Genomic DNA, 55,291 nt, shown 5'->3' with positions numbered 1-55,291 from the left:
ATTCCTCGGTAAACTCAAAGCGATCAACATTGTTGTACGTAGTCTCAATGATCGCGCCATGATTTCGCATCACTTTCAGCATCGGCTTCAAGTTATCATGATCTTCAAAAAAGTATGAGAAAATCAAATTCTCGGGGTCACCATTGTAGGACCACTTCTTAGACATGACAATGAACTCTCTGACAAATGGGTGCTGTGCAATGTCGTCCCGCATCTCCGCTATAAGCCTTGGCATCATACCTTCGAGCTTATGAAATCTTCTATCAGGCACTTCAATTGAGAGTCCACGAATGCCAAGAAACGCGCGCGTCTCAGCTTGTGTTTTCCATTCCCTAAGCACTTCAATAGAATGACTGGTGACATCTACGTCCACCAATCGGCTACATGTCTGACATAGCCAAATTCCATTTTCAGCATCGGCTCTTTCCTCAGGAGCCAATGTGGGATCATACCTTGGTCCGCCCTCCGCAGCGGCACTAATGTGCGCGGCAACTCCGATGCTGGCGCTATCATCAGCTCCATCCGGTCCAATGGTCGGGCGCAAACAAGTCGGATTTGAACAACGGTAACCCGCGCGCTGCGCAATTTTTCTTATTGTGGACGCTCTAAAATCATCTCGGTTTGCCATGAATAGTGCATATACGGCATCAAATCTGTTGTGAAAAGTGGTCGTTATGGGCTTCAGTAAAAAGGGTCACTTCGCACTTCAGAGCCCACCTCAAGCCCACAACAATCATCCCCAAGCCCCCCCGAACAACCATTTCCCCTTGGCAGGTCGCGCAAAGCCTGTCAGCGTGAGGGGCAGTGAAAGGTAAAAGCGATGCTGGAGAGGGTCCGACAGTTCCGCGACAGGCTGACCGGGAAGTGGTCGGCGCGGTCCTGCTGGCCCTGTTTCATCATCAATATCCGCTCCTCCCCCGCTCTCTGATGATCCGCCAAAAACCGGGGCCTCGCCCCAGATGACATGGCTGCCGCGATGGCAGCCCGGATGATCGGAGCTTTCCAGATGACCCTTACCCCAGACCTGCCCAAGGTGCAGGAGGACTACAGGCGCGACGGTGTCGTGCTGCTGCGCAACGCGGTTTCGCCCGAGTGGATCGAGAAACTGCGCGCGGCGATTGACCTCGAAGTGCAGAAGGGCGAGCGCTATTTCGCCTACAAGAACATGCGCGAGCGGCCCGGCACGTTTCAGGATTACTGCCTGCACTCGGATATCGGCAAGCGTGTGGCCGAGGTGGCGGGCAGCCCGTGGACGTCGCTGATCTACGACCAGATTTTCGTGAAGGAGCCGGGAACGAAGACCCAGACAGGCTGGCACACGGATCAGCCTTACTGGCCTGTTCAGGGCCCGATCATGACCATGTGGATCGCGCTCGATGATGTGGACGCGGATAATGGCGCGCTGGAGTTTGTGCGCGGGTCGCACGCCTGGGGGGCCAAGTACCGGCCCTTCAAGACCGATCAGCTTGGCGCGTTTTCGCATTACCTGGAGGTTGGGAACCCCGACTATATCGACATGCCGGATTTCGAGGCGGAGCGGGCGAGCTACGATATCTTCCACTTCCCGCAGATGGCGCCGGGCGATGCGCTGGCCTTTGACGGGATGAGCGTGCATTCGGCCATGGGCAACCGCACCTCGACCCATCGGCGGCGGGGGTATGCCATCCGTTTCGCGGTGGAGGGCGCCACCTATGACCCGCGCGACGAGGTCACGGAATGGCTGCATGACGCGAGCCTTGCGAAGGGCGATCCCTTCCGGGGCGGACGCTTCCCGGTGATCTACGCGGCGTGATCTGTGGTGGGGCCGGGTGCCAGGCCTCTTTCCTTATGTGACCTGCCCGCGTTGGTCCTCGCGGCCCATGGAGACGAGGAGGCTTTCGCGGGCCTGTACGGCCTCGAACCCCGCCTTGTCATCCATGCCCTTCCACTGGGCCAGCACCAGCGACTGCGCCACGGCCCCACCAAGCGTCGCGCCGGGGCCGGTCACGATGAAGAGGTCGGGGGCGAATTCGCGGGCTGCCGTGCGGATGGCGGCGGTGAAATCGTAGGTCTCACACACCTGCGTGTCGAAGGTGTAGCGCCAGAGCGCGTCCGTTTCCGTGGCCCCCGGCCACCAGATGGACCCGCGCCCGTCGATGAGGGGCTTTTGCGGCTGCCCGAAGAGGGTGGCGGGGAGCGCGGCGCGGCCCTTTTCGGCCACGGGGGCCTGCAACGCGGTGTGGAATGCCGCGTGGTTGGCCAGCCGCATGGGGAAGCGGCCGCCGACCGGGGGAACGGCTGTTTCAAACGCCTTCAGACCGGCCTCATCGCCCGCCAGAACCAACATGCCGCCGAGGTCGATGGAGAGGTGCAGGGTCTGCTCCGCACGGGCGTTGATCCCTGCCACGATCTCCAGCAGCGCCGCCTTGCGCGCCACATCTGACCGCCAGTCGTCCCCCATCCACGGATAGACCAGTTGCCCGCCGATAAGGTGTTCCTGCATCAGGCTGCCCATGGTGTCGACGACGCGAAAGCCGTCCTCCGGCGTCAGCGCGCCGCCTGCGGCCAGTGCCAGATACCAGCCCATGGAATTGCCGGTGACGGCGACGACCTCGATATCCTCGGCCAGCGCCGCCGCGTCGGCCAGAGAACAGGCGCAGATGAGGGGAGAGGCCACGTCGCCGCGCGAGTATTTCGAGACGCTGAACCGCTCCGCGCCGTCCAGCGCGGAAACGGTTTCCCGTCCCGTCTCGGCGCGGATTGCATCGAAGCGCGCGACAAGGTCTGAGCGCGCCCCGTGGTGACGCCCCAGATACCCCAGTTCGGCCGCGTTGTAGGTGCCCCGTCCGGGGCAGATCAGAACCGCCTTGCGTGTCATGCCATGCCTCCCGTCAGGGTCTTCGCCGCCGTGTAGATGCCCTCCGCCGAGGGCAGGGTCGCGCCATAGGCGGGGCCGGTGGCGATGAAGCTGTCCTCGGCGGTCACCCGCGCGAAACTGGCGATCCCGGCCTCGTGCAGATGCGCCATCAGCGCCTCGGCCTGCCCGCCGGTGAAGCGGCATTCATCGACCACCAGCACATGGGCGCAGCCACGCACGGCCTCGATCATTGCCTCGACCGGCAGGGGCGCCAGCCAACGCAGGTCGATGACGCGGGTTCTGATCCCGTCCGCCTCCAGCCGCGCTTGCGCCTGCCGGGACAGGTAATGCCCGTTGCCGTAGGTGATGATCGCCAGATCTTGCCCGTCGCCCTGCTGGCCGATCTCACCAAGCGGAATGCGCCGGTCGGGGGCGGGATAGCGCGTCATCCAGCCGCCATCGCCCGCCTCGTGCAGGTCGCGCATGGGGTAGAGCGCAATGGGTTCCACAAAGACGACGACACGCTGTTCCTCCCGCGCCAGCCGCACGCATTCGCGCAGCATCATGGCCGCGTCTTCGCCGGTGGAGGGGCAGGCGAGGATCAGCCCCGGAATATCGCGCAGGACAGCGAGAGAGTTGTCATTGTGGAAATGCCCGCCAAAGCCCTTCTGGTAGCCAAGCCCGGCGATCCGCACCACCATCGGGTTGGTGAACTGGCCGTTGGAGAAGAAGGGCAAGGTGGCGGCTTCGCCCCGCAGCTGATCCTCGGCGTTGTGCAGATAGGCGAGGAACTGGATTTCGGGGATGGGCACAAAGCCATTTCCGGCCATGCCGATGGCATTGCCGAGGATGGATTGCTCATCCAGCAGCGTGTCGATCACCCGGTCGGGGCCGTAGCGCGCTTGCAGCTTCTGCGTGACGCCATAGACACCGCCCTTGCGGCCCACATCCTCGCCCATCAGGACGATTTCGCCGTGTTGCAGCATCAGATCGGTGAGCGCGAGGTTGAGGATTTTCGACAGCGGTTGCGGGCTGTCCATCGCCTTCATGTCCACGCCGAAGGCAGCCGCGCGCGCCTCTGCCGAGGGGCCGTTCGTGGGCGCGCAGTCGCGTTTCGGGGGGATGAGGCTCGCCATCACACCCGCCGCGTCCTGCAGGCGGGGGCGGGTCACGGCCTCCTTCGCCACGCGGGTCACGCGGTCGTTGGTCTCCTCATAGATCGCCAGCGCGTCTTCGGCGGGCAGGGCGCCCGAGGTGTCCAGCAGGCGGGCAGAATGGAGCAGCGGATCGTTCGCTTCGCCCGCCTCGACCTCTTCTTTCGATAGGTAGCTGAGCGCCACATCCGCGCCCGCGTGGCCGTACAGCCGGACGGTGCGGATGTGCAGGAAGGCGGGCTTACGGCGGGTGCGGACGTAGTCGGCGGCTTCCTGCGCGACCTTGTAGGTGTCGTAGATATCAAGCCCGTCGGCGCTGAAATACCGGATGCCGGGGCGGTGGCGCATGCTGGCCTCGATCCAGCCTTTCGGCGTCTTGACCGAGATGCCGATGCCGTTGTCCTCACATACGAAAAGCAGCGGCAGGGGCGTGGATTGAACCGAGGTCCAGCCCGCCGTGTTGATGGCGCCTTGGGCGGTGGAATGGTTGGCAGAGGCATCGCCGAAGCTGCACATGACGATGGCGTCATCTTCGTAAAGCTTATGTTCGGGCGGGTGCCGCCGGGCGAGACCGATGGAAAACGCCGCGCCGACCGCCTTGGGCAGGTGGCTGGCGATGGTGGAGGTCTGGGGCGGTATCATCAGGTCACGGCTGCCAAGCACCTTGTGCCGCCCGCCCGAAATCGGGTCTTCCGAGGAACAGGCGAAAGACAGCAGCATATCCCAGGTGATATTTTGCCCCGGCACCTGCGCGCTGCGGGCGATCTGGAAGGCCGCGTCGCGGTAATGCAGGAAAGCCGGGTCCGTGGGGCGCAGGGCGGCGGCGACGGCGGCCATGCCCTCGTGCCCCGAGGACCCGATGGTGTAATAGCCTTGCCCCGCCTTCTGCATCGCGCGGCTTTCCCGGTCGAGCGCGCGGCTGAGGCATTGCGCGCGGAAGAGCGACACCGCCAACGGGGCGGGCAGGCACGGAACCGGCGCGTTGCCCGGCGGGAACTCGCGGGCAGGCACGCGGGTCAGGAAATTGCTGTGGACGATTTCGGCGCGGTCCATGGGGGCCTCTGCTGGCTTGTTCCGTGCGATTTTGTTGAAGGAGATCGCAGCGGGGCTGTCACATTCCCGTCTGAAGTATGCGTATTTACACGGCGACGCCAATGATGAATTCTCCGAATAGTTGGAGAAAAACTCACATGATTGCCTCGCGCCGCTTCCTGCCCTCTCTTCCCTCCATGCTCGCGCTTGAAGCGGTGGATCGTCTTGGCAGCGCCACGGCTGCGGCGGAGGAGCTGTCGCTGACACACAGTGCGGTCAGCCGTCAGATCAAGGTGCTGGAGGATCAGTTGGGCGTCACGCTGGTGCAGCCGGGGCGGGGCGGGCTGCGGCTGACGCCTGCTGCGGTGGATTATTGTCAGACGCTGAGGGAAAGCCTGACGGCGCTGTCGCGCGCCTCGCTGCGGTTGAAGGCCAACCCCGATGGCGGCAGTCTTGATCTGTCGATCCTGCCCGCGTTCGGCATCCATTGGCTGGCGCCCCGTCTGCGGCGCTTCAGCCTCGCCCATCCCGAAGTGTCGCTGAACCTGTCCACCCGGCTGAAACCCTTCGACTTCGCCCGCGAACCCTTTGACGCGGCGGTGCATTTCGGCGCTCAGGACTGGCCCGGTGTGTCCTATCTGAAGATCGCGGGCGAGGAGGTGTTGCCGGTCTGCGCGCCGGGGCTGGTGCCGCAACCGCTGGACCGCCCCGAGGCGCTGCTGGACCTGCCGCTGCTGCATCTCGATACCCGAGCGAGCGCATGGGAGGATTGGTTTCGCCATCAAGGCGTCGATGTCAGCGCCCCGCGCGGCATGCTCTTCGATCAGTTCACCACCATCGCACAGGCCGCGGCGCTGGAGATGGGCGTTGCCCTGCTGCCCACATTTCTTGCCGAGGCCGAGATCGCGCGGGGGCGTCTGATCGTGGCCTATGGCGGGCCGGTGGCCTCAATCGGCAGCTACTACCTCGTCTGGCCCAATGACCGGCCCATGCGCGCGCCGCTGGAACGGTTCGCGGAGTGGATCCGCTCGGATCTGTGAGGCGTCAGGCGAAGGGCAGGGGCGCCAGCCGGGCGACACGGGGTCCATCGGGCAGGGCGACGCTGAGACCGGTGGCGCTGTCGGCGATATCCGCGCGGATCAGGCCGACGCCGATATTCATTCCCAGGCGCCGGGACGCCGCCACCTCGCTGACATGACCGACCGGCTGGCCGTCCTGAAGCAGCTCCACCGGATGGCCGTTCGGCTGCACCGGGTCGCCGTCCAGCACCAGCCCGACCCGGCGGCGTGCAGGGCCGTCCGCCGCGATCCGTTCCAGCGCCGTGCGACCGATGAAATCATGTCCTGCGGCAAAGTCGATCAGCGGGCCGAAGCCCATTTCGTAGGGATTTGTCCGATGCGTCTGCAACCGCATATCCGCGCCATAGGAAATCAGCCCGCTTTCCAGCCGCTCGGTATCATTCGGCGCGCCCGGCCCGATGCCGAAGGGCCGGCCCGCCTCTTTCACCGCCTGCCACAGATCGCCTCCCCGGCTGCCATTCATCAGGTAAAGCTCAAACCCGCCCTGTTTCGACCAGCCGGACCGCGCCAGCACCAGCGGAATGCCGTTCAGCTCGGTTTCACGGAAAGCGAAATAGCGCAGCGCGCGCACCCAGTTCCCGAACAGCGCGGCGGTCACGTCTTCGGCCTTCGGACCCTGAATGGCCAGCGGCGAGACATCTGGCTCAAACACCTGCACATCCATGCGCTTTTCCCGCGCGACGGCGGCGGCCCAGAGATGAATATCGCTATCCGCGACCGACAGCCAATAGCGGGTGTCCTCCAGTTTCAGAAGGACCGGGTCGTTGATCAGCCAGCCATCGTGATCACATAGCGGCACATAGCGGCCTTGACCGACCCGTGTCGCCGACAGGTTGCGCGGCGTCAGGTATTGCGCCAGCGCGCCTGCATCGGGGCCAGAAAGCTCCACCTGCCGTTGCGCGGCCACGTCCCACATCGCGACGCCCTTCAACAGCCGGTCATATTCCGCCTCCGGGTCGCCGAAATTGCCGGGAATATACATGTGGTTGTAGACCGAGAAGGACCGCACCCCGTCGGCAACGGTCGCCTCGAAATAGGCGGATTTGCGAATGTTGGGACCGATATTGATGTCAAAGGACATTGGGGGGCCTTCCGGGAAAACTGCGGTTGTCCCCTTGTTGATTCGCTTCCCGAGGAGTGCAAGCCGTTCTATGCGCCTGCCGCCCGGTTTGGGCGCAAGGGCGGCTTCGTCAGCCCGATCCCGTATGCGCGGGCCGACCCACGCGCGCGGCATGGCATAGCACTGGCGGTGATGGGTGGCGCAGGACACAGCCTGCCGGATTTTCAATCCGCCATTTACAAACCGTGCATGAAACGGAAAACAGGCGCAGTCCCCTGCGAAGCCTTCAAGCTTGTCGCAAAGGTGATATACAGATGCTGTCCAGTTTGAAGCGGAAGGACTCCGGGCTTGAAAACCGTTGCTATCATCCCCGCGCGCGGTGGTTCCAAGCGGATTCCGCGCAAGAATATCCGGCCATTCCGCGGCCAGCCGATGATTTCCTGGGCCATCCGCGAGGCGCTGTCCTCGGGCCTGTTCGACCGGGTGGTCGTCACCACCGATGATGCCGAGATTGCCGAGGTCGCCCGCGCGTCGGGGGCCGAGGTGCCGTTTCTGCGGCAGGCCGATCTGGCCAATGACCACGCCGGTCTGACCGAGGTCGTTCAAGATGCGATCCGGCGATTGTCGCTGTCGATCACCCCTCCCGACATGGTTTGCCTGATCTACGCCACCGCCCCGTTCCTGAGGGCGGCGGACCTGCGCGACGGGCTGGACCGTCTGGCCGCCTCGGATGCCGATTACGCGATTTCCGTGGCCAGTTTCCCGGCCCCCGTGGAACGCGCGCTGGTCGAGACGGATGGCCAGCTGACCATGATGAACCAGGACAATCTGTTTCTGCGCAGTCAGGACTTGCGCGAGGCCTATCATGATGCCGCGCAGTTCGTCTGGGGAACGGCAGAGGCATGGCTGTCGGACCGCCGGGCCTTGCGGTCCCCGACGATCCCGGTTGTCCTGCCGCGTCACCGGGTGCAGGACATCGACACCCCCGAGGACTGGGCCTTTGCGGAGTTGTTGGCGAAAGTGCTGGAAGAGGTCGAGGCATGACAGCCCGCCGCCCCATCCTGGGGGCCTTTCTGAATGGTGTGCCGGACGTTGAGAACCTCTATCCGATCCTCTCCGGCCTCAGGGATGGGGGGCGGGTCGAGCTGGATCTGTTCGTGACCTCCGGCCTGTGGCGGCGCGAAGCGCGCGTGCGCAAGCTGTTGCGCGGATCGGGCATGGCGTATCGGGTGCGGCCCAACAAGCTGATGAAGGCGGGTGTCTACTATCGTCGCCTGCTGCGCGGGGTCGACCGGCTGCTCGTGATCGGTGACCCCTGCCATGACGAGTCGGTTTTCGGCGCGCGCGGGCGCTACATAAAGGACGCGGGCATTCCGACGATCTACATGCAGCATGGCGTCATCCAGCAGCACCTGACCTATTCGGACGATGGCAGCGCAACGGAGTTTCATTCCGATCCGGTCTTCCTGTGGGAAGATCCTTCCTGCCATGATGGCATTCTGGCACCGGACGTGGCGCCGCGCATCCGCATTTCCGGCTTTACCAAGAAACCGGTTTTCGAGCTGCGACGCCCCCCCGAGGCGCTTGCGCAGCGGCTGGCCGGGTTCCGCAGGCGCGTCCTGATCTGTCACACGTTCCGGGGCGGCGCCCATGACGCCAACCAGATCGAGCAGGCCTATGGCATGATCCGTGCATATTGCCAGCGAAACCCGGATGTCGCGGTGATTGTCCGGCCGCATCGCGGCAAGGTCCGCTCGAACTACAGCCAGCATGACAGGCAGCTCGGCCAAGACTGCCCGAACGTGGTCTTCTCGTTCCAGCATTCCGGTCCGCTTAAGGGCATGAACATCGTCGATGTGCTGAACCTCGTGGACTGTATCGTCTCCACCCCGTCGACGGCGGTTCTGGATGGGCTTTATCTGGGGCGACCGGCGGCGTTGATGGCGGCTGAAAACTGTCGCCAACTGATGTCCCTGCCGGTGATTTCCGACCAGGCATCGCTTGAGGCCTTTGTCGAAGGTGGCATGACGGACCCAATGCGCCGGATGCTGGATCACTACGGTGACGTGGATCGGAACGTAAGCCGGGTCTGCGCGATGATCGAGGAGCGGCTGTTGACAGAGGATGCAGCCTGATGGCCGCGATGACCCCCGCGATCGTGCTGCGCGCATCCGGTGGCGCGGGCATAGGCATAGGCCACCTGCAACGCTGTGCCGCCCTCGCGCAGGCGCTACAGGGCGAAGTGCTTGTCTCGTCGCCCGAACGGCCGGACGTCATGGAGGAGCTTGGCCTTCCCGCGCATGGCCGCCTTGACGATGCCGGCTGGATCGCTGCGCTGCCCGAGGGGGCGGTTGTCGTGCTGGATACGCTGCACCATGGCAACGCCCTGGCCACGGCGGCGGATGTGGCGACACTGAAAGCCGCAGGTCACCGCGTCGTGGTGATCGACAGCATGCCGCCCGACCACTTCACCGCGTCCGATCCGGGCTGCCTGCCGGATCTGCTGGTCACGCCCTATCATGCCGCCGACAGGTTGCGCCCGCCGCTGCCGGACACGCGCTGGCTTGCCGGAAGCGCCTACGCGATCCTGCCAGAGGCCTACCGCCATGCAAGGGCCAAGGCTGCGGCGGTGACGGGCGAGGGGGCAATCCTCGTGACCTGCGGCGGTGCCGATCCGACCGGGCTGTCGCTTGGACTTGCGCACGCCTGTGCGCGAGGCGTGTATCCGGTGGACGTGGTCATAGGCCCCCAGTTCGCACCCGATCTGGTCGCGGAGCTTGAGGCACTGACCACGACCTGCCCGCAGATCACGCTGCATCGCGGCCTGAGCTCGCTCATTCCCCTATACCTGCGCGCACGCCTTGTCGTGGGTCGGCCCGGCCTTGTCCGCTACGAGGCGGCCTGCCTCGGTCGCCGGGCGCTCTATCTGTGGGATCACGACGAATACCGCGCCTATTTCGAAGCGTTTCGGGACAGCGGCCTTGCTGAGATTCATTTCACCGCCGACCCCGGCGGGAAAGCCGCCTTCTTCGACCGCCTTGCCACGCTTGTCACCTCGCACGAACCGGATCTGGGGCTGGTCTCGGAGGCCGCCGACGCGGTAGACGGGAACGGAGCGGCCCGCGTGGCGGAGGCGATCATGGCAATGTGCCAGAAAGGACCGAGATGACACTCACAGTAGACGGCAAGAAGATCGGGGAGACCGAGAAGTCATTCCTGATCGCGGAACTCAGTGCCAATCACGATGGCGATCTGGATCAGGCGCTTGCCCTTGTGGATCTTGCCGCAGATGCCGGGTGGGATGCGTTCAAGTTGCAGACCTACAGCGCCGACAGCCTGACGGTGAACAGCAATCACCCCTCGCTTGCCGTTGACAAGGTCTGGGGCCATACAAACTTATACGAGCTGTACCAGTCCGCCGCGATGCCGATGGAATTTCATGCGCCGCTGTTCGAAAGGGCGCGCGCCCGGGGAATGCTGCCCTTTACCTCTGTCTACGACCCGATGGACCTGCCGTTCACCGAAGACCTTGGCTGCGCGCTCTACAAGATCGCGTCCTTCGAGATGACCTTCGATGACCTGTTGATCGAGATCGCGGGCACCGGAAAGCCGGTGATCATGTCGACCGGCATGGCGGAACTGGCCGAGGTCGACCATGCCCTGAACGTGCTGGCGCGGGCCAATGCGGGCGACGTGATCCTGCTGCACTGCGTATCGGCCTATCCGACCCCCTTTGAAGAGATCAACCTGACCGCGATGGATGCGCTGCGGGCGCGGTTCGGGCGGATGGTCGGGTTCTCGGACCACACGGTCGGATCGCGCGCCGCGGTTCTGGCGGCGGCCATGGGGGCCGTGGCGATCGAGAAGCACATCACCAACGATCCGACCCGCACCGGCCCCGACCACAGGTTCTCTGCCACGCCGGATGTGCTGGCTGACATCGCCGCCGGTGTCACCGAGGCCGCCATCGCACGGGGGACCGGGAAGAAGGGCACCTCCAGTTCCGAACAGGTCAGCAAGGCGGTTGGCCGGCGGTCGGCCTTCAGCCTTCGGGATCTGCGCGCGGGTGAGATCGTGACAGAAGCGGATTTCCGGTTCGTCCGGCCGGGGGCCGGCATTCCGCCCAATGACAAGGGGGCGGTGCAGGGTCGGCGGCTGATCAGGGACGTGCCGAAGGGCCACCCAATCACCTATGACGATGTCGAGACATGACCGACACACCTGCCCAGATGATCGGGGATCAGCGGGTTTGCGCCATCATGCAGCCCACCTTCCTGCCGTGGCTCGGCTATTTCTCATTGATTGCCCAGGCCGATGATTTCGTGTTTCTGGACGATGTGCAATTCACCAAGCAGAGCTGGCAGAACCGCAACCGGATTTCCGGGCCGAACGGGCCGGTGCTGCTGTCGCTGCCCGTGGCGCGCAAGCCCTCCTTTCCGCTGATCAACGAGGCCCGGTTCGGGCAACCCGATTTCGAACGCAAGCTGGTGGCGCGGATCAAGGGGTGTCTGGGAAAAGCGCCGCATTGGCCTTTGGTGGAACGCCTGCTGGAAACCGGGCTGGCCCGGTCGTCGCATGGGCTGTCGGCGGTGAATATCGGGTTCATTCGCGACATCTGCTCGGAAATCGGCATTGAGGCGGCGTTTCACCAGACCAGCCAGATGAATCTGCCGGACTTCGAACGGTCGGAACGGCTTTTTCAGATCTGCGAAAGACTGAAGGCAGGGATTTACCTCTCGCCCGTCGGGTCCGCCGGATACTTGCGCGACAGCAATCCCTTTTCGGAACAGGGTGTCCGTCTTCGGTTCATGAGCTTTGCGCATCCCCAATACGCTCAGGCAAGGCACGCGTTCCAGTCCCATATGTCGATCATCGACGCGCTGGCCTGGACAGGGCCGGACGAGACGCGCCGGATGATCATCAAGGGCATTGGCACACCGCTCGGAATTGAGGCGTTGGATCAGCCCGGCGACGACGATCCAAGGCCCTGAGCTTGTCCGCGCGTCCAGAAATCCTGTTTTCGTCCCGGATTGTGCGTGATACCGTCCGCGGGCGCCCCTCGGGATCGCGCGCAACCGCCATACCCAAGCAGAAAAAGCAGGCCCGATGCCCTATCAGGACGTGAATAAGATCATTGCCAACTATGAGACTCTCCTGAAGGAAAAGGGGGAAGGCGCACAGGCGGTGCAGTATGCGGACGAAGCCAGTCAACAGGCGCGTTTCGAGATCCTGCTGCAAATTGATCGGGACATGACATCGGTGCTGGACGTGGGCTGCGGGTTGGCGCATTTCGCCCATTACCTGCGCGCCGGTGGACGGAACAGCCGCTACACCGGTGTCGATGTCGTGGCAGATTTCGTGCGACTGGCCAACAGATCGCTGGCCGATGACGACCGGGCCACGGTCACGCTCATGGATGCGGGCTCTGATGACCTGCCGGGCGGGCACGACTACGCGGTGTTGTCGGGGGTCTTCAACAATACCATGACCGACAACTGGGGCTTCATGACCAGCACCCTGCGCAAGATGTATGCCGCGGCGGAAAAGGGGATTGCCTTCAATGCGATGTCGACCTGGGTCGATTTTCAGGACCCCGATCTGTGGTATGTGGACCCGATGGAGGTCTTCTCCTTCTGCAAGCGTGAATTGGGGGGTCATCCGGTTCTGAGGCATGACTATGTAACGCGCCCGGGCGGCTTTCCTTTCGAGTTCACCATGTATGTCTACAAGCAGCCCTTCAGCCCCGACCGCTGATCGGCGCTACGGCAACCCGCGTTGGACCTGGCCCCGAGGTGGTCACATGCGCGCCTGCCTCGGTTGCCCGCCAGCAAAGAACTGCGTGTCATGCAGGAAACCGGCTCAATCAGACTTCATTGGTGATCGAGGCGGGCTTTCGGGTGCTGCCCCGTCGCCGTCGCATAAAAGCTGACGCCGGACAGCCAACATGGCCGATCCTTATCTGATGCGAATTGGGCCTTGCGCGGCCCGAGGCCCGCTGATGTCAGAACCCCGGATAGGAGGGCGGGAAGATCTCGTCTTCCGGTGGATGGCCGAGCGTGCGTTCGGGGTACTTCGCCCGAAGGCCATCGAACTGAGCCTGGGCTCTGCGACGCGCTGCGGCCATGTCCATCCCTGTGACTTCACCATCCCGCATCGACAGCCGGCCATCGACAAAGACAGCCCGCGTGACGCGACCGGTGGCGCCAAGAACCAGCGTGCGCACCGGGTCGATGCGCGGGGCAATCAGCGGATCGGACATGTCGAATATGGCGATATCCGCCTTGGCTCCCGGTGCGATCCGGCCAAGGTCGGGGCGGCGCAGGGCCTCGGCCCCTGCAAGGGTTGCTGCGTCGAACAGGTGCTGCGGTGCGGCTTCGTCGATGCTGTCGCCTGCCATGCGCGCCATCATCACGCCCACGGCCATGTTCAGCACCATGTCGGGCGGGGCGGTATCGGTGCCCATGCCGATGCGGATTCCCATCCGGCGAAGTTTGCCAAAGCTGCGCAGCATCGCGCCGGAGCGGGCAAAGACCAGCGGGCAATGCGCGACCGTGACACCGTGTTCGGCATAGAGCCGCAGGTCGGCCTCGGTGGCCCAGGTCGCGTGCGGGGCAATCAGCCGATCCGACAGCGCCCCGAAACCGGCGAGCCATGCGGGGGCGGTCGTGCCATGCAGCGCCATGACCGTGTCGCGTTCCATCTGGCCTTGTGCCATGTGCAGGCGCACCGGCACATCGTGGTCGCGGGCGGCGTCCATGGTGCGGATCAGCAGGGCCTCCGTGCAGGTTTCCACCCGATCAGGTGCCAGCATTCCCTGAACCAGCCCCTCATGTTGTCCTTGCCTGGCGTCGATGAAGGCAAGGGCATCGTCCAGCCCTGACAGTCCGCGCGCCTCGTCAAACCGCGGCTCCAGCATGCCCGGCGCAGTGCAGACCATGCCGCCGGAGCGGTAGGCCGGGCCAAGCCAGACCCGCAGGCCAAGCTCACCCGCCGCGTCGGCGGCGGCCTCGAATTCGGCCACGGTCTCCCCCCATTCCCGGTAGAAGAGCGAGGCAATCGGAAGCGCCGAGGTGATCCCGTTGCACAGCAGTTGCGCGAAGGCGAAGCGCTTCTGGAAGGCGAGTTCCTCGGGCTTGTACATCTCGTAGGGGCCACGCTCGACATAGCTTTGCGGCCAGACTCGTCCCTTTGCCCAAGCCGGGCCGCAATCGACGCCAAGCACCGTGGTATCGAGATCGGACAGCGCATCCAGGTCGATCAGGCCCGGTGAGATCAGCACCTCGCCAAGGTCGATACGATGCGCGACCTCGCCCTCGAAGGCTTGACCCACATGGATCACGCGATCCTTGTCGATCACGATCTCGCCATCTTCCAGCAGGTGATGACCGCCGTCGCGATAGGCCAGGATCCACCGCGCTGACAACGCGGTGCGCCCCTTCGGCCTTTGGCCAAGTGTCAGGGTGTCGAGCGTCATGGAGCCTCCATCACGGGGTGACCGTTCCGTCCGGTGACCTGACCGCCCTTCAGTGTCAAAAAGACGGGGCCACCGGTGGCAACGGCCTCGGCCAGCGTGGTTCCGGGCAGCAGCGCGAGGTCGGCGGGGCGGCCTTCTTCCAGCCGGTGATCCGCCACGCCCATCACCTCAGCACCACCGGTGGAACAGACATGCAACGCCAGCGCGACATCGGCATCCGATCGGAAATTGTTCTTCTGCGCCAAGATCCGGGCGCGATCCAGCATGTCGGGCCGGTTCCACGGATTCCATGTATCCAGCACGCCGTCGCAGCCCGCGCCCATGCGCAGGCCCGCGTCCAGAACGCGCCTCACGGAGGGCACCTCTCGCGAGGGGGCACCGGTTGTCAGGACTGCCACGTCCTGTTCGGCCAGCGCGGCAAGCAGCGCCTCGGTCCGGGGCCAGTCGGGCATTCCAAGGCAGAAGGCATGGCTGATCGCCACCTGGCCCTTCATCCCGAGCGCGCGGGTGCGGTCGAGGATCAGCTCCATCGAGAATGCGCCAAGCTCGCCCGCTTCGTGCAGGTGGATGTCGATCCCGCGTCCGTGCCTTTCCGCGATGTCAAAGATCGTATCGAGATGCCCCTTCGGGTCGCGGTCTATGCCGCAAGGGTCGAGCCCTCCCACAAGGTCGGCCCCAAGCGACATGGCCCGGTCCAGCAGGTCAGCGGTTCCGGGGCGGATCATAAGGCCCGATTGCGGGAAGGCGACGATCTCGATCTCCACGATGCCACGCAACGCCTCTCGCGTTTGCAGAACACCCTCGATCGCGGCAAGCCCGGCCTCGGTATCCACGTCCACATGGCTACGGATATGGGTCGTCCCGTTGCCAGCCAGCGCCAGCGCGTGACGCATGGACTGACGGTGCGGGTCGTGGTTCAGGCGGCGGCGTTCGGCCCGTTCGTTGTCGATCATCGCACCAAGGTCGGCCCCAACGGCGTTTGCATACCACCCCATGCCCATCAGCGTCTTGTCGAGATGGGTATGCGCCTCGACAAGGCCGGGCACGGCAATGGCGCCACCACCATCCTCGACCGCCACGCCGGGCGCATTGATCGCCGGTGCGATGCGGGCGATGCGGCCGCCTTCAATCAGAATATCGGCCGGAGCGCCGCCCATGGGGCGGATGTCGCGGATCAGCAGCGCGGTCATGCCGCTTCTCCGATCAGGCCGCCGGGCTTGGGGCGTGGCAACGCGTAGGCCCCGATTTTCGATGTTCGATAGCCGGTCGCGACGAGGGCTTCGGCCATGGTGATGGCGGCGGTCACCCCGTCAATGACCAGAATGCCGGTTTCAGCGGTCAGCCGCTCGCAGAGCTCTGCCATGCCCGCGCATCCCAACACCACCGCTTCGGCCCCATCCTCGTCACGCGCGGCAAGGATCTCGGAGGCGATCAGTTCGTATGAGCAGTCCGGATCGGCCTCGATGGCCAGCACTGGCATGTCAATGGCACGTACCCGTCGGCAACGGCGCCCCATGCCATAGCGATCGGCCAGATCCTCGATGATCGGGACCGATCGGGGCAGGGTCGTCACCACGGAAAACCGCGTCGACAATGTGGTCGCGGCATGCATCGCAGCCTGGCAGATCCCGATCACCGGCGCGCGCGCGACCTCGCGCGCGGCGTCGATACCGGGATCGTCGAAACAGGCGATGACATGGGCCTCGGCACCGTGTTGCTCGGCGGACCGGATCGCGGCCAGCAGACCGGGTACGACAAGCGCCTCGTCGGTGTAGCCTTCGATCGAAACCGGTGTGCCGCTGCCGGTTACAAGCTCGATCACGGTGCCCGGTCGGGCCACCTTGTGGGCTGCGATGCCGATCTGGGCCGTCATGGCCGAGGTCGCATTTGGATTGACCACGTGGATGCGCATTATTCCGCCCTTTCCTTGAGAGGCATCGCCACACCGGATTCCCATGCGGTCGCCGCATCTGGTTTCTTCAGCTCGAACTGGCGGTCGGCCACGATGTAGTTGTCAGCATGGAGCCGCGCGATCGGTTGGTAGACGCTCGGATCGACGTAGCGACCCTGTGCATCGAGACAATCGTCCCGCACGGTCATATCCACCACTTCGCCCAAGACGATGGCGCGGCGCGGGAAGTCTATGATCCGTTCGACGCGGCATTCCATCGCGCAGGGCGTGCGGGCGATGAACCGCGTGTCGACCTGACGGCAGGGCGCCGTGTCCATTCCCGCGAAAGAGGGCTCATCCACATCGGGTGCAAAGTTCACCCCGCAAAGGACCATGCCTTCGGCCAACTCCATATCCACCATGTTGACGCAGAATTCCCCGGTGCGGCGGATGTTGCGCAACGTGTCTTTCTCCGTGCCATCGGCGCGGGTCTGGATGCCAAGGATCACGATGGGTGGATCTTGCGAGAACACGTTGAAGAAGCTCATCGGTGCGCCATTGAGATGCCCGCCCTCTGACCGCGTCGTGACCAGCGCGATCGGGCGCGGTCCGACGAAATTCGTCAACAGGCGATAGCGGTCCTGCGGTGGCAGGGTCGTGAAATCGTATTCCATCATCCGGCCTTTCTGGTCTGTGCCCTTGCCTCATGGGCGGGCAGCCGCCCTTCTTCTACGGCATGGCAGCGCACTTGCGCGCCCCCATCGGAGCGGAAGGACGGGGTTTGTGTCCGGCAGCGCTCGGTGGCGTGCGGGCAACGAGGGTTGAAATGGCAGCCCGCGGGCGGCGTGATCGGGTTTGGCACTTCGCCTGCCGGGCGTTCGATATCCCTGTGGGCCATGGTGATATCCGGAACCGTTTCAAGCAACAGTCGCGTGTAGGGATGCTGTGGTGCGCGAAAGATCCGATCTGCGGGGGCAAGCTCTACCAGGCGGCCCAGATACATCACGCCGATCTGGTCCGAGATGTAGTTCACCACGGCAAGGTCGTGGCTAATGAACAGGTAGGTCAGCCCCAACTCGCGTTGCAGTTCGCGCATCAGGTTGAGGATCTGCGCTTGTACGGAGACGTCCAGCGCAGAGGTCGGCTCGTCACAGACCAGAAATTCGGGATTGGTAGAGATCGCCCGTGCGATGGAAATGCGCTGTCGCTGGCCGCCCGAGAATTCATGCGGAAACTTCTCGCCATCCTCGGCAGACAGACCCACGAATTCCAGCAGGCGGTCGACTTCCTTGCGGCGGGCCACGGGATCAGGCTCAAGACCGAAGCTTTTCATCGGTTCCCCGATCACGCGGGCCACGCGCCAGCGCGGGTTGAGGCTGGCGAAGGGATCCTGAAAGATCATCTGCATCCGGCGTCGTGTCGCTGCGGGCTGACCCGGTCCGCAGCCTGCCAGTTCCTGCCCGTCGAACCGGATGCTGCCTGCCGTTGGCTGGGTCAACCCCATCAGAAGCTTGGCCACCGTAGATTTCCCGCAGCCCGATTCTCCGACCAATGACAGGGTGGTGCCGGGCTCGATGGAAAAATCCACACCGTCTACGGCATGCACATATTGCCGATTGCCACCGGACAGAAGCCGGTTGAGGAATGGCGGCGACAGATCGAAGGTCTTCTTCAGGTTCGAGACGGTCAGAAGGGGACTGGTCATGCTGGAACCTCCGCTTTCAGGTGGCAGGCAACGGCGGCTGCGGCGCTGCCTTCAAGCTCGGGCCGTTGTTCGGAACAGACGTCCATCCGGTTCGGACAGCGCGGCGCAAAAGCGCAGCCCGGCGGGCGCGCATGGGGGCGGGGCATCGCGCCCTCGATTTGGGGCAGGATTTCGGGGCGCGGTCCGATGCGGGGGATCGAGGCCATCAGCCCCTCGGTATAGGGGTGGTTTGGGGCATTCAGCACGTCTGCCACAGCCCCGACCTCGACAATGCGGCCTGCATACATCACGGCCACGCGGTCCGCGGTTTCCGCTATGACGCCCATGTCATGCGTCACGAGCACCACGGCCACACCGGTTTCACGCGCCAACCGGCGCAGCAGGGCGATGATCTGGGCCTGCACGCTGACGTCAAGCGCGGTGGTCGGTTCATCGGCGATCACGAGGCGGGGTTCGGCACAGAGCGCCAACGCAATGACCACGCGCTGCCGCATGCCGCCGGAGTACTGGTGCGGATAGGTGTCGATCCGCGCCTCGGGCGCCGGGATGCCCACCCTTCGCAGCCAGTCGATGGCGCGCTCGCGCGCCTCGGCGCGGGGCAGTTTCAGATGGGTCTGGATCGTTTCGATCAATTGGTCGCCCACGGTCAGCACCGGGTTGAGGCTGGTCAGCGGATCCTGAAAGATCGCACCGATCCGACGGCCACGGATGCGGCGCATCTGCTCGGGCGACTTGGTGTCGATCCGTTCGCCCTCCAGCACGATCCGGCCCTTGGCGATATGGCCGGGCGGCTCGATAAGCCCGATGATGGCGGCCCCGGTCATGGACTTCCCCGCGCCGCTCTCGCCCACCATGCCGAGGATTTCACCCGGCTCGATGGACAGCGATACATCCTCGATGGCGTTCACAGTGCCACGACGGCCGGGGAAGGCGACGGTCAGGTTCTCGACGGATAGAAGGGTCATTGTCGTTACCTCAGCTTGGGGTTCAGGGCATCGCGCAGCCAGTCGCCCAGAAGGTTGACGGCAAGCACCAGCACGACGAGCACGACGGAAGGAAAGATCACGACCCACCAAAGGCCGGAGAACAGGTATTCGTTGCCGATGCGGATCAGCGTGCCAAGCGAGGGCTGCGTCGCGGGCATGCCGACCCCGAGGAAGGACAAGGTCGCCTCGGTCAGCACGGCCATGCCGAGATTGATCGTGGCAATGACCAGAACCGGCCCGAGCACATTGGGCAGGATGTGGTGAATCATGATCCCAATGCCCGACACGCCGTTGATGCGGGCGGCCTGCACGTATTCCTTGTTCCGTTCCACCATGGTGGAGCCGCGCACAGTGCGGGCGTATTGCACCCAGTTGGTCAGCCCGATCGCCAGGATCAGCACCCAGATCGCGGCGTCGGCATGTTGCTCGGGGGGAAGAATGCCGCGCGCGATGCCATTTACCAGAAGCGCCACGAGGATCGCCGGAAAGCTGAGCAGCACATCGGCCACGCGCATGATCGTAGCATCGACGACGCCACCCAGGAACCCACCCAGAAGGCCCAGGGAAACGCCAAGGGCAGCAGCCAGCGCGACGCTGGCGAAGCCCACGATCAGGGACAGGCGCAGGCCGTAGAGGATCGAGGAATAAAGGTCGCGCGCCTGCTGGTCGGTGCCGAGGATATAGCGCGGGTCGCCGCCCTCCGCCCACATGGGCGGCAGTTCGCTGTCCAGAAGGAAGAGCTGCGAGATATCGTAGGGGTCTTGCGTTGCCAGAACCGGGGCAAGCGCCGCCGCGAGGAAGAGAGAGATCAGAACGAGGCTGGACAGCCGCGCCGTCCAGGAGTTTCGGAAGCTCCAGAACAGATCGCTGTCGAGCGCACGGGACAAGGTTGTGTCAGCCATGGGACCCTCCGGCTCAGTGCGACGCGCGCGCGCCATCGACCCGCAGACGCGGATCCAGCACGGCGTAGAGAAGATCGACGCTGGTGTTGATGATCACGAAGATCAGGCTGACCAGCACAAGGTAGGAGGCCATCACCGGCACGTCGCCAAAGCTGACTGCCTGGATGAACAATGCGCCCATGCCCGGCCACTGGAACACCGTCTCGGTGATGATGGCGAAGGCGATCAGACCGCCAAGCTGCAACCCGAAGATGGTGATGACCGGGATCAGCGTGTTTTTCAGCGCGTGGCGGAAATGGATCGAGCGGTTGGTCAATCCGCGGGCGCGGGCGAACTTGATGTAGTCGGTGCGCAGTACTTCCATCATCTCCGACCGGACAAGCCGCATGATCAGTGTCAGCTGGAACAGGCACAGCATGACCGAGGGCAATATCAGCGCCTTGAGACCTGAAAGCGTCAGGAACCCCGTCGACCACCAGCCGATATCGACCACCTCGCCGCGGCCGAAGGAGGGCAGCCAGCCGAGCCACACCGAGAAAACGAGGATCAGAAGGATGCCTGTAACGAAGGTGGGCAGCGAGATCCCGATCAGCGACAGGAATTGCAGGGATTGCGCCAAGAAACTGTGCGGCCTGAGCGCGGTAAAGATCCCTAGGGGAATTCCGATCAGCAGCGACAGCCCGGCTGCCACCAGAACCAGTTCCGCAGTCGCCGGGAACCGCTCGGCCAGCAGGGTCGATACCGGGCGGGCATTGCGCCAGGACAGGCCGAAATCGCCTTGCGCGGCGCGGGCCACGTAGCGCCCGTACTGAACCCAGATCGGCTGGTCCAGCCCAAGGCGTTCGCGGACCTCGTCGCGTTCCTCGGTGGTGGCGTTCTCGGACACCATCGAATTCACCGGATCGCCCATGAAGCGGAACATCATGAAGGCGATCAGCGCAACGGCGAGCATCACGAAAATAGACTGGATGATGCGGCGGATCAGAAATCCCAGCATGGCGGGGTCCTTCCATTGGGGGTGTCGGGTCGTCGGGGCCGGGCATGTTCTGCCCGGCCCTGTGGCGGGTTCAGTCGGTGACCCGAGCGTACCACAGGCGCACGAGACCATCGGCGGGCTGCGGGATCTCGACCGTGTCGCGCACGGCCCAGGACAGCGGCTGCTGGTGCAGCGGCATCCAGACCACGTCGTCACGGGCGGCCATGAGGGCTTCGTGCATCATCTCCAGCCGGTGTTCCGGGTCGACCTCTACCGCGATGGACTGGGTCAGTTCGTCGATACGCGAGTTGGAATAGCCAGCCGGCGTGAAGGTGCCGTATTCGCCGCCGGGCGTGGCCAGCATCGCGGACAGAACCGAGAACCCGTCCAGCATTGGCAGTGTCGCCCAACCAAGCATGAAGACGTCGACCTCGTGGTTGTCGACCCGCTGGAAGTGGATCTGGCGCGGCTCAGTTACGAGGCGCGGTTCGAACCCGGCCTGCGCCATCATCGCGGCCATGGCCTGGCAGATCGCGGCGTCGTTGATGTAACGGTCATTGGGACAGTTCAGGTTGAAGGCGAACCCGTCAGGGTAGCCCGCTTCGGCCAGCAACGCGCGGGCGCGGTCCGGGTCGTAGGGTAGGCGTTCGTCCATCTCTTCGGCGTAGCCGGTTACCTGTGGTGCGATCAGCGACCCGGTCACGCGCGAATTGCCGCGCATGATCCGGTCCCGGATCAGCTCCATGTTCACCGCGTGATAGAGTGCTTCACGTACCCGAAGGTCCTGGAACGGGTTGCCCTCGACATTGCCGTCGACAAGGCTCTCACCCATGTTGATGCCCATCATGATGGTGCGAAGGCCCGGATTCTGCATCATGTGCACGCCGGGGGCATTGTCGATCCGGGGGGCATCCTGCAGCGGTGCCGGTTCGATCAGGTCAATTTCCCCGGACAGAAGCGCCGCGACGCGGGTCGCGTCCGAGCCGATCGGAGAATGCTCGATCCGGGTCAGGTTGTGTTCCGGGCTATCCCACCAGCCGTCATAGGCGACCATCACGTTCAGCGCGTCGGGACGACGGCTTTCCAGCATGAACGGACCGGTGCCGTTGGCGTTGTTGGTGGTGTAGCCCTCTTCGCCCTGGCTGGCGTCGATCGGTGCGGTGGCGCCGTGCTCTTCCAGCCAGCCGCTATCGAGGATGAAGATATTGGTCAGGTAGTTGTTCAGAAGCGGGGTTGGCCCTTCCAGCACCAGATCAACTGTCATGTCATCGACGATCTCGACCGCCGTCAGACCGGGCAGGTTTCCGCGCAATGGCGAGCGTGGGTCCACTGCGCGCATCAGAGACACCTGAACATCTGCCGCGTCGAAGGTCTGCCCGCCGTGAAACGTCACACCTTCGCGCAGGGTAAAGCGCACGCGGTTTGGCTCGATCACCTCCCAGGATGTGGCCAGCGCGGGTTCGATGTTGAGATCGGCATCGTAGCGGACCAGCGGTTCGTAGATGTGATGCGTGAAGATGTTGGTGAAACTGTCGGTCACGGCATGCGGGTCAAGCCCGTAGATATCGCGCGCCGTCGCGTATCGCAGGGTTTCGGCGCTGGCCCCGGCTGCAAGGCAGCCTACCGCAGCGGCAGTCATAAGAAGATTGCGGAACATTGTTCTTTCTCCCGTTGGTTGAATTAGGCCCTTGACGGACCAGCGTACAAAGCCACGTCTTATTGCCTACACTTGATATCAAGATTGTCAACAATTATTAAAACTTGTGTGTGCAGTTGTGTTGCCATAATAATGTGCAAAAAAGAAACTTCTGTAATTTCATCAGGATATGGCCGATGCCCCAGGAAGATGCCCAAACCAATACTCCGCAGGCGGAAGTCTACAACCGGATCTGGCGCGCCATTGCAGATCGCAAGATGCGCCCCGGAACACGGCTGAAAGAGGAGAAGCTGGCCGAGATCTTCTCTGTGAGTCGGGCGCGGGTGCGGCAGGCGCTTGCCGCTCTGGAGCATGACGGGCTTGTGACCATCGTGCCGCATCGCGGGGCATTCGTCTCGCAACCTTCTGTCGAGGAAGCCCGCGATATCTTCTTTGCGCGGCGGGCGATTGAGGCGCAGCTCGCCCGACGGCTCTGCGCGACCGCGACGCCAGAGATCGTAGCCAAGCTGGAGCGGCATGTCGCACGGGAACGCGAGGCCCATGCCGAAGGCGACACGCGGACGGCGATCCGGCTTTCCGGCGGCTTCCATCTATTGCTCGGAGAGCTTGCAGGCTCTCCTTACCTATGGGACGTGCTTCGCGATCTGGTGTCACGCACCTCTCTCATCATCGCGATGTACCAGGTGCGCACCGGCCCCGATTGCGGGCCTGACGAACATGCCGAGATCGTCGCCGCGATCACGCAAGGCCACAGCGACCGCGCGACCGAGTTGATGACGCATCACCTCGAGCATCTCGAGGGGACGCTCGATCTGGAACAGGATGCGTCACAAAGCGACGATCTGAGCGATCTTCTGTCATGACCGAACTGCATGACCTGTTGATCCGATGTGCCACCATCGTCACAGTCGATCAGGGCCATCGTGTTCTGGACGATGGCTGGATTGCCGTTAGTGGCACGCGCATCGCCGGGATCGGCACTGGACAGCCGCCGCCCGCGAAAGCCGTCATCGACCGCCCGGGTTTGATCGCCCTTCCCGGCCTGATCGACGCGCATTCCCATGCCGGGCACGGGCTGGTACGGGCTGCTGGCGACGGTGACGGAGAGCTTTGGTTCCGCATCTGCGAAGAGATCTATTCGGGCGCCGCGACGCCTGCTTTCTGGCGGGCCGAGGCGCAGCTGGCCCTGTTGGAAAGGCTGATGGCGGGCGTCACCACCGCCGTGTCGCTTCTGGGTGGCGGGCCGGATGTGCTACGCACCGATACGCCCGAAGCGGGCGATGCCCATTGCGCCGCGACCCGCGCCTCGGGCCTGCGTACCATCATGGCAGTGGGACCGGGGCGCTTGCCCTTCCCGCGCCATTTCGGGCCTGACCGGCGACCAGTGAGGTTCGAGGACCAGATGGCGGTAAGCGCGGAGTTGATCGCGCGCCATGACGACGTGTTCGACAAGCGCACGGGCGTGGCGCTGATCCTGCCGGTCTACGCTCCCGACCATATGGAGACACACGGGGATGACATTCGCGCCATGTCGCGGGCCATGCGCGAGATGCAGGACCGCACTGGCGTGCTGTTCACGCAGGACGGGCACCGGACTGACACGATCGCATTGGCCGCCAAGCTTGGCCTGCTGTCGCCGCGCGCCGCGCTCAGCCACAGTGTTGACCTGTCGCCTGCGGATTTCGCTGCGCTGTCCGACACCGGGGCCAGCATCGTTCACAATCCTTCGGCGATCATGTCGATCCTGGGTCGTTGCCCGGTTCCCGAATTGATCGAGGCCGGGGTCACCGTTTGTCTTGGGTCCGACGCCGGTGCACCGGATCGGGGGTTCGACATGTTCCGCCATATGGCTCAAGCGATGCAGTACCACCGCCGTCATTTCCGTGATCCAACTGTGTTGCCAGAAGGCAAGGTGCTGGAAATGTGCACCGTGGATGCGGCACGGGCCTTGGGGCTGGAGTCCGAAATCGGATCGCTGGAGGTCGGCAAACGGGCCGATATCGTTCTGATCGACGGACGCGCCGCGCATCTCTGGCCGCCGGTCATGCCCCTGAACCGCATCACCCATTTTGCCAGTGCAGGCGACGTGAACAGTGTGATCGTCAATGGCAAGGTGCTGATGAAGGATCGTGTCCCTGCCGAGATGTCGGTGGAGGACGTCCTTGCAGAAGCGGAGCATGAGGCAAGTCGCGTCTTCGCGGAATGCGGGCGAGAGGACAGCCGCCGGGAGATGGCGTCGATCCGGGGCCAGGTGCGCAGACGGGCAGGCGGCTATGCCCCGTCAGGATCCACGCCCGAATAGACCGTTCTTCAGCGTCCGAAGCGCGCTTATGCGGCCAGCCGCATCCACATTTGGATGGCAAGCCCATCAGAGCAGTATCTCGATGGCCCAGAGGCCCGACAGGTACTGACGGCATCGGCGCCAGCCCGACCGTAGGCAGGTATGGTCAGACCTGCTCGGCCCCTTGGATGTTGATGAAGACCTCCCCGCCTTCGAGTTTTACAGGATAGGTGCCCAGGTTCACGCAAACCGGAGCGCGCATCGCCTCGCCGGTGCGGTAGTCGAACTGACCGTTATGCTTGGGGCATTCGATGACGTAGTCCATCACCAAGTCGTCCGCCAGATGCACCTGCTCATGGGTGCAGAGCCCGTCGGTGCAGAAATAGTTGTCATCGGGACTGCGGTAGACAGCAAACGTGCGGCCGTCATGGTCAAAGCGGATGAGGTCTTCTGCCTCGATCTCATCGGCTGCGCAAACGCGGATCCAGTTGGGCATGGGGCTCCTCCTTACTCTGCTGCAATCAGCGGGCGCTGATAGGCGGGGGTCGGACCGGCTCCGGCGGGAAGGGGTCGGCGGACATAGTGGTTGAAGTCGGTCTGTTGGCGGATCACGGCCGGTACGATTTCGCGATATGCCGCCAGAAGAGAAGGGTAAGCCCGAGGACAATCTTCGCGGATATCCTCATGAAGCGCGGGCAGATAATAGAAGGGCACCATCGGATACATATGGTGTTCCACATGGTAGTTCATGTTGGAATAGATGAAGCGGAACACCGGGTTCAGCAGAACCGTGCGGGAATTCAGCCGGTGATCTGGCACATCCTCGGCAAGACCGGCGTGCTGCGTTGTGGCCATGACATGATGCAGCCATGACCCGTAGAAGGTCGGCCCCCCTATCAGAACCAGCGGCAACCATGAGCTGATCAGCATGGCTGCGATCCCGGCAGAGACCAGAATACCGACATGGGCCCGGGCCGCGCGGAAGGCCTTGGGTCGTTCACTCTCTGGCAGGAAATCCTTCTGGTCCGCGGTCAACAGGCCAAGGCTCAGCCGCAGGGCTTTCCATATCTCCTTGCTGGTCGCCACCACATGCAGAAGGTTCAGAACCCAGGCCAGCAGGCTTGGCGGTCGGGGGAAGGCGATTTCGGGGTCACGCCCGACGATCACGGTATCGGTGTGATGGCGGGCGTGGCTCCAGCGCCAGAGCACCGGGTTCTTGAGCGACATGAACGAGGCCAGTTGATAGATCGCGTCGTTCATCCAGCGGGTGCGCATGGGCGTGCCGTGTCCGTATTCATGCCAGCGGCTTTCAGCACCCGAGGCGTAGAGCACGCCATATATCAGCGCGACAGGCCAGGCCCACACCGTTCCCCAGACCCAGATCAGCAACGCGCCGGAGGCAACGGTCAGTCCGGCCCAGAGGCCAAAATCACGCAGCCCCGCGCGGTCTGAACGTTTCATCAGCTCTTTCATGCGCGTGCGGGGAATCGGAGTGGCATACCATTCCGCATGGGCAAAGCCGGGGCCGGACGCGGGGCCTGTCAGGCTATAGTCTCGGAGGGTGGCAGGGGCGTTCATGTGGGGCCTCATTGCAAGCTTTGATGCACCAAGCAGGCATCAGCTTGCCGATGCGGTCAATTGCAGGCATGATAGTTTCTATCATTTCCATCACGGGCCTGGTCTCGGCAGATGATAGGAATTCCCCATTGGCCAAATCCCGGCGCACCACGCTTGAAGATGTTGCACGCGCGGCCGGTGTGGGGGTGGCCACGGTAGACCGGGTGCTGAATGCTCGGGCGCGGGTCGCACCGGAAACGGCCGCGCGGGTCGTGGCGGCTGCCGAGGCGACGGGCTATCACGGCAAGGCGATGCTGAAGTGGCGCATAGCTGAGATGGCACCTGCCTGCCGGTTCGGCTTTCTGCTGCAGAAAGAGGGGAAATGGGAGTATCAGACGCTGGCCGAGGAATTGCGCATCGCCACTCTGGCACGGCGCGATGTCCGGGCCGAGCCTGTCTTTTCCTTTGTCGGCAGCCTTTCGGCAGAGCGGTTGGCCGAGGAAATCACCCGTCTCGGGGCCGATGTCGATGCCCTTGCCGTCGTCTCGGTCGACCATCCCGCAATCTCCGAGGCCGTCGATACATGCGCGGCCCGCGGGGTGGCCGTCTATGCGCTGCTCAGCCCCCTTGGCGCAAAGGGGCTGGCGGGCTATGTCGGGCAGGACGGGTACATCGCCGGGCGCACCGCAGGGTGGGCGATGACCCGGCTTGCGCGCCCCGGCGGCGACATCGGCGTTCTTGTCGGATCGCACCGCTATCTCGGGCAGCAGGCCAATGAGCGGGGGTTTCGCGATGCAATGGCCCGTCACGCTCCGGATCGTGTGTTGAGGGAAACGCTCATTTACCTCGATGACGAAGCCATTGCCTTCGAGGCGGCTCAGGATCTTCTGGCGCGGCCGGGAAAGCTTGCGGGCATCTACCATTCCGGCGGCGGTGTCGGGGGCGTTGCGCGGGCGCTGAAAGCCTCGGGGCGGGCAGGTGAGATCACCTATATCTGCCACACCCGCAGTCCGGGAAGCGAGGCTGCCCTGCGTGAAGGTATTGCCGATCTGGTGATCTCCGGGTCTCTGGCAGGGCTGGCCCGGACGCTGACGGACAGCATGGCCGGCTCGGTCCGCACCGGGAAGCCGGTGCCGCCACCTGCGCCCGAACGCTTTGAATTGCTGACGATCGAGAACCTCTAGCCGAAGGTCGCGCCAACGATGTTTTCACGCGTGATCACCCCGGTTAGCAGCGCACGCGGCTTGAAGGGGCGGCGTTCCAGATAGGCACACATTGCCTCGACCGCCTCTTCCGCCACCAGCCGCATGTTGACATGAAGCACGATGTCGATTGTGCCGTCCATCAGAAACCCCTGGGTGCGCGGAGTCAGGTTGTGGCAGATGAACACGATCTCCTTTTCGCGCCCGGCCTCTCCTAGCGCCCGCGCGATGCCAAGATTGCCGCCCCCGACGCTGTAGATGCCGACGATGTCGTCGCGGTCCGACAGGATTTGGCTGATCGCCTGATAGTTGCCCTCACCATCGTCATGGGCGTTGCAGGTCAGCACCTCTTGCACATGGGGGAAATCCTGCCGCAGCGCCACGCGGAAGCCCATCTCGCGGTCTTCATGGCTGCGGTAGAGTTGGCCAGAGGTGACAACAACGACGGCCCCGGACCGACGGGTCAGCCGCCCCATCAGATAGCCGCCGGTCCGTCCCGCCGCGCGGTTGTTCAGGCCGATGAAGCCGGCAAGCGCGGGGTGTTCGATCGGCGACAGGATGGCCAGCGCGGGGATGTTCAAACGGTCCAGCTCATGCACTGCGTCGTGAACCCTGGGGTCGTCGAGCGCCTGAAAGGCCACCGCATCCACACCTTGCCCCGCCGTGGCCAATAGCTTTCGTGCAAGGATGCCGGGTTCCATCTTCTTGGTGAAGACGCATTCCACAGTGGCGTTGCCGCGCCCCCCGAATTCCTGAAAGCACATCCCGAGAAACTCGGTCGAGGGCCCCGCATCTTCGGGCAGGAAGACGCGCAGCCGCCAAGGGCGGGGGCGTTCGACCGGGGTGGTGCCAGCCTCGATGGCCTCCTTGGCTTGAAGCACCCTCTGGCGGGTTGCTGCGCCCACATGGGCACGTCCGTGAAGCACCCGGTCCACCGTCGCCGTGCCGACCCCGGCCAGCTTCGCTATCTGGGCGACCGTGGCTTTTCGCCGGATCATCTGAGTCGGGTCATTGCGAGAATCATCCATCAACTTCAATCATTATTGCATGTTCTCTCTCAGTCAAAACATCAAACCACATCAATTTCATCTTGTTGATGTGGTTTTGCTTGCCCGAAGGCAAATGCCAATGGAATACCGATGCCACAACCCGTCTCGGTCTCGGGGCGAGGATGATCCAGGGAGGAATGAATGACGATTTCAAAGCACCTTCTGGCCAGCGCGGCCAGCCTTGCCTTGCTGAGTACCGCTGTGGCGGCGCAGGAATTCACGTTCCGCTATGGCAATGAGCAACCGGAAAGCTCGATCCGCTCGCAATCCATGATCTATTTCGAAGAACAGCTTGAAGAGCGTTCCGGCGGTCGAATCGAGGTGGAAAGCTTCTTTGGCGGCACGCTTGGGAATGAACGCGAGATGATGGACCAGGTGACGTCGGGGCTGTTGCAGGGAACTCGGGGCGGTTTCTTCGCGGATGCGTCGGGCGCGTTCAACATCTATCAGCTGCCCTTCCTCGTATCGGGCTGGGATGAGATGCAGTGCCTTGTCGCGTCCGACTTCACCGACGGTGTGCAGGCACGGGCCGAGGCGAACGGCTACCACATTCCGGCCACCGGCATCAGCCAGGGCTTCCGTGCATATACGACCAATGTGCGGCCCATCACGCAAGTGTCTGATCTTGAAGGCCTTCAGATTCGTGAACCGCAATCCGACCTGATGATCGCGACCGGCACCGCGCTTGGCTCGGTTCCGGTGGCGATGCCTTTCTCCGAGGCTTATCAGGCCTTCCAGCAGGGGGTGATCGACGGCCAGCACAACCCGCCACAGAACATCTGGGATTTCAATATTCACGAGGTTCAGGACTATCTGTCGCTGACCAACCACATGACCGGCCCCGATCCGCTGATTGTCAATCTGGCCTGGTATGAGAGCCTGCCCCAGGATCTTCAGCAGATCTTCGACGAGGTCGCTGTCGAGGCGCTGGCCATGTCCGACCAGCTGTACCGAGAGGCGGAAACGGCGGTCATTGAGGATCTGGCAGAGCATATGGAGATCAACACGCTGACGCCCGAAGCGCTGGCCGAGTTCCAGGACCGCGTTCAACCGGTCTACCAGCAGATGATCGAGGCGGGTCATTTCACCGCCGAAGATGTCGCAGCAGCCCGCGCAGCAGCGCAGTCCTGCGGCTGAGGGTTCCTCTCCCTCCGGCTGTGCGGGGTCCGCTTGGGCCTCGCGCAGTCGTCTCTAGCGAAAGGCACCTCGCATGAAACAGCTCGCTGCGCTTGAGGCCGGGTTGGCCCGCCTGATCGAGAACGTGATGATCGTTCTCTTCACGGTGTTTCTTGTGATCGTCGTGACGAAGGTACTGATGCGTCCCTTCGATGCGGCAATCTATGGCGTGGATGAACTGGTCAAGATCGCTTTCCTGACCACCAGCGCCCTGGGCGGCGCCGTGGCCATCAGCCGGCGGGAACATATCGCCATCACGGTATTCATCGAGGCGCTGCCACGCCCGGTGACGCTGGCCTTCTATATCCTCGGCCTTGCATTGGTTGCCTTCATGAACGGGGCGCTTGTCTACCTGTCCTTCGATTGGATCGCCGGACCGGGCCGGAACATCTGGCAGCCCTTCGGCATGCCGCAGGCCTATGTGTTCGTGGTTGTACCGATCGCCTGTGGGCTTGGGGTGCTGTTCAGCCTGGTCAAGATCGTGCTTGCCCTCGGGGGCGAGATCGAAACGGACCGTCTGTGGATGCCGGAGGATTGATATGCTGATCCTGTTCGGTGCCCTTCTCCTTCTGCTCGTCATCGGGGTTCCGATCGCCTATGCGCTTGGCCTGGCGAGCCTGGCCTATTTCATGATCGAAGCGCCTTTCGGAACTGGCTTCGTGATCCAGCGCTTCTTCGCAGGGATCAACAATTACCCGCTGGTGTCGCTGCCGTTCTTCATCCTGATGGGGCTGGTGATGAATTCCGGCGGCATCACGCAACGCCTGCTGGACCTGTCCACCTTCTTCGTGGGGCGGATGAAGGGCGGTCTTGGCCTTGTGAATGTGGTGGGCTCGATGATCTTCGGTGGCATTTCCGGCTCGTCGGCCTCCGATACGGCCTCGATCGGGTCCGTCCTGATCCCGGAAATGGAACGTCGCGGATATCCGCGCAGCTTTGCGGCAGGGATCACGGTCGCCTCGTCCACCATGGGCATGATCATCCCGCCCTCGGTGCCCATGATCATTTACGCCATCGCCGCCGAGGAATCGATCGGTCGGCTGTTTCTGGGCGGCATCATCCCCGGCATCATGGTGGGTCTACTGCAACTGGTGATCGTCTGGCGTATCGCAAAGGCACGGGATTACCCGACAGAGGTCGTTCCCTTCACAATGAAAGAAGCCCTGCGCCAGGCGCGCCGATCCGCTGCCGTGGTGATCATGCCGGTACTGATCGTGGGCTCGGTCGTCTTCGGCTTTGTCACGCCAACGGAAACGGCGGGCACGGCGGCGGTCTACGGGTTGATCATCGGGTTCTTCCTTGTCGGGTTCACCGTCATCAAGGATCTGCCCGGCGCGATGCGCAACGCGATCATCATGTCTGCCAAGATCATGATGATCATCGCCTTCAGCCAGGTCTTCATCACGGTGCTGGCGCTGGAACGCGTGCCCGATCAGCTGGCCGATTTCGTCGAGGGTCTGGGACTGGACGCGACCACTTTCCTGCTGGTCTCTGCCGTGCTCATCCTGCTGGCGGGCACCTTCATAGATGTCAGCCCCGCCATTCTGCTGCTGACGCCGGTACTTTTGCCCGTTGCCCAGAACCTTGGCGTGTCCGGTGTGCATTTCGGTGTGGTCCTTGTCTCGGGCCTCGCCGTCGGGGCCTGCACGCCGCCGGTGGGGAATTGCCTTAACGTCTGCGCTGCGATCTGCCGCTTGCCGATTGGCCAGATCTTCCTGGGGGCGGCACCTTTCCTGATGGCCAATGTGGTGGTTCTGGGTCTGCTCTGCGTCTTCCCCGAACTGGTCTTGTGGATCCCGGATGCTGTCATGGGACCGTAGGCGCGACTGGAATTTGGCACCGGGGTGTCTGCTGGACGTGCCGCGCACCGTCGCAAGACGGGTGCTGAAACCCCCGATCTGATGGACCGCGCCTGCGCGCGCAGAAAAGGAAAGATGCATGAAACGCATATGTGTGATCGGATTGGGTGACATGGGCTCGGGCCTGGCAAAGAACCTGATCAAGGCGGGGTTCGATGTTGCCGGGTTCGACCTGAGCCCCGACCGCCTGGCTGCTTTCGAGGCAATGGGCGGCAGGCCCGCTGCCAGCGTGGCGCAGGCCGGTGACGGGGCCGAGGCCGCCTTCGTGATGGTGATGAACGGCGATCAGGCCAAGGCCGTGATCCTTGGCGCTGACGGGCTGGCCGCGCATATGGCCCCCGGCGGCACAATTCTGCTGACCGCCACCATCCGGCCTCGCGAAGCCGTCGAGATCGGCAACGCCATGGACGGCACCGGCATTCACCTGATCGACACGCCTGTATCCGGTGGCTTTCCCGGCGCGCAAGGCGGGACGCTGACCATGATGGCCTCGGCCCCTGATGCCGTCATCGCACAGGTCCGCTCGGCGATGGAGGCGGTCTCGGCCACCATCCACCATATCGGGACTGAACCGGGCATGGGCCAGACCGTGAAAGCCTGCCTGCAAACGCTTATCGGCTCGATCTTCTCGGCCACGTTCGAAGCCTCGGTGCTGGCCGCCAAGGCCGGTGTGAAGGGCGAGCATCTGTTCAGGGTCTTCTCAACCTCTGGCGCGGGCTGCGGCTGCACCAACACGGCGCTGGAAAACATCATCGACCGCAAGTTTGCCAATACCGGGTCGGGCATCGGCACCATGCACAAGGACCTGACCATCTCGATGGATCTTGCCGAAGAGCTGGAAGTACCGATGCAGATGGCCTCGACCGCCATGCAAATCTTTCACGCCGGAAAGTCGAAATACCCCGACGGGGACAACTGGGCCTGCACGCGGGTGATCGAAGAGATCGTCGGCGCGGAACTGCACCGCTGAATAGGAGAAAGCCGATGAAACTGGGTGTCATTTGTGACGGGATCAGCCGCGACCTGTCCCATGCAGTTGATGTCATGGACGAGTTCGGGCTGACCTATGCCGAACTGCAATTCGTGGGCGATACGGAAGTGGGCGACCATTCCGCCGCCGAGATTGCCGAGATCGACCGGCTGCTGCGCGACCGTGGCAAACCGGTCAGCTGCCTGTCGCGTCACATCTTTGCGGGCATGACCAAGGACAACCGGCCAGGGGACGAGCTGCACTCTCGCCACATGGACGCGCTGAAGCGCGTCATCGACATGGCGCATGTGGTCGGCAGCCCGCTGGTCCGCATCATGACACCGAAGAAAGAGCAAATCCTGTGGGGGCTGAACGGCGCCGAGAAATGGAACGTGGCGCATGGGGCATGGGACGCGATGCTGCCGCTGATTGCACCTGCCTGCGACGTCGCGCGCGATGCCGGGGTGACCTTGGTTGTCGAAACCGGCAACGGTACAATGGTGAATTCCAACTACACGGGGCGTAAGCTGATCGACGATCTGGGTGCAAAGGACGTGCTGAAAGTGCTCTGGGATCCGGCGAATAACTGCTGGTGCCACGAAGCGGCCTGGCCGGATGGCTACGACGCCGTGAAGGACGGATATCTGGGGCATGTGCATATCAAGGATGTCCAAGTCGATACGCCACGCGCCACACTGGAAGTGCGCCGGATGGGGGAAGGCCAACTCGCCGAGCAGTTCCTCCCCGTGGCAGAGGCCCTGCGCGCTGATGGTTATGATGGCGTGATTTCCTTTGAAAGCGTCTACCATCCGGGAAATGGCAGTTTCGAGGATGGCTTTCGACTTTGCATAGACCGGTTCAAAAGACTGTTCGGGTAATCCGGCAGCAATCGACGCTAAGAAAAACACGGCGACCGGCGGATCAGTGGTCCCGCCGGTCGCTTTGCTATTCTGCTGACGGTGCTGATCCTGCTCTGCCAAGGAAACCCGCCGCATTCATGAGAAAACGGAAGATCGGAATTGGACGGGCGCGGCATATGTGCCCTTGCACACCCAACGCCTGAAAAAGATCCGCACCGCCGGACAGTAGGCAGGCGGTTTGACGAAAAAAGCGACCGTGCAATCGGTTGTAATCGGATCTTCAAGAGTTTGTGGTGCGGGCGGTGGGACTCGAACCCACACGGGCACAGGGCCCTTCAGATTTTAAGTCTGATATGTCTACCATTCCATCACGCCCGCATGCGGCCCCCGGTCAGGTTCGGGTGCCTGCAAATCTTTCCTGCCAGCTTTCGCGGTCCTCGTCGCTGATCTTGGCAAAGAGCACATCCGGCACGCTAAAGCCATGACCGGCCTCCAGCACCGCCAGCGCGTCACCCACGGAATCGGGCCAGCCCGCGCCATCTGCGTTCATCGCCGCCAGCATCGTGGCCGATGCATCGGGGATGAAGGGCTCCGACAGGACCGCATAAAGACGGATCAGGTTGAGCGACAGGCGCACGATGGCCGCGGCGCGGTCGGGGTCTTCCTTGAAGGCGGCCCAGGGCGCGGCGGCCTGCAGGTATTCGTTGCCCGCGACCCAGATGGCGCGCAATTCGGCGGCGGCCTTGCGGACCTCCATCGCCTCCATATGTGCCTCGTAGGCTTCGAGCTTTTCTTCCAGCTCGGCCACCAGCGCAAACTCCTGATCGCCGTAATCGCCGCCCTCGGGCACGACCTCGCCGAACTTGGACCGGCAGAACTTGGTGACGCGGCTGACGAAATTGCCCAACACGTCGGCCAGATCCTTGTTCACCGAGGCCTGGAAGTTTTCCCAGGTGAACTCGCTGTCCGAGCTTTCGGGGGCGTGGGACAGAAGCCACCAGCGCCAGTAGTCGGCGGGCAGGATTTCCAGCGCCTGATCCATGAAGACACCGCGCCCGCGCGAGGTGCTGAACTGGCCGCCATCGTAGTTGAGGTAGTTGAAGGACTTGATGTAATCGACCATCTTCCACGGCTCGCCCGATCCGATCATGGTCGCGGGGAAGCTGAGCGTGTGGAAGGGCACGTTGTCCTTGCCCATGAACTGGACGTAGCGCACGTCACCCGCGCCCTTGTCGGTACGCCACCAGCGTTGCCAGTCGGCCTCCGTCTTGCCATTGGCCTCGGCCCATTCGGCGGCGCAGGCGATATACTCGATAGGGGCGTCGAACCAGACGTAGAAGACCTTGCCCTCCATGCCCGGCCAGTCCTCATCGCCGCGCTTCACGGGAATTCCCCAATCCAGATCGCGGGTGATCCCCCGATCCTGCAACCCGTCGCCATCGTTCAGCCATTTCTTGGCAATCGAGGTGGTCAGCACCGGCCAGTCGGTTTTGGAGTCGATCCAGGCCTCCAGCTGATCCTTCAGCTTGGACTGGCACAGGAACAGGTGCTTGGTCGGGCGCATCTCCAGATCGGTGGAACCTGAAATCGTGGAGCGCGGGTTGATCAGGTCAACCGGGTCCAGCTGCTTGGTGCAGTTGTCGCACTGGTCGCCACGGGCACTTTCGAAGCCGCAATTGGGGCAGGTGCCCTCCACATAGCGATCCGGCAGGAAGCGGCCATCGGCCTTGGAATACATCTGCTGGTCATCGACCTCGCGGATCAGTCCGGCCTCGTAAAGCTTGCCTGCCAGATGTTGCGTCAGCTTGTGGTTTTGCTTGCTGGAGGAGCGTCCGAAATGGTCGAAGCTGAGGCGGAAGCCCTTGGCGATCTCGGCCTGCACAGCCCACATTTCGGCGCAGTACTCCGCAACCGGCTTGCCGGCCTTGGCGGCGGCCAGTTCGGCGGGGGTGCCGTGTTCGTCGGTGGCACACAGGAACATGACTTCATTGCCCCGGCCCCGCTGGTAGCGGGCATAGAGATCGGCGGGCAGCTGGCTGCCCACGAGATTGCCCAGGTGCTTGATCCCGTTGATATAGGGAATCGCCGAGGTGATGAGGATTCGTGCCATCGGAGTGCCTTTTGTCGTCCTTGCGCAGCCCCGTTTAGCGCAGGCGCGGCGCAAGGACCAGAACCCTTGCGCGGGTCGGGTTCAGGGGCGGTGATTTCGGCGGAAGATACGCCCGACCTGAAAGCTTGTGCGCGGCACCCAGACATAGGGCGCGCGGGTGCTGGCGCTGGCCCGGCGGCGCATGCGGACCAGGCCGAAGACGACAAGCCCCAGATGCGCGGCGGCGATGAAGGAGAAGAGCGCCCCGGGACCGTAGAGAGAGATCAGGTTCGAGGTCAGGAGCGGCGCGACAATGGCGCCAAGCGCGTAGAAGAACATGAGCGCGGCGGAAAGCTCTACCCGCTCATGATCTTCGGCCCAGTCATGGGCATGGGCGGCCGAGATCGAGTAGATCGGGAAAGTCATCAGCCCGAAGAAAAAGGCCGCCCCCATGACGGCGGCGGTGCCCATGCCGCTGACGGCGATGGTGAAGCCGCAGGCGGGCAGGGCGGCGATGGACATGCCGATCAGCACCCACCTGCGGTCATAGCGGTCCGCCAGCCAGCCCACGGGCAGTTGTGCCAGCGCGCCGCCGAGGACGAAGGCGGAGAGGAAATAGGCGATCTGGTCGGCGCGCAGGCCCACCTCGGTGCCATAGAGCGGACCCACCATGCGGAACGAGGCGGAGGAGACGGCGGCCACCATGACGCCCGCGACGGCAAGCGGCGACTTGGCCCAGGCCATGCCCGGACGCAGGCGGGGGGCGTCGGGGGTCACAGGCTCGGTCGCGCGGGACAGGGTCAGCGGCAGCAGGGTCGCACAGCACAGCAGCGCCAGCAGGTTGTAGGAAACGTAATGGGCAGGCTCCAGGAAGCCGATGATCATCTGCGCGCAGAGCGAGCCCACCATATCGACCATCCGGTAGCTGCCCATGGCGCGGCCGCGCGTCTCGTTGGTGACCTTGGATTGCAGCCAGGCCTCGACCACCGTGTAGCAGCCCGCCACGCAAAGGCCCGAGGCCACGCGCATGAGCGCCCAGGCATAGGGATCGAGAACCAGCATATGGGCGAGAAGCCCGATGGCGCCTGCGGCGGTGAAGGCCGCGAAGGCGCGGGAATGGCCGATGGTCCCCATCAGGCGCGGGGCCCACCAGCAACCGATGAAGAAACCGAGGAAATGGGCGGAGCCCAGAAGGCCGATCTGGCTGTTGGTGAAGCCCAGGACGGTGCCCGAGAGCACATCGAGCGGCCCCACGCCGCCCGACGAGATCTGCAGAAGGAAGATCGACAGGAAGAGGGCGGCAAAGGAAACGAGAAGGCGCATGGGGCAGGGGGCTGGCTTTTTTGTCAGACTGGGGGTGCCGGTGGCCCGGTGCTGTCCCCCCGGCGACCTCAGCGGGGTCGTTTATGGCGGGTTCGCTCAATGCTGCGCGTGCCGGATCGCGGGAACGCTCTTGCAAGAGCGTTTTTCGGGGGCTCTGCCCCCGTCGCCTTGCGGCGACTCCCCCGAGGTATTTTTGCCAAGATGAAGGCACGTTCAGGCGGCGGGGGCCTTTTCGGGCTGGGTGTTGATGATGCCAGTGTCATCCAGCATCCAGCTTTTCGGCGGGGCCTGCCGGGCGCGCAGGCGGGCGAGTTGCCAGCGGCTGCGGCCGGGGCCATGGTCGGGTGTCAGCTGCCAGCGGCTTTCCACCCCCGCAGCCCCGCCCGGGCCGGGGGTCAGCAGCAGGCACAGAGGGGCGCGGCCTGCCACCGCCCCGGCCTCGGCAGCCAGGTGCAGGCGGCGCACCGGGGTCAGGCCCGGCGGCTCTGGCAGATCGCCCACAACAAGCGGCACGATGCCGGGGCGCAGCGCCTCTTCCAGGGCCCAGAGCAGATCCTCGGGGCGGCTTGTGTCGACCATCAGCAATCGCGCGGGGTCGATCAGCGGGCGCACCCCGTCCATATGCAGCCGGTCGGGATGCCAGCCGGGGCGCAGCCACAGGACCGGCCCGTCGCAGCCCTGCGCGGCCAGCAGTGCCAGCCGTCGTCGGGCAGGCCCGCAAAACTCATGCGCGCGGGCGCGGGGCAGGTCGAAACGGCCCAGAAGCCGCAGCGGGCGCGGGCCGGATCGGGGGGCAGAGGAACGGGACAGCAGGGCCTGGGACATGGGGTCAATCTACATGTTCGCTAAATGTTCTTCAATCCCTGCCTTGCGTCCGGGGTCTCAGCGCCTAGGTTGCGACGTAGCAACATGACGGACAGGACAGGAAAACATGCGACAGGTTCCCTTCGGCGCGACCGGGCAGACGGTCTCGGAACTGTGCCTCGGCACGATGACATGGGGCACCCAGACCCCGGCGGATGATGCGCATCGGCAGATGGATATGGCGCTGGCCGCAGGGATCGACATTGTCGACACGGCCGAGATGTACCCGGTCAACCCGGTCCGCAAGGAGACCATCGGTGGATCGGAGGCCATTCTGGGCGACTGGAACGCAGCCAACCCGGCGCGGCGGGGGGATTATCTGCTCGCCACCAAGATCAGCGGCGAAGGTGGGGTCGCCCGTGAGGGGGCGCTGATCACCGGGGCGGCGCTGCGCGAGTCGCTGGAGGGTTCGCTGAAACGGCTCAAGACCGACTATGTGGATCTCTACCAGCTCCATTGGCCCAATCGCGGATCGTTCCAGTTCCGCAAGAACTGGACCTACGACCCGCGCGGCCAGAACAAGGCCGAGACGCTGGCCCATATGGAGGATGTGCTGGCGGAGGCCGACAAGCTGATCGCGGAAGGCAAGATGCGCCACATTGGCCTGTCCAACGAATCCGCCTGGGGCACGGCGCAATGGGTCCGGGTGTCCGAGGACAAAGGGTTGCCGCGCGTTCAGACCGTGCAGAACGAATATTCGCTGCTCGCCCGGATGTATGACACCGATATGGCCGAGATGTCGGTTAACGAGGAGGTGACGCTGCTGTCCTTCTCGCCGCTGGCCGCCGGGTTCCTGACCGGCAAGTACCAGAACGGCGCCGTGCCCGCCGGGTCGCGCATGTCGCTGGTGCCGGAAATGGGCGGGCGCAAATCGGCAAGGGTCTTCGATGCGGCGGCGGCCTATCTGGAGATTGCGGCGCGCCATGGGCTGGACCCGGTGCATATGGCCCTGGCCTGGCAGCAGACCCGGCCCTTCGCGATCTCGGCCATCTTCGGGGCCACGACCAGCGCGCAGCTGGAGCATATTCTGGGCGCAGCGGATATGGTGCTGCCTGCGGAGGCGCTGGACGAGATCACGGCAGCGCACAAGGCGCATCCGATGCCGTACTAGGCGTCAGCGGTCGGCACGAAGATCCGAGATCGACTGGCCGAACGCCTTGCGAAAGGCGCGGGCGAGGGTGGATGGGCCGGAGAAGCCGGTTCTGACGGCGATCTCCTGCACGCTCAGCCCGGTATCCAGCGCCAGCCTGCGGGCTTCGTTCAGTCGCAGGCGCAGGAAGAAGGCACCGGGGCCGGTTTCCAGATGCTTGCGAAAGAGCATCTCCAGCCGCCGGGGCGACAGGCCGACCTCTGCCGCGATCTCTGCCATGGCGGGGGGGTCTTCCAGCCGCTCCTCCATGATGGCCACGGCGCGGGCCACCTGTGGGGTCAGCGCTGCAAGGCGCGCCTGCGGGACCAGCCGTTGCGGGCTGGGGCGATCCTCGGGGTCATAAAGCAGCGCATTGGCGACCAGCCCGGCCAGTTCGGCCCCGTGATGGGACCGGATCAGGTGCAGCATCAGGTCGAGGCAGGGGGCCGCGCCACCGGTGGTCAGGGCCGGGCCGTCGATCACGTAGCGGTCGGGCAGGGGGTCGACCTCGGGAAAGGCATTGCCGAAGGCCTCCAGATCCTCCCAATGAGTCGTGGCGCGGTGGCCGTTCAGCAGGCCCGCCCGCGCCAGCACCCAAGGCCCGCCATCGACCCCGCAATAGGGGATAGCGCGCCCCCGCAACTGCCGCAGCCAGGACCTGAGCGCCGGGGTGGCATGGGCATCGAGCCGGAAGCCCGCCACCATCACCATCAGGTCCATATCGGCATGAAGCGGCAGCGGATCGGTCATCACCTCCAGCCCGGAGGTCAGCCGCACCAGCCCGCCCTCGGGTGACATCACTTGCCAGGCATAGACCTTCCGCCCCGCCCGCCGGTTCGCCGCGCGGAACGGGTCCAGCGCCGAAGCCATGGACAGAAGGTTGGAATCGGGCAGCACCAGCAGGCCGATGCGGAAGGGCGGCTCTCCGGGGTTTCTTTTGCGTGTCGCGGAAATAGTCATGGATGTTTCGTATATCGCAAAGAGCTTGCCCGCAACATGCGCTTTCCTACACCAGACCAGAGGACGGAGACCAGCATGCCCCTTACCCCTTCGCGCGACGTATTCATCACCTGTGCCATCACCGGATCGGGCGGCACCCAGGATCGCAGCCCGCATGTGCCGCGCAGCCCCGAGCAGATCGCCAACAGCGCAATTGCCGCCGCCAAGGCGGGCGCGGCGATTGTTCATTGCCACGTGCGTGACCCCGAAACCGGGGTGCCGAACCGGGACAGGGCGCTGTTCCGCGAAGTGACCGAACGGATCCGCGACGCCGATGTGGACGTGGTGCTGAACCTCACCGCCGGGATGGGCGGAGACCTGGTGCTTGGCAGCATCGAACAGCCGCTGCCCGCCAATGAGGCCGGAACCGACATGGCAGGCGCGTCGGAACGCTTCGCCCATGTGCTCGACTGTCGCCCGGAAATCTGCACGCTCGATTGCGGCACCATGAACTTTGCCGAGGCCGATTACATCATGGTCAACACGCCGGGCACCCTGCGCGCCATGGGCCAGATGATGACCGATGCAGGTGTGAAGCCCGAGATCGAAGCCTTCGATACCGGCCATCTGTGGTTTGCCAAGAAGCTGGTGGAAGAGGGCATCCTTGAGGACCCCGCCCTGGTGCAGCTTTGCATGGGGGTGCCCTGGGGGGCTCCCGATGACCTCAACACCTTCATGGCGATGGTCAACAACGTGCCCGATCACTGGACGTTCTCGGCCTTCTCGATTGGCCGGAACCAGATGAACTATGTCGCGGCCTCCGTGCTTGCGGGCGGTCATGTGCGCGTGGGGCTGGAGGATAATATCTGGCTCGAAAAGGGCGTGCTGGCCACGAATGAACAACTGGTGACGCGTGCGCGCGGCATCGTGGAATCCATGGGCAGCCGCATCATGGGCCCGCAGGAAGTGCGCGACAAGCTTGGCCTGACCAAGCGGGACCCTGCCTGATGCAGGGGCTTGACGGCGCCCGCGTGCTGATCACGGCGGGTGCGGCGGGGATCGGCCGGGTGATGGCCGAAAACTTCGCGGCGCAAGGCGCGCGGGTGGCGGTCTGCGACGTGGACGAAGCGGCCAGCAAGGAAATGGCCGCGGCCAACCCCGGCATCCTGACCCGTGTCGTGGACGTGACCGATATGGGCCAGGTCGACGGGTTCCTCGACGAGGCGCTGGAGATGCTCGGCGGGCTCGACGTGGCGGCGGCCAATGCCGGGATCGGCGGGCCCGCTGCTGCGGTAGAGGACATGGATTTCCAGGGGTGGAAGGATACGCTCGCCGTCAATCTCGACGGGGCCTTTCTTGTCGCGCGCCGTGCTGCGCCGGTGATGAAGGCGCAGAAATCGGGGCTTTTGTTGCTGACCTCCTCCACCTCCGGGCTCTTCGGACACCCCTACCGTTCGCCCTACGCGGCGGCGAAATGGGGGATCATCGGGTTGACCAAGACCTGGGCGATGGAACTGGGCCCTTGGAACATCCGCGTGAACGCGCTCTGCCCTGGGGCGGTCGAAGGGCCGCGCATGGACCGGGTTGTGGCGAATGAAGCCAGGGCGCGGGGGGTCAGCGAAGACGAGGTGCGGCGCAGCTATGTGCAATGTGTCTCGATGAAAACATGGGTGAGCGCACAGGACATCGCCAATATGGCGCTCTTCCTGGCGTCGGATATGGGCAACAAGGTGTCGGGGCAGGCCATGGCCGTCGACGGGCACACGGAATCGAACGGGGATTGAAATGACCAAGACAGCGGCAATTCTGGGCGGGGGCGTGATTGGCGGCGGATGGGCCGCGCGGTTCCTGCTGATGGGCTGGGAGGTGCGGGTGTTCGACCCGTCGCCGACGGCCGAGGAAACCCTGAACGCGATGTTGGGACGCGCGCGCAAGGCGTTGCCCGCGCTCTATGATGTGGCGCTGCCGGCAGAGGGCAAGCTGAGCTTTCATGGCACGATCAGCGAGGCTGTGGAGAGCGCTGTCTGGATCCAGGAAAGCGCGCCGGAGCGGCTGGAGCTGAAGCAAAAGCTTTACCAGCAGGTGCAGTCGGTCTGTGACCCGGACGCGATCATCGGCTCGTCAACATCCGGTTTCATGCCGTCAGAGCTGCAAAACTGCGCCACGCGGCCCGAGCAGATCATCGTCGCACACCCGTTCAACCCGGTCTATCTGCTGCCTCTGATTGAGCTGGTGGGGTCCGAGAAGACCGATCCCGCGATGCTGGATCGCGCCAAGGAACTGCTTGAAACCGTGGGGCTTTTCCCGCTGAAGGTCCGGCAGGAGATCCCCGCCCATATCGCCGACCGTTTCCTGGAAGCCGTCTGGCGCGAGGCGCTGTGGCTGATCAAGGACGGCATCGCTACGACCGAGGAGATCGACGACGCGATCCGCATGGGCTTTGGCCTGCGCTGGGGGCAGATGGGGCTGTTCGAGACCTATCGTGTGGCCGGTGGGCCTGCCGGGATGGCGCATTTCATAAGCCAGTTCGGCCCGGCGCTGGAATGGCCCTGGACCAAGCTGATGGATGTGCCGGAGCTGACCGATGAACTGATCGAGATGATCGCCAGCCAGTCCGATGCGCAGTCGGGGCATCTGTCGATTGCCGAGCTGGAATCCCTGCGGGACGGCAACCTGATCGGGATGATGCGCAGCCTGAAGGCGCGTGGGTCTGCCGTGGGTAAGGTCTTGGCAGATCACGAGAAAACCATCGAACCCGCGATGCCGGACCTGATGGGTCCGATGATGACCCTGGACCGGCAGGTGCCGACCGACTGGGTGGATGGAAACGGCCATATGAACGAAAGCCGCTATGTGCAGGCGATGTCTGAGGCGAGCGACCGGTTCCTGCTGTGGATCGGTACAACGCCCGACTATATCGCCACGCAGGGCAGCTGGTTCACGGTGGAAAACCATGTGCGCTATCTGGCCGAGGTGATGATCGGCGACCGGATCACCGCGACGACGCAGGTGCTGGAGGCCAAGGGCAAGAAGCTGAAGCTGTTCTACACGATCCGCTGCAATGGCGAGGTGGCGGCGACGGTGGAGCAGTTGCTGATCCATGTCGACATGAAGACCCGCCGGGCGGCAGAGCCACCAGCGGAGATGGCCGATCTGCTGACCCGGATTGCGCGGGCGCATGCGGGTTTCGGGGTGCCGGACGGGGCGGGCGGAACCGGCCGCGGATAGGCGAAAAACAGGGGGGTGCCATGCGTACATCCCCCGTACACCCCTTGTGCATATGATACGGCGATTTCGCCGCCTGCCGGCGTCGACCGGGGAGCGGCCCTTCTCAACCCCCCGGCATGCGCCGGGAGGCCTCGTCGGTCCGCGTTGCCACGGATCTGTGGGGAGGGCGGCCTGTCGGGTCAGGTGGCCGGATGTGTGGCGAGGGCGGATGCCTCCGGCGGGAGTATTTGGGCCAAGAAGAAGGGGAAGGTCGGTCTTTTGGAGGGCCGTGGTCGCTAGCTCGGCTCGTCTGGATGCGTTACGAGATATTCACAATTTCACCGATTGGTGTAACATTTTTCTTGCAACGAATCGCTGTGCGGAATATCCCGACCATGCGGTCAGTTATTTGCGAGACTTTCGGGAGGATTCCGCCACATGGACGCTTTCATCTGCGACGCCACGCGAACGCCGATTGGCCGTTATGGAGGGGCGCTGAGCTCCATCCGCACCGATGACCTTGCGTCGCTGCCCATTGCGGCCCTGATGGCGCGCAATCCCGGTGTGGACTGGGGTGCGATTGACGATGTGATCTATGGCGATGCCAACCAGGCGGGCGAGGACAATCGCAACGTGGCGCGCATGGCGGCGCTGCTGGCGGGGCTGCCGGTGAGCGTGCCGGGGACCACGGTGAACCGGCTTTGTGCCAGCGGCATGGATGCCGTGGGGATGGCCGCGCGGGGGATCAAGGCGGGCGATTATGACCTGGTGATCGCGGGCGGCGTGGAAAGCATGAGCCGCGCGCCTTTCGTGATGCCGAAAGCCACCAGCGCCTTTGCGCGAGCCAATGCGGTTTATGACACCACCATCGGCTGGCGCTTCGTGAACAAGAGGATGCAGGCGGCTTATGGCACGGATTCGATGCCTGAGACTGCCGATAACGTGGCCGAGGACTATGGTATCAACCGTGCCGATCAGGATGCCTTTGCCGCCCGGTCTCAGGCCCGGTGGGAGGCGGCGCAGGCGGCTGGCGTTTTCGCCGATGAGATCACCCCGGTGGCGATCCCGCAGCGCAAGGGCGATCCCGTGGTGGTCGATACCGACGAACATCCGCGCCCCGGCACGACGGCCGAGAAACTGTCGGGCCTGAAGGGCGTCAATGGCCCGGATAAGACGGTGACCGCAGGCAATGCCTCGGGCGTCAATGACGGGGCGGCGGCGGTGCTGCTGGCATCTGAGGCGGCGGCCAAGGCGAACGGGCTGACGCCCATGGCGCGGGTCGTGGCGATGGCAGCGGCGGGGGTGGAACCCCGCGTGATGGGGATCGGCCCGGTGCCTGCCACCCGCAAGGTGCTGGCCAAGGCGGGGCTGAGCATCGAACAGATGGATGTGATCGAACTGAACGAGGCCTTTGCGAGCCAGGGGCTGGCCACGTTGCGGGAGCTGGGCGTCGCGGATGACGCGGCTCATGTGAACCCCAACGGGGGCGCCATCGCGCTTGGCCATCCGCTTGGCATGTCGGGCACGCGGCTGGTGCTGACGGCGGCCTATCAACTCAACCGCACGGGCGGGCGCTATGCGCTGTGCACCATGTGCGTGGGCGTGGGACAGGGCGTTGCCCTGATCCTGGAACGGGTCTGAAGGGAGACACGGGAAAATGTATGCACAGATGATCAAGACCGCCTCGAACGGGATCAAACCGCGCGAGGAGATGTCCGAGGAAGAGCGCGCCTTTCAGGACAAGATCGACAACGACATCAAGATCGAACCGCGCGACTGGATGCCGGAGGATTACCGCCGGACGCTGATCCGCCAGATCGGCCAGCACGCTCATTCCGAGGTGGTGGGGCAATTGCCGGAGGGCAACTGGATCACCCGCGCGCCGACGCTGGAACGCAAGGCCATTCTGCTGGCCAAGGTGCAGGATGAGGCGGGGCATGGGCTGTATCTCTACTCTGCCGCAGAAACGCTTGGCGTCAGCCGGGATGAGCTTATTGAACTGCTGCATGAAGGGAAGATGAAGTATTCGTCGATCTTCAACTACCCGACGCTGAACTGGGCCGATATCGGCGCCGTGGGCTGGCTGGTCGATGGCGCGGCGATCGTGAACCAGGTGGCGCTGCAACGCACGTCTTACGGGCCCTATAGCCGCGCCATGATCCGCATTTGCAAGGAAGAGAGCTTCCACGCGCGGCAGGGCTATGACGCGATCCGCGCGATGGCCTTCGGCACGCCGGAACAGAAGCGGCAGGCGCAGGATGCTTTGAACCGCCTGTGGTTCCCGGCGCTGATGATGTTCGGGCCGTCGGATGCGGAGTCGACCCATTCGGAACAGTCGATGGCGTGGAAGATCAAGGTGAAGTCCAACGACGAGCTGCGCCAGCAGTTCGTGGACCAGACCATCCCGCAGATCGAGTACCTGAAGCTCGACCTGCCCGACCCGAATATCAAGTGGAATGAAGAGCGCGGGCATTACGATTTCAGCGAACCGGACTGGCCCGAATTCTTCAATGTCATCAAAGGGAACGGCCCCTGCAACGTGGACCGCATGAAAGACCGCGTCGCGGCATGGGACGATGGGGAATGGGTGCGTGACGGGTTGCTTGCCCATGCCCGCAAGAAAGCTGCCCGCAAAGTTGCGGCGGAATGAGGAGGATCTGAGATGAAAAACGAATGGCCCCTGTGGGAAATCTTCATTCGCGGCCAGCATGGGCTGAGCCACCGGCATGTCGGCTCGCTTCATGCGCCGGATGCGGAAATGGCGGTGAAGAACGCGCGCGACGTCTATACGCGCCGCAATGAGGGCGTGTCGATCTGGGTGGTGGAGGCCAAACATATCGCCGCCAGCGCGCCGTCGGAAAAAGGCCCGCTCTTTGAGCCGTCGGAAAGCAAGATCTATCGCCACCCGACCTTCTACGACATTCCTGACGAAGTGGGGCATATGTGATGACCCGCGATGAGGCTTTGTTCGAATTCCTCCTGCGGATGGGGGACAATACGCTGATCCTCGGGCATCGGGTCTCGGAATGGTGCGGCCATTCCCCGGTGCTGGAGGAGGACATCGCGCTGGCCAACACGGCGCTCGACATGATCGGCCAGACGCAGCTGTGGCTGGGGCTGGCGGGCGAGGTCGAGGGCAAGGGCCGGACGGCGGATAATCTCGCCTTCCTGCGCGACGCCTGGGACTTTCGCAATGTGCTGATGGTGGAACTGCCCAATGGCGATTTCGGCCAGACGCTGATGCGGCAGTTCCTCTATGACGCCTGGTCCTTCGTGATGACCGATTGGCTGAAAGGGTCGGCTGACGAACGCATCGCCGCCATCGCCGAGAAGGCCCACAAGGAGGTGACTTACCACCTGGAACGCTCCGGCGACACGGTGATCGGTCTTGGGGATGGAACCGAGGAAAGTCATAGGCGGATGCAGGCAGCCTTGGACTATCTCTATCCTTATTGTGGGGAGATGTTCGAAAAGGACAAGGCGGATGAGTTGCTGGCAGAGGCCGGGATCGCCCCGGACCCCGCGGAACTGCGCGCCGAATACGACGATATCGTCGGGCGGGTACTGGCGGAGGCCACATTGGCCATTCCGGGTGGCGACTACGTCCACAAGGGCGGGCGCAATGGCCGGATGCATACCGAACATCTGGGGCATCTGCTGACCTCGATGCAGTGGCTGCAGCGCGCCTATCCGGGCGCGGCGTGGTGAGTGTGATGGAAAAGCCCACGGTCGATCAGGTCTGGGAGTGGCTCGATGCCGTGCCCGACCCCGAGATCCCGGTGATCTCTCTGGTCGATCTGGGCATCATCCGCGATGTGGCGTGGCAGGGCGATACGCTCTGCGTGGCCCTGACGCCGACCTATTCCGGCTGTCCCGCGACCAGCGTGATCGAGATGGACGTGGAGACCGCCCTGCGCGGACACGGCATCGAGAAGCTGGAACTGAAGCGCCAGATCTCGCCGCCCTGGACCACCGATTGGCTGACCGAGAAGGGCCGCGCCAAGCTGGAAGACTATGGCATCGCGCCGCCGCAACCCGCAGGCGGCCCAAGCCGCTGCCCGCAATGCCACAGCACCAATCTGGAGCGGATCAGCCAGTTCGGATCGACCCCGTGCAAGGCTACGTGGCGCTGCCGCGACTGTCTGGAACCGTTCGACTATTTCAAGTGCATCTAAGGGAGGAGCCCCATGGCGCGCTTTCACGAGCTCACCGTCACTGACATCCACAAGACGATCCGCGACGCCGTTGTCGTGACCCTGAAGCCCGAGGACGCCGAGGCGTTCGACTTCATTCAGGGGCAATACCTGACCTTCCGTCACGAATTCGACGGAGAGGAACTGCGCCGCAGCTATTCCATTTGCGCAGGGAGGCAGGAGGGCATCCTGCAAGTGGGGATCAAGCGCGTCGATGGCGGGGCGTTTTCCACCTGGGCCAATGAAGAGCTGAAGGTGGGCGATACGCTGCAGGCGATGCCGCCCATGGGGGGCTTTCATACGGCGCTGGATGCGTCCCAGGCCCGCCACTACCTCGGCTTCGCGGGCGGGTCGGGGATTACCCCGGTGCTGTCGATCATCAAAACCGCTCTGGCGACCGAACCGAGGTCCAGCTTCACGCTGGTCTATGCGAATAAGGGCGTGAACACGATCATGTTCCGCGAGGAGCTGGAGGATCTGAAGAACCTCTATATGGGGCGCTTCAACGTGATCCACGTGCTGGAAACCGACGCGCAGGAGATTGACCTGTTTACGGGCCTCGTGACCGAGGAGAAGGTCGCGCAGCTAGTGCGCACGGGTTGGGTGGATATCGACAGCGTCGATACGGCCTTCATCTGCGGGCCGGAACCGATGATGCTGGGCATCGCCAAGGCGCTGAGGGCGCATGGGCTGGATGATGCGCAGATCAAGTTCGAGCTCTTCGCCTCTGCCCAACCGGGGCGGCTGGCGCGGCGGGTCGTGTCGAAGGACGCGGGAAGTGCCGCCAATCAGGCGGCCCTGTCGGTGACGCTCGATGGCTCCACCCGGTCGCTGACCGTGGGCAAGGATATCAGCGTGCTGGACGCGGCGCTGGAAAACGCCATGGACGCGCCCTATGCCTGCAAGGCCGGGGTCTGTTCGACCTGCCGCTGCCGGGTGCTGGAGGGCGAGGTCGAGATGGTCGCCAACCACGCGCTGGAGGATTACGAGGTCGCCAAGGGCTACGTCCTGTCCTGCCAATCGTTCCCCGTCACCGACCGCGTGGTCGTGGATTTTGACCAGTAAGGAGGCCGGATCATGGAGATGAAGATCGAGGAGTATCTGGCCCAGGGCGGCGTGCTGACCAGCCCCGCCAATGTGCCGCCGCGCTACCGGGCGGAGCTGATGAAGCTGATGGCCAGCTTCGTCGACAGCGAACTGGCGGGGGCGGCAGGCTTTGCCGATGTGATCAACGCAGGCCCCGGCATCAAGGAACGGATCGCGGCGGCGCGGATCGTGCTGGAAAAGACCGATCACGCGGACAAGGTGCTGCGGGTGATGGGCGAATTTGGCGTCGATACGGCGCGCTATGCCAACCACCACCCCTGGACCGCGCGTCTGGCGCGGGACGCCGATATCGGGGCTGTGCGCGGCGATCATGACATGCGGCTGGCCGTCTTCAACTATCCGCTCGATGGCTGGGGCGATGCGGTGGTGATGAACCTGCTGATGGGGCGCGCCGTGGTGGCGCAATTGGCGGATATGCAGATGGTCAGCTATCAGCCACTGGCCGAGGCGTTCCGCGCCGTGGCCCCTGTGGAACTGCGCCATGCGGAGCTTGCCGAGGAAGGGCTGGACCGGCTGGTGTCAGAGGGGCAGGGCGCGGCGCTGCAAGCCTCTGTCGCCTATTGGTGGCCGCGTGTGGCGGCGAGTTTCGGGCAGGGCGACCCCGCCCGGTTCGACCAACTGCGCGCCATGGGGCTGCGCCATGCGTCGCGAGGTGAGCTGTTTTCGCGATGGCAGGCAGAGGCCGGGGCGGCTTTGTCCCGCGTGGGCCTGAACGCGGCCTAGACGGCGCTGCGGATCCAGTCCTCGACGATGCGCCGTGCCGCGCTGGCAGGTGTGTTGGCGGGGCGGATCAGGTAGAGTCCGTGGCCCGGTTCGGGCGGAAACTCCTTCAGTTTCACGAGACGCCCGGCGGCAAGGGCGTCTTTTGCCATGATTGCGGGGACAAGGGCGATGCCGGTTCCCGCCTCTGCCGCATCGAGGGCAAGGGCGGTCTGCGCGACCTGATGTGATTGGAAGGTCGTGCCGCTTTCGGACAGCCACTTGGCCCAGGGGCGGCTGGCATCCTCGATCAGAATGTATTGCGCGAAGAAGCTTTCCCGCGCGATCACCGGCGCGCGGGCGATGAGCGTGGGACCGGCCACCGCGACCAGCGGGGCTTCGCAGAGCAGATCGACCTTCCGCCCGGTGGTGGAAGGCGGCGCGCCGAGATGCAGGATGAACTCTGCATCGCTCTGATCCGGGGCCTGCGCTGTGATGATCTGAAGGTCGATTTCCGGGTTTGTTTCCGCGATCTCCGACAGGGACGGAATCAGCCATTTTGCGGCCAGAGAGGGGCTGAGGGCGACGGAAATCCGCATGGATCGTGATTTTAGTGAATCTATACCCTGTTGAATCAACCCCATGGCCTGTTCGATGGGGCTGTGTAGCTGCAAGCCGGCCTCTGTCAGGCGCAGACCGCGGCGGTGCCGTTCGAAAAGCTTTGCTTCAAGTGTAGCTTCTAATTGATTGATTTGTTGTGATACAGCGCCTGTCGTTACCTGAAGTTCCCGCGCGGCTGCGCCAAGGGTTTTGTGGCGTGCTGCCGCGTCAAAGGCGCGGAGCGTGTTCAGGCTTGGCGTGTTCATGGAGCCAATATAGTGGAGATTTGCTAAAAACAGAAGGTGATTGAAAGGCTTGAATCCGCGATTTGATCAAAATCTGGGTGCAGGACAGGTCAATCCTGTGATTTGTGCCCCAGAACCTCCACGAATCCGGCGCCGACGATCATCATCGTGCCAATCCCCTCTCGCCACCCGAACGGTTCGCCCGACCAGAGCGCGGCTGAGATCACGCCGACGACGATATCGCTCATCAACAGAAGCCCGAGCCGTGCGGGGGTCAGGACGGTCGCTGGCCAGATGGTCAGGAAGAGCATGGGAACGACAACAAGGCCCGCGATCAGGAACCACGGGGCCGCGCCCATCACATGGGTGAGGGCAAAACTGCCGCCAAGGCTGCCCCCGCCGATCAGGAGTGTCGCGCCGGTCACGACCAATGCGCCGAAGACGAAGGCGAAGACCTGTTCGGCCACCGCAACCGTGCCCGCGCGATAGAGGAAGAAGGATCCGAGTGCCCAGCTCATCCCCGAGATCAGCGCCAGAATATCCCCCAGATTGGGACCGCGCCCAATCGCCCCGACGCCCATCATCACCACCAGCCCGCCAATCCCGAGTGCAATCGCGCCGATCCTGGCCGGGGTCAGCCTTTCCCCCAGGAAGGCAAGGCCGAGGGCCGTGCTCCAGATCGGAGAGAGATAGAACAGCAGGACGGATCGGATCACATCCGTCAGGACGAGGCTGGTGGAATAGAGGCTGAAGGCGCAGCCGGTCAGCAAGCCGCAGGGCACCAGCACCGCAAGATGCGCAAGGGGGCGGGCCTTGAGCCACAGCAGAACCGGGATCATCAGGGCGACGGCCGCGAAGTAGAGCGAGAAACCGGCCCAGGCCCCCGGCAGCCCTGCCTGTTCGATGGCGCGGATCGGAATCCAGATCAGCCCCCACATCGCGCCACCGATCACGATGGCGACCGCGGCAGCTCCGGGCTGCCGTGCGATTTCCTGCAGGCGGGACATGGGCGTGGCTCCTGATCGGGATGCGTCGGGTGTGAACGGCCCGACCCCGCGCAGCCTGCCCCGAGAGCGCGATCTCGGCAAGCCCTCAGATACCGGGAAGGCCCCTCAGCGTCAGGTCCGCAACAAGCGTGGCATAGGCGTCACGGGCCTGAGGCCCGGCGCCGCCGTTCCACATATAGTACCAGTTCAGCATGCCGAAGACCGACATGGTAACCGCGCGCAGCTTGGCGCGGTCGTCGCCGAAGACCTGCGGGGCGGCGGCGCGGATGCAGTCGGAGAGATAGCGCACCATGTCCCGCTGATAGGCGCGCATGCGGTCCTGCTGATCCTCGGGCAGGGCAGAGAGCGCATTGAGCTGCACCTGGTGTTCATAATCCGACCCCTGATAGGCGCGCAGAACGTCCCGGATCACGCGGCGCAGACGGTCTTCGGGGTCGAGGCCCTCTACATCCGTCGCAAGGATCAGGTCGCGAAGGTCAGACAGGTAACTGTCGAGAATATCGAATAGAATCGCGTCCTTGCTGTCATAGTAGTGGTAGATATTCGCCTTCGAGATCCCGCATTCCTTGGCCAGCTTCGCCATCGAGGCGCGGTCGAACCCCTCGGTGGCGAAGATCTTGGCCGCCGATTGCAAGATCTGGTCCCGCTTCTGGTCGTGGTCTTTCGCGATTGTCCGTGCCACGCCTTATCCCTTCTCGCGGTTGTCGACGACGCGCTTGGCCTTGCCCTCGCTGCGCGCCACCGCGCCGGGATCGCCCACGTTCACCTCGATCGAGATGCCGACGATATCCTTCACGCGCTTGGACAGCATCCGCGAGGCGGCGGTTTTCGACAGCTCATCGGTGGCATCGGGCAGCGCCTCTACATGCACGCGCATCGCGTCCATCCGGCCCGCGGTGTAGAGCTCGATCTGGAAATGGGGCGCGAGGCCGCCGGTGGCCATCAGCTGTTCCTCGATCTGGGTCGGGAAGACGTTGACGCCGCGCAGGATCATCATGTCGTCGGAGCGTCCGGTGATCTTTTCCATCCGCCGCATGCTGCGGGCCGTGCCGGGCAGAAGGCGCGTCAGGTCGCGCGTGCGGTAGCGGATCATCGGCAGGCCTTCCTTGGTGAGCGTCGTGAAGACCAGTTCGCCAAGCTCGCCATCGGGCAGCACTTCGCCGGTTTCGGGGTCGATGATCTCAGGCAGGAAGTGATCCTCCCAGATCACCGGGCCATCCTTGGTTTCCACGCATTCATTGGCCACACCCGGCCCCATGATCTCGGAAAGACCATAGATATCAACCGCGTGCATGTCGAAAGCCTGCTCGACCTCTTTCCGCATCGCGTCGGTCCAGGGCTCGGCCCCGAAAATGCCGACCTCCAGGCTGCTTTCGCGCGGATCGAGGCCCAGTTTGTGGAACTGTTCGAGGATGTTGAGCATGTAGGAGGGCGTGACCATGATCGTCGTCGGCTTGAAATCGTTGATCAGCGTCACCTGCCGTTCGGTCATGCCGCCGGACACCGGAACCACCGTCGCGCCAAGCCGTTCGGCCCCGTAATGCGCGCCGAGACCGCCGGTAAAGAGGCCATATCCATAGGCCACATGCACGATGTCACCCGCGCGGGTGCCGGAGGCGCGCATGGAGCGCGCAACGAGGTCTGCCCAATTGCTGATGTCGTTTTTCGTATAGCCCACGACGGTGGGCTTCCCGGTGGTGCCGGAGGAGGCGTGTATGCGGGAAATCTGGTCGCGCGGGACGGCGAACAGGCCGAAGGGATAATTGTCGCGCAGGTCTGTCTTGTAGGTGAAGGGGAACTTCGCCAGATCGGAAAGCTGTTTCAGATCATCGGGATGCACACCCGCCGCGTCAAAGCGCTGGCGGTACATCGGCACGTTGTCATAGGCGTGGCGGACGGACCATTTCAGGCGGTCGAGTTGCAGCGCGCGGATCTCGTCGATCGAGGCGATCTCGATCGGGTCGAGCTCTTCCTTGCGGGGGCTGAGGTCTTTCATGTCGGTTTCACTCCTCGAACAACTGGCCCTTGATCGCGCGGGAATTGCCCCGGAACTCCGCGATCACGGTGCCGTCCTGGTTGGTCACGGTCACGTCGTAGATGCCGCTGCGGCCGGTCAGGCTGATTTCCCGGGCCACGGCGGTCAGCCGGTCGCCGATGCGGCCCGGTGCGATATAGGTGATGGTATTGGTCTGGGCGACCGTGTTCTGGTTGCGGCTGTTGCAGGCGAAGGCAAAGGCGCTGTCGGCGAGCGAAAAGGTCACGCCGCCATGGCAGATCCCGTGGCCATTGGCGTGGTGGGGTTCCACGGTCAGGGCCAATGTGGCGCGGCCTTCCGTCACCTCCACGAGTTCCATGCCGAACCAGGGGGAGGCATTGTCGTCGGCCCACATGGCCTCGGCGGATTTCCGGGCGCGGGTTTCGGGGGTCATCGGCCTTTGAACTCCGGCTGGCGTTTCGACAGGAAGGCGCTGACGCCCTCCGCATAATCGGCGCTTTCGCCGCAGGTTTTCATGGCGTCCGCTTCAAGATCGAGCTGATCGGAGAGCGTGTTGGTGGCGGCGGCCTGAATGCAGTGTTTCGTTAGGCCAAGGCCAAGGGTCGGGCCGTTGGCGAGCTTGGCGGTCAGGGCACGGGCCTCGTCCATCAGCTGATCGTCGGGGTAGGTGCGCCAGATCAGGCCCCAGTCGGCGGCGGTTCGGGCGGGCAGGGGCTCTGCCGTCATGGCCAGTGCCTTGGCGCGCGCCTCGCCCAAAAGGCGGGGCAGGTGCCAGCTGCCGCCGGTGTCGGGGACAAGACCCACCTTGCTGAAGGCCTGGATGAATTTGCCGCTGTCTGCCGCCAGCACGATGTCGCAGGCCAGCGCAAGGCTGACGCCCGCGCCTGCCGCGACGCCGTTCACCGCGCAGACAACCGGCAGGCGCATGTCACGGATCAGCCGGACGAGCGGGGCATAGAAGGTGCGGACGGTGTGGCCGAGATCCGGTGGGCCATCCATCTTCGAGGGGTCGCGGTCGCCCAGATCCTGCCCGGCGCAGAAGCCTCGGCCCGCGCCGGTCAGCAGGATCGCACGGGCTCCGGCGTCACGCGCATCAGACAGGGCCGTGCGCAGGGCGTGGTGCATTTCCTCGTTGAAACTGTTCAGCCGGTCGGGGCGGTTGAGCGTGATTTCACGCCAGTCCCCGTGGTCCGTCACCAATACCGTGTCGCTCATCTGCGGCCTCTCCTCCCTCGCTCAGGAATCTCTTGCATAAACCGAACGGTTGGTCAATAAATTCCGCAACACCGAGAGGGAGGGATCACCGTAATGACCGCCGACTTGCCAGTAACTGTCAGAAAAGACGGGGATATTGCCTGGGTCACTATCGACAGCCCGCCGGTGAACGCGACCTCCGTCGCGGTGCGGGCGGGGCTGGAGCGGGCGGTTTCAGAGGTGCAGGGCGCGCGTCTGGCAGTGCTGGCATGCGCGGGCAAGACCTTCATCGCGGGCGGTGACATGTCGGAGTTTGACGGCCCCGCGTTGCTGCCGCATCTGCCAGACGTGGTGCAGATGATCGAGGACTCGGAGGTGCCGTTTCTTGCACTGCTGCATGGCACCGTTCTGGGCGGCGGGTTCGAGATCGCCATGGGCTGCGCCTGGCGTTTCGCCGCGTCGGGGACCAAGTTCGGCCTGCCGGAAGTCAACGTGGGGATCATCCCAGGGGCAGGGGGAACGCAACGCGCGCCGCGTCTGGTGGGCATGGAGGCAGCGATTGAGATGGCCTGCACCGGGCGGATGTACTCTGCAACGGATATGCTGGCGCTTGGCGGCATCGACAGGATCGTGGACGATCCCGAGGCCGCCGCCCGTGCGTTCGCCGCCGATCTGCCAGAGCGCCCCGTCGCGGTCAGTGCGCGTAGCTGCGCGGCCCTGAGCGATGCGGATTACGCGGCCAAGGCAGCCGAGATTGCGAAACGCGCCAAGGGCCAGCAATCTCCCCTGTTGAACCTGGAGGCCCTGCAATGGGCGGCCCTGCCTTTCGCAGAGGGTCAGCCAAAGGAACGCGCACGGCATCTGGACATGCGGGCAGGGGCCGAAAGCCGGGCGCTGCGGCACGCGTTCTTTGCAGAGCGGCAGGTGATGAAGCCCAAGGCGATTGCAGGTGCCACTCCGCGCGAACTGTCTCATGTGGCCGTCGTCGGGGGC

Annotated in this window: 54 protein-coding genes, 1 tRNA gene and 1 pseudogene (1 of these 56 cut by a window edge); 28 read left to right on the top strand and 28 right to left on the bottom strand. The window is 64.0% G+C overall.

Annotation, left to right across the window (positions count from 1 at the left end):
• Positions 1–628, bottom strand: partial view of a hypothetical protein gene (locus RBB16_RS08775; protein ID WP_306045804.1) — the 5' portion only. The gene continues 29 nt to the left of window position 1, outside the view; 628 of the gene's 657 nt are visible here — the first part of the coding sequence; it begins with the start codon at positions 626–628; the stop codon falls past the left edge of the window.
• A 378-nt stretch (positions 629–1,006) separates the two neighbouring features.
• On the opposite strand from RBB16_RS08775, the gene RBB16_RS08770 reads away from it, so the two are divergent.
• Complete coding sequence (locus tag RBB16_RS08770) at positions 1,007–1,792, top strand: phytanoyl-CoA dioxygenase family protein (protein WP_306045803.1); 786 nt, start codon at positions 1,007–1,009, stop codon at positions 1,790–1,792.
• A 33-nt stretch (positions 1,793–1,825) separates the two neighbouring features.
• Here RBB16_RS08770 and RBB16_RS08765 read toward each other — a convergent pair whose 3' ends face one another.
• Both RBB16_RS08765 and RBB16_RS08760 read right to left on the bottom strand, forming a co-directional pair.
• The gene (locus RBB16_RS08765; protein ID WP_306045802.1) at positions 1,826–2,857 is read right to left on the bottom strand and encodes an ACP S-malonyltransferase; all 1,032 of its coding nucleotides are present in this window, start codon (positions 2,855–2,857) and stop codon (positions 1,826–1,828) included.
• The gene (locus RBB16_RS08760; RefSeq protein ID WP_306045801.1) at positions 2,854–5,043 is read right to left on the bottom strand and encodes an alpha-ketoacid dehydrogenase subunit alpha/beta; all 2,190 of its coding nucleotides are present in this window, start codon (positions 5,041–5,043) and stop codon (positions 2,854–2,856) included. The genes RBB16_RS08765 and RBB16_RS08760 overlap by 4 nt, the downstream gene beginning before the upstream one ends.
• Before the next feature lie 137 nt (positions 5,044–5,180).
• Between RBB16_RS08760 and RBB16_RS08755 the strand changes: the two genes are divergently transcribed.
• Positions 5,181–6,062, top strand: coding sequence for a LysR family transcriptional regulator (locus RBB16_RS08755; RefSeq protein ID WP_306045800.1), 882 nt, complete (start codon positions 5,181–5,183; stop codon positions 6,060–6,062).
• A gap of 4 nt (positions 6,063–6,066) precedes the next feature.
• Here RBB16_RS08755 and RBB16_RS08750 read toward each other — a convergent pair whose 3' ends face one another.
• Positions 6,067–7,182, bottom strand: a complete 1,116-nt coding sequence (locus RBB16_RS08750; protein ID WP_306045799.1) for a glycine cleavage T C-terminal barrel domain-containing protein — start codon at positions 7,180–7,182, stop codon at positions 6,067–6,069.
• 327 nt (positions 7,183–7,509) lie between these two features.
• On the opposite strand from RBB16_RS08750, the gene pseF reads away from it, so the two are divergent.
• From pseF to RBB16_RS08720, 6 genes are all read left to right on the top strand, one after another.
• Complete coding sequence (gene pseF, locus RBB16_RS08745; protein ID WP_306045798.1) at positions 7,510–8,205, top strand: pseudaminic acid cytidylyltransferase; 696 nt, start codon at positions 7,510–7,512, stop codon at positions 8,203–8,205.
• Positions 8,202–9,296: a hypothetical protein gene (locus tag RBB16_RS08740; RefSeq protein ID WP_306045797.1), complete on the top strand. Its 1,095-nt coding sequence runs from the start codon at positions 8,202–8,204 to the stop codon at positions 9,294–9,296. Before pseF ends, RBB16_RS08740 begins: the two co-directional genes overlap by 4 nt.
• On the top strand, positions 9,296–10,330 hold the full coding sequence (locus RBB16_RS08735) for a hypothetical protein (RefSeq protein WP_306045796.1): 1,035 nt from the start codon (positions 9,296–9,298) through the stop codon (positions 10,328–10,330). Before RBB16_RS08740 ends, RBB16_RS08735 begins: the two co-directional genes overlap by 1 nt.
• On the top strand, positions 10,327–11,373 hold the full coding sequence (locus tag RBB16_RS08730) for an N-acetylneuraminate synthase family protein (protein WP_306045795.1): 1,047 nt from the start codon (positions 10,327–10,329) through the stop codon (positions 11,371–11,373). Before RBB16_RS08735 ends, RBB16_RS08730 begins: the two co-directional genes overlap by 4 nt.
• On the top strand, positions 11,370–12,152 hold the full coding sequence (locus RBB16_RS08725; RefSeq protein ID WP_306045794.1) for a WbqC family protein: 783 nt from the start codon (positions 11,370–11,372) through the stop codon (positions 12,150–12,152). Before RBB16_RS08730 ends, RBB16_RS08725 begins: the two co-directional genes overlap by 4 nt.
• A gap of 115 nt (positions 12,153–12,267) precedes the next feature.
• Complete coding sequence (locus tag RBB16_RS08720; RefSeq protein WP_306045793.1) at positions 12,268–12,915, top strand: class I SAM-dependent methyltransferase; 648 nt, start codon at positions 12,268–12,270, stop codon at positions 12,913–12,915.
• A gap of 247 nt (positions 12,916–13,162) precedes the next feature.
• Here RBB16_RS08720 and RBB16_RS08715 read toward each other — a convergent pair whose 3' ends face one another.
• From RBB16_RS08715 to RBB16_RS08675, 9 genes are all read right to left on the bottom strand, one after another.
• On the bottom strand, positions 13,163–14,635 hold the full coding sequence (locus tag RBB16_RS08715) for a chlorohydrolase family protein (RefSeq protein ID WP_306045792.1): 1,473 nt from the start codon (positions 14,633–14,635) through the stop codon (positions 13,163–13,165).
• Positions 14,632–15,825, bottom strand: a complete 1,194-nt coding sequence (locus RBB16_RS08710; RefSeq protein WP_306045791.1) for an amidohydrolase family protein — start codon at positions 15,823–15,825, stop codon at positions 14,632–14,634. The genes RBB16_RS08715 and RBB16_RS08710 overlap by 4 nt, the downstream gene beginning before the upstream one ends.
• On the bottom strand, positions 15,822–16,547 hold the full coding sequence (locus tag RBB16_RS08705) for an aspartate/glutamate racemase family protein (protein WP_306045790.1): 726 nt from the start codon (positions 16,545–16,547) through the stop codon (positions 15,822–15,824). Before RBB16_RS08705 ends, RBB16_RS08710 begins: the two co-directional genes overlap by 4 nt.
• Positions 16,547–17,203 (bottom strand): flavin reductase family protein, encoded by a 657-nt coding sequence (locus RBB16_RS08700; RefSeq protein ID WP_306045789.1) that lies wholly within the window; start codon positions 17,201–17,203, stop codon positions 16,547–16,549. Before RBB16_RS08700 ends, RBB16_RS08705 begins: the two co-directional genes overlap by 1 nt.
• Complete coding sequence (locus RBB16_RS08695; protein ID WP_306045788.1) at positions 17,200–18,231, bottom strand: ABC transporter ATP-binding protein; 1,032 nt, start codon at positions 18,229–18,231, stop codon at positions 17,200–17,202. The genes RBB16_RS08700 and RBB16_RS08695 overlap by 4 nt, the downstream gene beginning before the upstream one ends.
• Positions 18,228–19,196: an ABC transporter ATP-binding protein gene (locus RBB16_RS08690; protein ID WP_306045787.1), complete on the bottom strand. Its 969-nt coding sequence runs from the start codon at positions 19,194–19,196 to the stop codon at positions 18,228–18,230. Before RBB16_RS08690 ends, RBB16_RS08695 begins: the two co-directional genes overlap by 4 nt.
• A 5-nt stretch (positions 19,197–19,201) precedes the next feature.
• Complete coding sequence (locus tag RBB16_RS08685; RefSeq protein ID WP_306045786.1) at positions 19,202–20,119, bottom strand: ABC transporter permease; 918 nt, start codon at positions 20,117–20,119, stop codon at positions 19,202–19,204.
• 13 nt (positions 20,120–20,132) lie between these two features.
• A complete protein-coding gene (locus RBB16_RS08680; RefSeq protein ID WP_306045785.1) occupies positions 20,133–21,116 on the bottom strand; it encodes an ABC transporter permease in 984 nt (327 codons plus the stop codon).
• Between the two features lie 70 nt (positions 21,117–21,186).
• The gene (locus tag RBB16_RS08675) at positions 21,187–22,752 is read right to left on the bottom strand and encodes an ABC transporter substrate-binding protein (RefSeq protein WP_306045784.1); all 1,566 of its coding nucleotides are present in this window, start codon (positions 22,750–22,752) and stop codon (positions 21,187–21,189) included.
• Positions 22,753–22,928: 176 nt separating this feature from the next.
• On the opposite strand from RBB16_RS08675, the gene RBB16_RS08670 reads away from it, so the two are divergent.
• On the top strand, positions 22,929–23,615 hold the full coding sequence (locus RBB16_RS08670) for a GntR family transcriptional regulator (protein WP_306045783.1): 687 nt from the start codon (positions 22,929–22,931) through the stop codon (positions 23,613–23,615).
• Entirely contained in the window at positions 23,612–25,054 is a 1,443-nt protein-coding gene (locus tag RBB16_RS08665; RefSeq protein ID WP_306045782.1) for an amidohydrolase family protein, read from the top strand. Before RBB16_RS08670 ends, RBB16_RS08665 begins: the two co-directional genes overlap by 4 nt.
• Positions 25,055–25,199: 145 nt before the next feature.
• Here RBB16_RS08665 and RBB16_RS08660 read toward each other — a convergent pair whose 3' ends face one another.
• Complete coding sequence (locus tag RBB16_RS08660; RefSeq protein WP_306045781.1) at positions 25,200–25,529, bottom strand: MocE family 2Fe-2S type ferredoxin; 330 nt, start codon at positions 25,527–25,529, stop codon at positions 25,200–25,202.
• 11 nt (positions 25,530–25,540) lie between these two features.
• Positions 25,541–26,611, bottom strand: coding sequence for a fatty acid desaturase (locus RBB16_RS08655; RefSeq protein WP_306045780.1), 1,071 nt, complete (start codon positions 26,609–26,611; stop codon positions 25,541–25,543).
• Positions 26,612–26,739: 128 nt separating this feature from the next.
• Here RBB16_RS08655 and RBB16_RS08650 point away from each other — a divergent pair, with 128 nt between their 5' ends.
• Positions 26,740–27,774, top strand: a complete 1,035-nt coding sequence (locus RBB16_RS08650) for a LacI family DNA-binding transcriptional regulator (protein ID WP_306045779.1) — start codon at positions 26,740–26,742, stop codon at positions 27,772–27,774.
• Here the strand turns inward: RBB16_RS08650 and RBB16_RS08645 are convergent.
• Positions 27,771–28,820 carry a LacI family DNA-binding transcriptional regulator gene (locus tag RBB16_RS08645; protein WP_306045778.1) on the bottom strand — a complete coding sequence of 350 codons (1,050 nt, stop codon included), beginning with the start codon at positions 28,818–28,820 and terminating at the stop codon, positions 27,771–27,773. The two genes, RBB16_RS08650 and RBB16_RS08645, sit on opposite strands and share 4 nt — an antisense overlap.
• Before the next feature lie 162 nt (positions 28,821–28,982).
• On the opposite strand from RBB16_RS08645, the gene RBB16_RS08640 reads away from it, so the two are divergent.
• The 5 genes from RBB16_RS08640 to RBB16_RS08620 all read left to right on the top strand — a co-directional run bounded on the left by RBB16_RS08640 (position 28,983) and on the right by RBB16_RS08620 (position 33,724).
• A complete protein-coding gene (locus tag RBB16_RS08640) occupies positions 28,983–29,978 on the top strand; it encodes a TRAP transporter substrate-binding protein (protein ID WP_306045777.1) in 996 nt (331 codons plus the stop codon).
• A 73-nt stretch (positions 29,979–30,051) separates the two neighbouring features.
• Positions 30,052–30,555, top strand: a complete 504-nt coding sequence (locus RBB16_RS08635; RefSeq protein ID WP_306045776.1) for a TRAP transporter small permease — start codon at positions 30,052–30,054, stop codon at positions 30,553–30,555.
• A 1-nt stretch (position 30,556) separates the two neighbouring features.
• Positions 30,557–31,837, top strand: a complete 1,281-nt coding sequence (locus tag RBB16_RS08630; RefSeq protein ID WP_306045775.1) for a TRAP transporter large permease — start codon at positions 30,557–30,559, stop codon at positions 31,835–31,837.
• A gap of 118 nt (positions 31,838–31,955) precedes the next feature.
• Complete coding sequence (locus RBB16_RS08625; RefSeq protein ID WP_306045774.1) at positions 31,956–32,846, top strand: NAD(P)-dependent oxidoreductase; 891 nt, start codon at positions 31,956–31,958, stop codon at positions 32,844–32,846.
• Between the two features lie 14 nt (positions 32,847–32,860).
• Complete coding sequence (locus tag RBB16_RS08620) at positions 32,861–33,724, top strand: sugar phosphate isomerase/epimerase family protein (protein ID WP_306045773.1); 864 nt, start codon at positions 32,861–32,863, stop codon at positions 33,722–33,724.
• 273 nt (positions 33,725–33,997) lie between these two features.
• Here RBB16_RS08620 and RBB16_RS08615 read toward each other — a convergent pair.
• From RBB16_RS08615 to RBB16_RS08600, 4 genes are all read right to left on the bottom strand, one after another.
• Positions 33,998–34,084, bottom strand: a tRNA-Leu gene (locus RBB16_RS08615).
• A 13-nt stretch (positions 34,085–34,097) separates the two neighbouring features.
• On the bottom strand, positions 34,098–35,816 hold the full coding sequence (metG, locus tag RBB16_RS08610) for a methionine--tRNA ligase (protein WP_306045772.1): 1,719 nt from the start codon (positions 35,814–35,816) through the stop codon (positions 34,098–34,100).
• Between the two features lie 81 nt (positions 35,817–35,897).
• On the bottom strand, positions 35,898–37,118 hold the full coding sequence (locus RBB16_RS08605; protein ID WP_306045771.1) for an MFS transporter: 1,221 nt from the start codon (positions 37,116–37,118) through the stop codon (positions 35,898–35,900).
• A 213-nt stretch (positions 37,119–37,331) separates the two neighbouring features.
• Entirely contained in the window at positions 37,332–37,943 is a 612-nt protein-coding gene (locus RBB16_RS08600; protein ID WP_306045770.1) for a hypothetical protein, read from the bottom strand.
• 106 nt (positions 37,944–38,049) lie between these two features.
• Here RBB16_RS08600 and RBB16_RS08595 point away from each other — a divergent pair, with 106 nt between their 5' ends.
• A complete protein-coding gene (locus RBB16_RS08595; protein WP_306045769.1) occupies positions 38,050–39,093 on the top strand; it encodes an aldo/keto reductase in 1,044 nt (347 codons plus the stop codon).
• Between the two features lie 3 nt (positions 39,094–39,096).
• Here the strand turns inward: RBB16_RS08595 and RBB16_RS08590 are convergent, their stop codons facing one another.
• Positions 39,097–40,071 (bottom strand): GlxA family transcriptional regulator, encoded by a 975-nt coding sequence (locus RBB16_RS08590; protein WP_306045768.1) that lies wholly within the window; start codon positions 40,069–40,071, stop codon positions 39,097–39,099.
• 75 nt (positions 40,072–40,146) lie between these two features.
• Here RBB16_RS08590 and RBB16_RS08585 point away from each other — a divergent pair, with 75 nt between their 5' ends.
• The 10 genes from RBB16_RS08585 to RBB16_RS08540 all read left to right on the top strand — a co-directional run bounded on the left by RBB16_RS08585 (position 40,147) and on the right by RBB16_RS08540 (position 49,280).
• Positions 40,147–41,058, top strand: coding sequence for a 3-keto-5-aminohexanoate cleavage protein (locus RBB16_RS08585; RefSeq protein WP_306045767.1), 912 nt, complete (start codon positions 40,147–40,149; stop codon positions 41,056–41,058).
• Positions 41,058–41,834: an SDR family oxidoreductase gene (locus tag RBB16_RS08580; protein ID WP_306045766.1), complete on the top strand. Its 777-nt coding sequence runs from the start codon at positions 41,058–41,060 to the stop codon at positions 41,832–41,834. The genes RBB16_RS08585 and RBB16_RS08580 overlap by 1 nt, the downstream gene beginning before the upstream one ends.
• A 1-nt stretch (position 41,835) precedes the next feature.
• A complete protein-coding gene (locus RBB16_RS08575; protein ID WP_306045765.1) occupies positions 41,836–43,278 on the top strand; it encodes a carnitine 3-dehydrogenase in 1,443 nt (480 codons plus the stop codon).
• 417 nt (positions 43,279–43,695) lie between these two features.
• The gene (pcaF, locus tag RBB16_RS08570; protein WP_306045764.1) at positions 43,696–44,898 is read left to right on the top strand and encodes a 3-oxoadipyl-CoA thiolase; all 1,203 of its coding nucleotides are present in this window, start codon (positions 43,696–43,698) and stop codon (positions 44,896–44,898) included.
• A 16-nt stretch (positions 44,899–44,914) separates the two neighbouring features.
• Positions 44,915–45,907, top strand: a complete 993-nt coding sequence (paaA, locus tag RBB16_RS08565) for a 1,2-phenylacetyl-CoA epoxidase subunit PaaA (protein WP_306045763.1) — start codon at positions 44,915–44,917, stop codon at positions 45,905–45,907.
• Positions 45,908–45,919: 12 nt separating this feature from the next.
• On the top strand, positions 45,920–46,204 hold the full coding sequence (gene paaB, locus RBB16_RS08560; RefSeq protein WP_071690859.1) for a 1,2-phenylacetyl-CoA epoxidase subunit PaaB: 285 nt from the start codon (positions 45,920–45,922) through the stop codon (positions 46,202–46,204).
• Positions 46,204–46,965 carry a 1,2-phenylacetyl-CoA epoxidase subunit PaaC gene (gene paaC, locus RBB16_RS08555; protein WP_306045762.1) on the top strand — a complete coding sequence of 254 codons (762 nt, stop codon included), beginning with the start codon at positions 46,204–46,206 and terminating at the stop codon, positions 46,963–46,965. The genes paaB and paaC overlap by 1 nt, the downstream gene beginning before the upstream one ends.
• A 5-nt stretch (positions 46,966–46,970) precedes the next feature.
• Positions 46,971–47,432: a 1,2-phenylacetyl-CoA epoxidase subunit PaaD gene (gene paaD, locus RBB16_RS08550; protein ID WP_306045761.1), complete on the top strand. Its 462-nt coding sequence runs from the start codon at positions 46,971–46,973 to the stop codon at positions 47,430–47,432.
• A 12-nt stretch (positions 47,433–47,444) separates the two neighbouring features.
• On the top strand, positions 47,445–48,515 hold the full coding sequence (gene paaE / locus RBB16_RS08545; RefSeq protein WP_306045760.1) for a 1,2-phenylacetyl-CoA epoxidase subunit PaaE: 1,071 nt from the start codon (positions 47,445–47,447) through the stop codon (positions 48,513–48,515).
• Between the two features lie 12 nt (positions 48,516–48,527).
• Entirely contained in the window at positions 48,528–49,280 is a 753-nt protein-coding gene (locus tag RBB16_RS08540) for a Phenylacetic acid catabolic protein (RefSeq protein ID WP_306045759.1), read from the top strand.
• Here RBB16_RS08540 and RBB16_RS08535 read toward each other — a convergent pair.
• The 7 genes and pseudogenes from RBB16_RS08535 to paaG form a co-directional block, all read right to left on the bottom strand.
• Positions 49,277–49,855 carry a LysR substrate-binding domain-containing protein gene (locus tag RBB16_RS08535; protein WP_306045758.1) on the bottom strand — a complete coding sequence of 193 codons (579 nt, stop codon included), beginning with the start codon at positions 49,853–49,855 and terminating at the stop codon, positions 49,277–49,279. The two genes, RBB16_RS08540 and RBB16_RS08535, sit on opposite strands and share 4 nt — an antisense overlap.
• An 87-nt stretch (positions 49,856–49,942) precedes the next feature.
• Positions 49,943–50,122 (bottom strand): annotated as a pseudogene (locus RBB16_RS20655) (LysR family transcriptional regulator); the annotation flags it as partial.
• 89 nt (positions 50,123–50,211) lie between these two features.
• Entirely contained in the window at positions 50,212–51,108 is an 897-nt protein-coding gene (locus tag RBB16_RS08530) for a DMT family transporter (RefSeq protein WP_306045757.1), read from the bottom strand.
• A gap of 85 nt (positions 51,109–51,193) precedes the next feature.
• Positions 51,194–51,790, bottom strand: a complete 597-nt coding sequence (locus RBB16_RS08525; RefSeq protein WP_306045756.1) for a TetR/AcrR family transcriptional regulator — start codon at positions 51,788–51,790, stop codon at positions 51,194–51,196.
• A gap of 3 nt (positions 51,791–51,793) precedes the next feature.
• A complete protein-coding gene (gene paaK, locus RBB16_RS08520; RefSeq protein WP_306045755.1) occupies positions 51,794–53,104 on the bottom strand; it encodes a phenylacetate--CoA ligase PaaK in 1,311 nt (436 codons plus the stop codon).
• Positions 53,105–53,111: 7 nt separating this feature from the next.
• Positions 53,112–53,537 carry a hydroxyphenylacetyl-CoA thioesterase PaaI gene (gene paaI / locus RBB16_RS08515; protein ID WP_306045754.1) on the bottom strand — a complete coding sequence of 142 codons (426 nt, stop codon included), beginning with the start codon at positions 53,535–53,537 and terminating at the stop codon, positions 53,112–53,114.
• On the bottom strand, positions 53,534–54,319 hold the full coding sequence (gene paaG, locus RBB16_RS08510; RefSeq protein ID WP_306045753.1) for a 2-(1,2-epoxy-1,2-dihydrophenyl)acetyl-CoA isomerase PaaG: 786 nt from the start codon (positions 54,317–54,319) through the stop codon (positions 53,534–53,536). Before paaG ends, paaI begins: the two co-directional genes overlap by 4 nt.
• Positions 54,320–54,412: 93 nt before the next feature.
• On the opposite strand from paaG, the gene RBB16_RS08505 reads away from it, so the two are divergent.
• Positions 54,413–55,291, top strand: an 879-nt coding sequence (locus tag RBB16_RS08505) for an enoyl-CoA hydratase/isomerase family protein (protein WP_306045752.1), incomplete at its 3' end; no start/stop codon positions are given.

The organism is Nioella sp. MMSF_3534 (genome assembly GCF_030732985.1).
In the GTDB taxonomy this organism is placed as follows: domain Bacteria; phylum Pseudomonadota; class Alphaproteobacteria; order Rhodobacterales; family Rhodobacteraceae; genus Nioella.
This window is presented reverse-complemented; position numbering and strand designations above follow the sequence as displayed.

Excerpts from the sequence above, each read along its gene's own strand:
- paaG (WP_306045753.1), bottom strand. The coding sequence starts at position 54,319 with ATGAGCGACACGGTATTGGTGACGGACCACGGGGACTGGCGTGAAATC.
- metG (WP_306045772.1), bottom strand. The coding sequence starts at position 35,816 with ATGGCACGAATCCTCATCACCTCGGCGATTCCCTATATCAACGGGATC.
- RBB16_RS08575 (WP_306045765.1), top strand. The coding sequence starts at position 41,836 with ATGACCAAGACAGCGGCAATTCTGGGCGGGGGCGTGATTGGCGGCGGA.
- RBB16_RS08695 (WP_306045788.1), bottom strand. The coding sequence starts at position 18,231 with ATGACCAGTCCCCTTCTGACCGTCTCGAACCTGAAGAAGACCTTCGAT.
- RBB16_RS08630 (WP_306045775.1), top strand. The coding sequence starts at position 30,557 with ATGCTGATCCTGTTCGGTGCCCTTCTCCTTCTGCTCGTCATCGGGGTT.
- RBB16_RS08625 (WP_306045774.1), top strand. The coding sequence starts at position 31,956 with ATGAAACGCATATGTGTGATCGGATTGGGTGACATGGGCTCGGGCCTG.
- RBB16_RS08690 (WP_306045787.1), bottom strand. The coding sequence starts at position 19,196 with ATGACCCTTCTATCCGTCGAGAACCTGACCGTCGCCTTCCCCGGCCGT.
- RBB16_RS08715 (WP_306045792.1), bottom strand. The coding sequence starts at position 14,635 with ATGACGCTCGACACCCTGACACTTGGCCAAAGGCCGAAGGGGCGCACC.
- RBB16_RS08595 (WP_306045769.1), top strand. The coding sequence starts at position 38,050 with ATGCGACAGGTTCCCTTCGGCGCGACCGGGCAGACGGTCTCGGAACTG.
- RBB16_RS08700 (WP_306045789.1), bottom strand. The coding sequence starts at position 17,203 with ATGATGGAATACGATTTCACGACCCTGCCACCGCAGGACCGCTATCGC.
- RBB16_RS08685 (WP_306045786.1), bottom strand. The coding sequence starts at position 20,119 with ATGGCTGACACAACCTTGTCCCGTGCGCTCGACAGCGATCTGTTCTGG.
- RBB16_RS08665 (WP_306045782.1), top strand. The coding sequence starts at position 23,612 with ATGACCGAACTGCATGACCTGTTGATCCGATGTGCCACCATCGTCACA.
- RBB16_RS08585 (WP_306045767.1), top strand. The coding sequence starts at position 40,147 with ATGCCCCTTACCCCTTCGCGCGACGTATTCATCACCTGTGCCATCACC.
- paaB (WP_071690859.1), top strand. The coding sequence starts at position 45,920 with ATGAAAAACGAATGGCCCCTGTGGGAAATCTTCATTCGCGGCCAGCAT.
- paaI (WP_306045754.1), bottom strand. The coding sequence starts at position 53,537 with ATGACCCCCGAAACCCGCGCCCGGAAATCCGCCGAGGCCATGTGGGCC.
- RBB16_RS08755 (WP_306045800.1), top strand. The coding sequence starts at position 5,181 with ATGATTGCCTCGCGCCGCTTCCTGCCCTCTCTTCCCTCCATGCTCGCG.
- RBB16_RS08645 (WP_306045778.1), bottom strand. The coding sequence starts at position 28,820 with ATGGATGATTCTCGCAATGACCCGACTCAGATGATCCGGCGAAAAGCC.
- RBB16_RS08725 (WP_306045794.1), top strand. The coding sequence starts at position 11,370 with ATGACCGACACACCTGCCCAGATGATCGGGGATCAGCGGGTTTGCGCC.
- RBB16_RS08750 (WP_306045799.1), bottom strand. The coding sequence starts at position 7,182 with ATGTCCTTTGACATCAATATCGGTCCCAACATTCGCAAATCCGCCTAT.
- paaC (WP_306045762.1), top strand. The coding sequence starts at position 46,204 with ATGACCCGCGATGAGGCTTTGTTCGAATTCCTCCTGCGGATGGGGGAC.
- RBB16_RS08600 (WP_306045770.1), bottom strand. The coding sequence starts at position 37,943 with ATGTCCCAGGCCCTGCTGTCCCGTTCCTCTGCCCCCCGATCCGGCCCG.
- RBB16_RS08765 (WP_306045802.1), bottom strand. The coding sequence starts at position 2,857 with ATGACACGCAAGGCGGTTCTGATCTGCCCCGGACGGGGCACCTACAAC.
- paaA (WP_306045763.1), top strand. The coding sequence starts at position 44,915 with ATGTATGCACAGATGATCAAGACCGCCTCGAACGGGATCAAACCGCGC.
- RBB16_RS08620 (WP_306045773.1), top strand. The coding sequence starts at position 32,861 with ATGAAACTGGGTGTCATTTGTGACGGGATCAGCCGCGACCTGTCCCAT.
- RBB16_RS08655 (WP_306045780.1), bottom strand. The coding sequence starts at position 26,611 with ATGAACGCCCCTGCCACCCTCCGAGACTATAGCCTGACAGGCCCCGCG.
- RBB16_RS08640 (WP_306045777.1), top strand. The coding sequence starts at position 28,983 with ATGACGATTTCAAAGCACCTTCTGGCCAGCGCGGCCAGCCTTGCCTTG.
- RBB16_RS08720 (WP_306045793.1), top strand. The coding sequence starts at position 12,268 with ATGCCCTATCAGGACGTGAATAAGATCATTGCCAACTATGAGACTCTC.
- RBB16_RS08535 (WP_306045758.1), bottom strand. The coding sequence starts at position 49,855 with ATGCGGATTTCCGTCGCCCTCAGCCCCTCTCTGGCCGCAAAATGGCTG.
- RBB16_RS08590 (WP_306045768.1), bottom strand. The coding sequence starts at position 40,071 with ATGACTATTTCCGCGACACGCAAAAGAAACCCCGGAGAGCCGCCCTTC.
- RBB16_RS08770 (WP_306045803.1), top strand. The coding sequence starts at position 1,007 with ATGACCCTTACCCCAGACCTGCCCAAGGTGCAGGAGGACTACAGGCGC.
- RBB16_RS08605 (WP_306045771.1), bottom strand. The coding sequence starts at position 37,118 with ATGCGCCTTCTCGTTTCCTTTGCCGCCCTCTTCCTGTCGATCTTCCTT.
- paaD (WP_306045761.1), top strand. The coding sequence starts at position 46,971 with ATGGAAAAGCCCACGGTCGATCAGGTCTGGGAGTGGCTCGATGCCGTG.
- RBB16_RS08530 (WP_306045757.1), bottom strand. The coding sequence starts at position 51,108 with ATGTCCCGCCTGCAGGAAATCGCACGGCAGCCCGGAGCTGCCGCGGTC.
- RBB16_RS08710 (WP_306045791.1), bottom strand. The coding sequence starts at position 15,825 with ATGACCGCGCTGCTGATCCGCGACATCCGCCCCATGGGCGGCGCTCCG.
- RBB16_RS08660 (WP_306045781.1), bottom strand. The coding sequence starts at position 25,529 with ATGCCCAACTGGATCCGCGTTTGCGCAGCCGATGAGATCGAGGCAGAA.
- paaE (WP_306045760.1), top strand. The coding sequence starts at position 47,445 with ATGGCGCGCTTTCACGAGCTCACCGTCACTGACATCCACAAGACGATC.
- RBB16_RS08580 (WP_306045766.1), top strand. The coding sequence starts at position 41,058 with ATGCAGGGGCTTGACGGCGCCCGCGTGCTGATCACGGCGGGTGCGGCG.
- pcaF (WP_306045764.1), top strand. The coding sequence starts at position 43,696 with ATGGACGCTTTCATCTGCGACGCCACGCGAACGCCGATTGGCCGTTAT.
- paaK (WP_306045755.1), bottom strand. The coding sequence starts at position 53,104 with ATGAAAGACCTCAGCCCCCGCAAGGAAGAGCTCGACCCGATCGAGATC.
- RBB16_RS08670 (WP_306045783.1), top strand. The coding sequence starts at position 22,929 with ATGCCCCAGGAAGATGCCCAAACCAATACTCCGCAGGCGGAAGTCTAC.
- RBB16_RS08675 (WP_306045784.1), bottom strand. The coding sequence starts at position 22,752 with ATGTTCCGCAATCTTCTTATGACTGCCGCTGCGGTAGGCTGCCTTGCA.
- RBB16_RS08635 (WP_306045776.1), top strand. The coding sequence starts at position 30,052 with ATGAAACAGCTCGCTGCGCTTGAGGCCGGGTTGGCCCGCCTGATCGAG.
- RBB16_RS08760 (WP_306045801.1), bottom strand. The coding sequence starts at position 5,043 with ATGGACCGCGCCGAAATCGTCCACAGCAATTTCCTGACCCGCGTGCCT.
- RBB16_RS08540 (WP_306045759.1), top strand. The coding sequence starts at position 48,528 with ATGGAGATGAAGATCGAGGAGTATCTGGCCCAGGGCGGCGTGCTGACC.
- RBB16_RS08680 (WP_306045785.1), bottom strand. The coding sequence starts at position 21,116 with ATGCTGGGATTTCTGATCCGCCGCATCATCCAGTCTATTTTCGTGATG.
- RBB16_RS08705 (WP_306045790.1), bottom strand. The coding sequence starts at position 16,547 with ATGCGCATCCACGTGGTCAATCCAAATGCGACCTCGGCCATGACGGCC.
- RBB16_RS08740 (WP_306045797.1), top strand. The coding sequence starts at position 8,202 with ATGACAGCCCGCCGCCCCATCCTGGGGGCCTTTCTGAATGGTGTGCCG.
- RBB16_RS08735 (WP_306045796.1), top strand. The coding sequence starts at position 9,296 with ATGGCCGCGATGACCCCCGCGATCGTGCTGCGCGCATCCGGTGGCGCG.
- RBB16_RS08730 (WP_306045795.1), top strand. The coding sequence starts at position 10,327 with ATGACACTCACAGTAGACGGCAAGAAGATCGGGGAGACCGAGAAGTCA.